Here is a 57671-nt window from a genome sequence, read left to right as displayed (position 1 = left end):
ATAACCAGGATTAAGTGTAAAGTAGAAAGTGAAAAGTTGAAAGTATAAAGTGAAAACCTACAACTTTGAAGCTTTAACTTTTGGACCCTGAACTTTTAACCTTCAACTTTTAACTCAGAACCCTGAACTTTCAACTTAAAACTTACAACTCACTAATGTTCCTACAAAACCTTAAAAATATTACCACTTTTATCTTTGATGTAGATGGCGTATTGACCAATGGAACTGTAATTGCTTCAGAGTCTGGCGAGTTGTTGCGTACTTTTAATATCAAAGACGGTTATGCCTTACAATTAGCTGCCAAAAAAGGGTATAAGATCTGCATCATTTCTGGAGGTAAGGGAATAGCGATGAATAAGCGCTTTGATGGCTTGGGTGTAGCAGATGTATATTTAGGTGTGGCAAATAAAGTAGAAGTATTTGAAAATTATTTGGCCCAAAACAACATTCAACCAGATCAGGTTTTATATATGGGTGATGATATGCCCGATTACCATGTAATGCAATTGGTGGGCATTGCCACCTGCCCAATTGATGCCATTGATGAGATTAAACAAATATCCCATTACATCTCGCCTAAAAAAGGTGGCGAAACAGCCGTAAGAGATGTAATTGAAAAGGTATTAAAGGTTCAATTGAACTGGTTCGATCCCAATCCTTCTGCTGCCGATTCGAGCAAATAAAAAATTATCTTCCTGTTTTTTAAGGGTTTAAAATGCAACAATTAAGTTACTGCATACCATTAAACCTTGGGCGTTATTTTCACTCTAATAACGACAAAAACAAAACCATTGGAGCTCAAATAAAAACCAAAACGCTTCAAAAACACTTAAAAAACAAAAACAACATGAAAAAATTAATGATTATCTGCGGATTATTATTCAGTGTAGTAACTTTCGCTAATGCACAACAGGGTGGACAAGGTGGCCAAGGCGGTCAACGTCGTGCTCAAGCTACTCCAGAAGAAAGAGTAAAACAATTAGACGAAAAAATTAAATTAACTGACGAGCAGAAAACAAAAGCAACTGCAGTTTATGCTGAAGCGGCAGAAGCTCAGAAAAAAATGCGTGAAGAAGCACAAGCAGGTGGTGATAGACAAGCAATGATGGAAAAAATGCAAAAAATGACAGCTGAAACTGATGCTAAAATTACTGCACTTTTAAACGACGATCAGAAAAAAGCTTACAAAACATGGCAAGATGAAGTGAAAGCGGCTAGAGAAAAAGCAATGAAAGAAAGACAAGGTGGTGGCGGTCAATAATTAACCCCTCATTTTGATAAACAAGAAAAGCGACTTATGGTCGCTTTTCTTGTTATATTACCTTTTGCTTTATTATTTTAGCAGAAAATTTGAAACATGTACAAACAGCAACAACCCATTATTCTGGCTTCAAAATCGCCCCGCAGACAAGAATTAATGAAACTATTGGGATTAGATTTTACGGTTGAACTGAAAGAGGTAGATGAAACCTACCCAGAAGGTTTAAGTCCTGCAGAAATTGCTGTTTACATATCAGAACTTAAGGCCAATGCTTTTGGCCATGCCGCAAACAAGATTGTAGTTACTGCCGATACTATTGTAGCCATTAACGGAGAGATTTTAGGTAAACCAAGTGATCGAACACATGCACAAGAAATGTTGCGGAAGTTATCTGGTTGTAAACATGAAGTGTATACAGGAGTTACTTTGATCAAAGACAAAAAAATGGTATCGTTTTACGATTTGACTGAAGTACATTGCAGAGCTGTAACAGAAGATGAAATAGATTTTTACATCGACAATTATCAACCTTATGACAAGGCTGGAAGTTATGGCATCCAAGATTGGTTTGGAGTAGCTGTAGTAGAACGTATGGTAGGTTCTTATACCAATGTAATGGGGCTGCCTACAGAAAAACTATACCAACAATTGTTGCTTTTGGATATCTAAACCTAGATTTTAAATTATTTTCAATTTCGTTTGTGAATTTCCTTGATAAGTGGCATCATTTATCAAAGTAAACAAATGAAAGCATCGACCTCATACACTATTGAAAAACCTTGTGACCAAAATTGGGCACAAATGGAAAAGAGAGAAAGACAGCGTTTTTGCCAATCCTGCCATAAATGTGTCATTGATTTTTCTGAATATAGTACTGCAGAGATCATCCAAAAATTAACCAGTACTACAGATTCGATTTGCGGTCGCTTAAGCCAAGCGCAACTAGATCAGCTGAACTACCATTTGGTGCTAAGCGAACCAACCCGCAACTGGGTCAAATACCTAGGTGTATTGGCTATAGGAGCAAGTATTTTTATGCTTGATACAGCAGCATTTGCACAAGCAGCACCAATTAGGATTGAAAAAAGCACCATTACTTTGTCTGATGGGAACAAACCCTTAATAGTGCAGAAGATTTATGGGTACCTCGTAAATGAAGAAAAAAAACCTGTTGTAGGTGCAAAAGTAAGTATCAACCAAACCAAATTATTTGGCATTACTGATGAAAGTGGTCGATACGAAATCAAATTAGCCGCAAATTTTAACCCAAAGTATAAACAGATGAGCATTATACATGAGGGAGTTGTTTTAACCACCATGCCTTTTAATCCTTCAAAAGAAAAACAAAAATTGATCGAAGTATCGACATCTCCAATGTTAATGGGAGAGATTATTATACAACAACCATTAATGCAAAGACCAGCTATTAAATTGATTAATCCTTCAAACTAGCTAGTACACCCATTTTTAGGTCGTAAGTAGAGAGTTTGAGCTCATTTAGGCCTAGTTGGTCAATTACATAGTTGGTCAGTAGGCAGGCCATTACAATCATATCTACACGTAGTGGGATCAGGCCCTCCATTTTAGCTCTTTCCTCATGCGTGGCCGAAATTAGCTGCTCAGCTAATCTGCGATAAGCCGTTATGGCAATTTCTGCGGTGCTGATTTCTTTGATATTAAGATCGGGTGCAATCATGCCTGCAAAAGTCTCAAAAGCACCAGCCGAACCGATTAATGTTTGAGGTAGATGTGTTTTACAAATGAAGATAAGGTCCTTCAATTCATTGGTCAAATGATCTAGAATGGAATCTTGATCTGCTTCATTAATTGGATCAGATTTAAAGAAAGCCTGCATCAATCTTGCTGCACCAATGTTGTAACTCTTTTTCCAGATCAGGTGCTGCTCATCACATAAGATAAATTCTGTGCTTCCACCACCAATATCCATAATCAATGATTTACCTGTAATGGCGCCGCTCCATTTTACACCTTCGTAAATATATTGGGCTTCCTCATCACCATCTATAATATCGATATGGATACCTGCTTCATTTTTAGCGGCCTCAACAAAGTCTAAACCATTTATGGCACTACGTACACCCGAAGTTGCTGTTGCCTTAACCAAGTCTACTCCCTGTTTGTCTATCTCGGCTCTAAATTCTTGCAAACAAACAATTCCTCTTTTAAATGCAGAGGGGATGATGAGGTTGTTTTTGGTAATGTCTTCGCCCAGTTTAACAGGTTGATTTGTTTTATAGATCACTTGCAATTCATTGCCATTTTGTTCGGCAATAAGGAGGTGGAAAGTATTGGTTCCGAGGTCGATTACGGCTATCTTCATAGTCTTTGGTATAAAAATCTGGGCATCAGTTTTAAAAGCCACGCAATGATGTTCCATCGCTTGGTGATATAACTAACGCTTTTTTTAGCTTTAATGGCGTTAAATATTTGCAATGCAGCTTTCTCTGGTTCAGCAACCCAAAATTGTTGATCGCCTTTGGCCATTGCAGTAGCTACAAAACCTGGTCTTAGATCTGTAATAGTAATTTCCAGCTTCTGTTGGTTTGCTTTTTGCCTTAATCCTTCAAGATAGTTGATTTGATAAGCTTTGCTGGCATTGTAAGCAGGAGAAATGGCACCACCCCTTAAACCGGCAATAGAAGTGATCACAGCGATCTGTCCTTTTTTTTGTTGCTCAAATTGTTTGTAGCCCCAAACCACTACTTGGTTAAATGCTTTTACATTTACGTCAATAGTTGGTAGTTCTAAATCAATAGCCAAGTATGCATTGAGTTCGCCAACTCCAGCACAATAGATCAATAAGTCAACACCACCCAGTTTTTCTGCCAGTTGGTTCAGGTTTACTGCTGTTTGTTCAAAGTCGACTACATCGAAAGCTAAAGCATGAAAATTTTCAGGGTTCTCCTGTTTCAGTTCGGCTAAGAGATCAGCTCTTCGGCCTGTAATACCAACCGTATAGTGATGTTTGGCCAGTAGCAAAGTCAAAGCCTTACCAATACCTGATGTTGCCCCAACAACAATTGCTTTTTGCATGTGCGATATGAACCACCAAGACACCAAGTTATTTTGGTAAACTTTGTGTCTTGACGGTTTGAAAAATTAATTTTTATAGGTAAACCACTTGAACATTTCTTTGAAGGTGGTTTTTTTGCCGTACATTAAAATACCAACCCTGTATATTCTGCTGGCTACCCAAACAGTGCCTACAAAGCCAATTACTAAAATGATCATGGATAAAGCCAATTCCCAACCCGGTACACCGTAAGGTAAACGTACCACCATGGCAATAGGAGAGGTAAAAGGGATCATCGATAACCAGAAAGCTACGTTGCCATAAGGATCATTGGTTACCACGCTTAAAGAGAGGGCATAACCCAAAAGCAGTGGCATCATTACGGGCATCATAAATTGTTGCGTTTCTGTTTCGCTATCAACGGCAGAGCCAATTGCCGCATATAAGGCACTATAAAATAAATAGCCTCCAATAAAGAAGAAGATAAATACCGTTACAATTTTGCCAAAATCTAGGCCTGCTAAACTCTTTTGTACATCGGCCATTGGACCTTGCGCTGGGGTAGCAATTTGAGTACCTGTTGACAGTTGACTGCCAGCCTGTGTTGAAGCTGCAATTTTTTTCACATCACCTTTGTCTACAAAAACAGTTACAGCAATGGTGCTAATGGTAAACGTTAAAACAATCCATAAAATGAATTGTGTTAAACCAACCAAAGCAATCCCAATAATCTTGCCCATCATTAACTGAAAAGGCTTAACAGAAGAGATCATTACTTCAATAATTCTGCTTGTTTTTTCTTCAATTACACCACGCATTACTTGGATGCCATATAACATGATGAACATGAACATCAATATACCTGCTATAAAAGCAATAATGGTACTGGCACCCGCACTACTCGATTCTTCTTTTCCAGTTTCAGTGGCAATCTTTTTGGTTTCAATATCAACCGATGTTTTCAATTGGTCGAGGTCACTTTGGGCAATGCCAGATTCCTTTAATTTTTGGGTACGGATCAGTTCTTCAATATCGCGAGCAATTCTATTGTTTAAAGATAACCCTGCTTGTTTAACACCAAACAGTTCAATCCCTTTTGGCTCTTTTAAGGTAAATTCGGGTAAATACAATACGTAGTCGTAATCAGATTTTTTGATGGAGCTTTTCATCTCGCTCAATGATTGATTTACATAGATGTATTCGGTATTTTTATCAGAGGCCAGTTTTTCTTTTAAGGTAGTATTGGTGCTTACTACCGCAATTTTATCGTGTGTATCACTAATGCCCTTGTAAGTAAAATAACCAATCAAACCGTAAATCCCGGCGATGAGGAGTGGAGTTAAAAACGTCATGATAATGAACGATTTTTTCTTTACCCTCGATAAATATTCTCTGCGTATAATGAGTAAAATCTTATTCATAGTCTTGTCTTTTAACTTTATCAATAAAAATATCGTTCATGGTTGGAATAACCTCATCCAATTTGCTAATAGAAACATATGGTAACAAGGTTGCTAAAACCTCGTTGGCTGTTTTATTGGGCTGTAATTGTATTTTGATCAAGGTTTTTCCTTTTACATTTTCAGTTTGTAAAACATCAAAAATCCCTTTCGAGCTTTCGGCATTGTAATCGCCTTCGTACTCAATCCAATAGGTATTGTTGCGGTAGGTAGCCTTGATTTCGTCAACACTGCCGTCTAAGATCTTTTTAGAACGGTCAATTAAGGCAATATGGTCGCAAAGCTCTTCTACACTTTCCATTCTGTGGGTAGAGAAGATAAAGGTTGCGCCTTGTTTGTTCAGTTCAAGGATTTCATTTTTAATGATATCGGCATTTACCGGATCGAAACCAGAGAAAGGTTCGTCGAGAATAATTAATTCTGGTTGATGCAATACAGTTGCAACAAATTGCACTTTCTGTTGCATTCCTTTACTCAAATCTTCTACTTTTTTGCCCCACCAATCTTTCATTTCTAGTTTTTCGAACCAGAATTTAATCCGTTTGGTGGCTTCGGCAGTGCTTAAACCCTTTAGTTTGGAAAGGTACAACACCTGTTCGCCAATTTCCATCTTTTTATACAGACCACGTTCTTCGGGTAAGTAACCAATTTGAGAAATATGATCGGCATTTAAACGTTGACCATTGAAAAGGACTTCTCCACTATCTGGAGCCGTAATTTGGGTAATAATTCTAATTAAAGATGTTTTGCCAGCACCATTAGGCCCCAAAAGGCCAAATATTTTTCCACTTTCTACTTCCAAGCTTACTTGGTCTAAAGCGCGGTGCGTAGCATATTGCTTTACAATATTTTTTACGCTAAGCATTTTATGAATTTGTTTTTTTGTTTAGTAAATATAAGATGCAGGAACCGTAAATATGTTACGCTTTTTTTGGAATCTGTACGATGATGGTTAATTGGGGAGTAGGAAATAGAAAATGGGGAATAGGAAATGGGAAATAGGGAATAGGTTGGGTTTGCGATTTTTTAGAAGATTGTCATGTGGAGCCTGTCGAAGTATTTTTTGTATTGGTCGTTAGTCGGGATTTATGATTAGTTGGTCGGGATTTGTAATCTCGACTTTAAATATATTGGTCGAGAAAACATTTCTCGACCAACTAGACTAACGCTATATTAGTTTCCGCCCACTCTTCCTTCTTCTTCTCCGGTTCCGGTTTTGCGGTTGCGGGCAGTTTTGATTTTCATGTTACCAAACTTGTAGGTTAAGTTTAAAGAAACTTTGCGGTTTTCCCACTCGTTTTTCCAATAGGTATTGATGTTATTGTAATTAAGGGTAGCCCTAAACATTCCGGTAGCAAATACATCATTTAGCTTTAAGGCAATGGTTGCGTTCTTTTTCCAAAAGGTCTTTTTAACGCCTACATTGATGCCATATGCTTCTAAATTACGAAATAAGCCTGAAACAGAGGGCGCCTGATAATAAGCATACACATTAAATACGTAATCTTTAGGTAAAGTAATGGTGTTGTCGGTACTGATACCCCAACTCCATTGCGAAGCATTGTAACCCGAACCTTGAATGGGAGAACTCGTTTTGTTATATTGGGCATAAAGCTCTGTATTGTTGTTCCACCATTTCACAACGTCGAAAGGATTGCCAGTAGCCATATATAGACTTGTTTCCCTGTTCAAGTTTTCTGGGCGACTGATACTTTCTTTAGTCTCATTGTTTTGATAAATGACCTCAGATTCTGAACCATTTGTGGTGGCATAACTCAAGGTAAATAATCGGTAGTTCTTATAACTGTAATTAAACTCATAATTATCTGCATAAGAAGCTTGTAACAACGGGTTTCCTTGTAAAGCAGTATATGGATCTGTATAGAAAGTAAAAGGATTAAGACTTCTATACGATGGACGATTGATACTTTTGCGGTAAGAAGCAGTAAGCTGATTGTTCTCGCTGGCTTTAAACGAAGCCGAAACGGTTGGGAAAACTTTCCAGTACTTACGCACAATATCGGTACTGGTACCCGATGAAAATCCATCACCTAAAGTTTGCTCTACCCTAAAACCTACCTTGATCTCTAAGTTTTTGAAAGATTGTTCTACAGATGCATAAGCTGCATTGATGTTCTCATTGTATAGAAAACGATTGGTACGTTTAGGATCGTTGATCCACATTGCGTTTTTTAGGGAATCAAAACGAACATTGCTATTGGTACTTACCCAACTGCTTTTCCAACCTGCTTCAAATTTCATTTTTTTAGAAATAGGGTGGATGTAATCTAATTTCAAAGCGTAGATAGAAATATCACCATTACCAAAGTTGCGGAGATCAACCGGTGGCCCTTTTAACTGATCATTGGCATCAAAATAAGTATTGGTAAAAGTTTCATTTTTATCGTTTTGATAGTAGACATAATCGGCATCAAAGCTTAATTCTTTGCCAAGGGTATCAATTTTAACACGGTAATTTAAATTAAGTGCATGGTTGCCAGATTTATTGGTTTGTGGGTTATGCATGGCTACATTACCAGCTTTAACACCTTGGGCATTGTAATTTGGAGAGTTGCTGGTTACATCGGTTTCGTCTGGCGAATTGAAACCCTTAAACATTACCCCAATGGTATGTTTATCGTTGATGAAATAATCTGCACCTGCAGAATAATTTAAGCTGCTGGTAATAGGGTGCCAGAAATTAACTTGGTTAAACTGTTCATCGCCAATTTGCCTGTTAAGGGTTAAACGATTAAAGGAATTGTATCGCCCAGCATTTAAACGCACATAACTGCTAATTTTACCAATATTATAGTTAAGGTTTGTACCTCCATATACTTTCTCGTATTTGCCATATCCTCCGCCTAAATTGGCATTGCCATTGATACCTTGCATTCTGTTCCTTTTCAATTTGATATTGATGAAACCACCTGTTCCGGCAGCATCAAAAGAAGATGGTGGATTAGAGATCAATTCTATTTTGCTCAATACAGAACCCGGTAGAGATTTAAGGTAAGTGGTTAATTCGCCACCACTCATATAGCTTATTTTACCATCAATCATTACGGTAATTCCTTTTTTACCTTTTAAGATCAGGTTATCATCTTTATCTAATTTGATACCTGGGGCACGGCTCAAAACTTCCAATGCATTATCACCCGTGGTGTTCATCTGCTCTACATTAACGATCGTACGGTCGGATTTTTGGTCAATTACAGGCATTTTGGATACTACTGCAATTTCTTTTAGGCTTTGTGTTCTATTTTGTAGGGTAATAGGAGCAACTTTATGGTCGCCGTCTTTTAGTTCAAATGGGCTAGAGGCTTGTTTTTCGTAGCCCATCATTAATACCTTGATCTGGTATTTGCCCGGTTTGATGTTTTTAAATTCATATAGCCCAAATTGATTGGTCATTTGCGTACCTACGGCACTAGAATCTGGTAAGCGGACTAAAGCTATTGATGCAAATTCGAGGGTTTGTTTTTTGGTTTGTTCTACTACGCTGCCAGTTATTTTAAAGGTTTGCGCTTGTACAAGGTTAAAGCATAACAATAGGAGTAGGCTTAAAAATAATTTTAAAAGGATCTTCATAATTAAGGTTTTGTTTGTGGTTAAATGAAATGACGGGGTTTTTATGCGATACGTTGCACCTTGATTATTTAATTTTCATAATGTCTTTAAGTTCAACTACTTCATATTGGCCATCATCTTCAATAAATTTTTTAATGATGGCAATGTGTCCAGCTCCTAGCAGGATCACTGCTTTTTGAGCTGCCGATTGCATCTGTTTCTGAACTAGACTATACATGTACAGGTTTCTTTTGTACCATTCTGCAACTGAAAAAGCTCCTCCAAAATTGTCTGTTTTGCCAGCTCTGTTTAAGGTTTTGATGTAAAAACCACTATTGATTTTTCTAGCTTGCTCGGTGTTAAGGTCGAGGATCAATGAAGTTAAACCCATGGTTTTACGTTTGAGGTTGGCTTCTTTGCCCATAGTGGTAGTGTAGGCAGAAATTTCAGCCATTACATCATCCTGTTTGGCAGCTTTGATGGCATTCATTACTGTGTCGAAAGGCATTGGTAGTGGATAATCGATCCCGTTTACTTGTTTTAGCCCAGTTTTTTTAGCGGCTCTAAATGCCAGTTGAAAAATTTCGTTATTGGCATACATGGCATAAGCTCCTTTATTTTTGTAGGTCTTTTCTACATAGTTTTCGTATTGGTTATTTAAGTAGAGTTGATAAAGAGAATCCAATTTTTTTTGATCATAGTATTCCCATTCTACAAATATTTTATTGGGATTGAATTTTTTGATCTGATTGCTAATTTGCGCTAATTCTTGTTGTGCTTTTGCAGTCCTTATATCAAAATCATTTGTTTGAACGGCATCGGCGCCAGGATTATTAAAATGAAAGGTGCCAATTAACAAGATTTGTTTCTTTTTTATGGTTTGGGCATTTGAAACAGATAGGAAACCTAAAGTAAATAAGGCTTGAACAATAATTAAGGTGATTAACTTTTTCATGATGTTTTTGATTTGTTGTCCAAAGGTTCACAATAGCCCAACCTTGTACAATTAAATGATACGAAGCTCCCAAAATATTATCCCAATCGGTTTTTTACATCAAAAAGGGCTTCGTCCTTCAAACAAGGGTGTTGGGATAATTTTTGATGGGGTTGGCATCAAAAACTATGCTGTTCTAAAACCTTTTTATAGTTTTATTGCATGAAAAGAACTAGACTTGTTTTAATCCACATCCTTTGCTGGACAATTATATTAACCTATCAATATGGAGGCTATCTTATCAAAAAACCTAGTTTTTTGTACATTGCGTTAGATAGCTCTATGTCTTTTATACAATTGGTAGAGTTTTATATCTGTTTTTTATGGGTCTATCCTAATTACTTGAAACGGAGCAAAGTGCCTCAGTTAATTATGGGAATTTTGGTGGCATTGGCTTCGTTTATCTTGCTCCGTTATTTGATTGAAGAAGTGCTTTATCCACAATGGTTTGGTTTTAATAATTATGCAAAGGGTACCACCATTCGCTACTATATTGCAGATAATATCTATTTTGGTTTTTCTTATATCGCTATTGCACTGGGTGTATATAGTGTACAACAGAATTTTAGAGATGAGGCTACCAATCGTAAATTAAAAGATGAAGCCATTAAGGCCGAGCTTGCTTTTCTAAAATCGCAGATCAATCCTCATTTTTTGTACAATACCTTAAACTATGTATACTCATTGGCTATTCCAGTTTCTGATAAATTGGCCAATGCAGTGTTACGTTTATCAGATCTGATGCGGTATACCTTAACAGAAAGTCCTGATGGTAAAGTGCGGTTGGTTAAAGAAGTAGAATATTTGGAAAGTTATATTGCTTTATTCGAAATGCGTTTTGAACCTAATTTCTACGTCAACTTTAAAACCGAAGGATTAAGTGAAGAACATGAGATTGCTGCATTGGTATTGATTCCCTTTGTAGAAAATGCATTTAAACATGGTGTAATTAACGATCCTTCGCAACCTGTTAAAATTTCATTATCGGTAAGTGATAAACGTTTGGCTTTTGAAGTGAGCAATAAGATCAGCCATGCGCAAAAAGACCACTCGAGTGGGGTAGGTCTGGTTAATGTACACCGAAGACTGGATTTGATCTATCCTGATCAGCACGAGCTACTGATCTCGAACAATGGAAATACGTATAAAACTACGTTGATCATTAACCTGTCAAAAAGTAAATCGAAAAAATGAGAAGGTTAGCTACCTCCTGGGTTTGTTAACAAAAGACTAAAAAAGAGTTGTGACCATAAAACCTCAATAAATAAATTGATATGAAAAAAATATGTTTGGGTTTGATAGCAATTGGCCTATGGAGCAGTTGTGCACCTATTAGAGCATTAAGATGGTGGCAGCCCGACCTTAGTGATAGTGCCAAGTTTGCCAAAACTAAGATTGATAAAGCTGTTGTACCTTTTAGGTTTACCCAGGCAATCGGTCAACAGAAATACCAAGAGTTAAGCAAATATTTAGATACGCAATTGATAAATACCAATACGAACGTATTTTTGGTGATTAAAAATGATAGTATCATCTACGAGCGTTATGCCGAAAAGCTCAATGCAAATACCTTACATCCAAGTTTCTCTGTAGCCAAATCATACATTGGTACTTTGGTGGGTATGGCCATAGACAAAGGTCTGATTACTGGTGCTGATGATCTGGTGATCAAATACCTGCCAGAGCTGAAGAAAAATGATCCACGTTTTGGTAAATTGACCATTCAACATGTTTTAGATATGCGCTCTGGTTTAGATTTTGACGAAAATAAAGAAACTCCTTTTGCTGGTATTGCCAAATTGTATTACGGTTCATCACTTCGCAATCAGATAGCCAAGCTGAAGATGAAACGGGAACCGGGTTTATCTTTTGAGTATCAAAGTATCAATACGCAATTGTTGGCAGCCATATTAGAACGTGTAAGTGGAGAGAAGGTACCTGCATTGTTGTCGAAATATTTATGGAACCCTTTGGGTGCAGAATCTGATGCAATTTGGAGCCTTGACGACCAGAAAACAGTAAAAGCATTTTGTTGCTTAAATGCTACAGCAGCCGATTTTGCAAAATTGGGTAGGTTGTATCTTAAAAAAGGAAATTGGCAAGGTAAACAATTGGTAAGCACACAATGGATCAATACCACTACAAACGCCGATGTACTGGCTAAGCTAGGTTATAAAAACCAGTGGTGGGCCAATAACAATACCCGTTATTTTAAGGATTCGGTAAGTGCCGTTCAAGCATTGAACAAGCTGAAATTAAATGCACCCATTAAAAAAATGAGCAATGGTAGCTACGCTGTTAAGGTCAAAACCAATGATTACCGTGCCGAAGGAATTTTAGGGCAAATCGTTTATGTAAATCCTGATAATAATGTTATCATTGTTAGAATGGGAGATTATGCAAACAAGAATTTATATTTTAATGGATTTATCCCAAAAATTGGACGTGAACTTTAACAGAATGAATAAGATATGATTCGTTGTCTTGCTGTAGATGATGAGGCTTATGCTTCAGAAATAATTGCTACCTACATTAATAAAACACCATTTTTAACTTTAGTTGGAAGTACAACGAGTGCTTTTGAAGCCTTAAATCTGGTACAAGAAGGGAAGGTAGATTTGGTTTTTTTGGATATCCAAATGCCAGAGCTTACCGGAATTCAATTCTTGAAAATTACCGGTGGTAAATGTAAAGTTATTTTAACCACTGCTTATTCTGAATATGCACTTGAAGGTTTTGATTTAGATGTGGTTGATTATTTATTGAAGCCTGTTTCTTACGAACGCTTTTATAAAGCTGCTTTAAAGGCACAACAATTATTGATGCCTGCTGGGGTGACACCGGTTCAGAAAGAAAATGTACCTGTAGCCAATGCCACTGCCGATTTTATGTTTATTAAGGGCGACACCAAAAATAAATTCATTAAGATCAATTACAGCGAAATTCTGTATGTAGAAGGGTTGAAAAACTATGTTTCTATTTATACCACAACCGCACAAAGGATCATCACTTATCAAACCCTAAGGGAGCTTGAAGACCAGTTGCCGCAACCTCCGTTTTATCGGGTGCATCGATCTTACATTGTATCAACGGAGCATATTCGGGTAATTGATGGGAATAACATCACTATTGCAGATCAATCTATACCGATAGGGGAAACCTACCGAGAAGATTTTTTTAAGATGATAAAAGAATAGCTTGTATTTTTTGGTGAGAGTGTAGCGAATGGAACTGTTTGTTCGTTTAGCTTGATAAACCAAACCAATATGAAAAAAGTTCTCCTCGCATTTGTTGCACTGTTTGTGCTCAATTTAGGCTGTAAAAAGATCAGTGATGTGGATAGGCTCTGTGCCTGTTCGCCAATTTCTAATGTGCCCTACTTAAGCTTAGTGATTAAAAATAACAACGGAGGTGATTTGCTAAGCGCAACTACTGCTGGTGCTTTTGCCAAAGAGCAAATACAGCTTTACCGCAAAGATGCGAATGGTGAAATTAAACAGCTTGAATTTAGGCTTAGGCCACCTTTTGCTTATGGTACCAACCAGTTGTTTAACTACAGTCAATTGGTTTCTATGGAAATAGCCCTATCGGCAAAAAGCATTAATGATACCTTTTATTTGAAATTGGGCGATAATCAATTGTACGAACTTAATTTAAAGGTTAATGAGATGAAGATTGAGAAATTGCTGATCAATCAGCAAGAAGCTCCACTTGAAAATAGTACAACAGGTAATGCCTACGTGGGTACCATTTTTTCAATGAAACTTTAAAGCCCGAGTTTGAATTTTTGCTGTTAAAGTAGTTAATTGTAAAAAGAAAGCCTTCCAGATTTTGGAAGGCTTTCTTTTTATTCGAAATATTCTTTCATTTTATCGAAGAAACTCTTGTCGTTTTTACCGGGTTGCGGTTTAAAGTTTGGAGATTCTCTTAATTTCTCTAAAATGGCTCTTTCTTCAGCATTTAATACTTTAGGTGTCCAAATATTGACATGGATAATTTCATCACCACGGTGGTATGAATTGATCTCTGGAATACCTTTGCCTTTTAAGCGGAGTAATTTTCCACTTTGTGTGCCTGGTTCGATTTTAATTTTCGCTTTTCCATCAATAGTTGGTACCTCTGCACTGTAGCCTAAAGCGGCATCAACAATACTTACATGTAGATCGTAAACAATGTTGTTTCCTTCACGTTTTAAGGTTTCGTGTGGTAATTCTTCAATTAAGATGATCAAGTCGCCGGGTACGCCTCCGTTTGGAGCAGCATTTCCTTTACCAGCCATGCTCAATTGCATCCCTTCACTTACACCAGCAGGAATGTTAATGGTAATGGTTTCTTCGCCACGAACTGTTCCATCGCCATGGCATGCGCCACATTTTGCAGTAATCTGCTGTCCGCTACCATGACAGGTAGGGCACGTTGCAGTAGTTTGCATTTGGCCTAAAATGGTATTGGTAACTCTACGTACTGCACCGCTACCACCACAAGTTTTACAAGTGCTTACAGACGATTTGTCTTTTGCTCCAGTACCATCGCATGTTTTACAGGTAATTTGTTTATTTACCTTTATTTTTTTCTCAGCACCATGTGCAATTTCTTCCAAAGTTAATTTAACCTTGATGCGTAGGTTGCTTCCTTTAGCTACTCTACGGCCACCGCCACCACGAGACTGGCCACCGCCACCAAAAAAGCTATCGAATGGGCTGCCACCACCACCAAAAATATCTCCAAACTGACTGAAGATATCTTCCATGTTCATGCCACCCCCGCCGTAGCCACCGCCACCAGCTGCACTACCCACACCCGCATGACCGTATTGATCATAACGTTGTTTTTTCTCAGGGTTGCTCAACACCTCGTAAGCTTCTGCAGCTTCTTTAAATTTATCTTCTGCAGCTTTATCATCAGGATTTTTATCCGGGTGATATTTAATAGCCAATTTGCGGTAAGCTTTTTTAATCTCTTCCGCCGATGCGTTTTTAGCTACGCCAAGTATGTCGTAAAAATCTCTTTTGCTCATTGTATTAACTACCTACTACTACTTTTGCAAAGCGAATTACTTTGTCGTTTAAGGTGTATCCTTTTTCTAATTCGTCAACTACTTTACCCTTTAAATCATCAGATGGAGCAGGTATTTTGGTAATTGCTTCGTGTATATCTGTATCAAAAACTGTATTGATGCTTTCTAACTCTTTTAATCCTTTTTGGCTTAAAATGCTTTTCAATTTGCTCTGAACCAGCATAATGCCATCGCGAATAGCACTTACCTCTGTCGTATTTTCAGTAGCTTTTAAAGCGCGTTCAAAATCATCTAAAACAGGTAGCAATGATACTACAACATCTTTGCCTGCAGTTTGTAATAATTCGATTCGTTCTTTTTGGGTACGACGTTTATAATTATCAAATTCTGCAAATAAACGCAAGTACTTGTCATTTAAAGCAGCGTTTTCTTGTTGTAATTTTTCTTCAGCACTCAACTCTACCGTAGGTTCTGTAGCTACGTTTTCTTCGTTTTGTGCATTTTCTATTTCTTGCTCAGCCTGATTATTTTCGATAACCGGTTCTTCTTCCTTTTTCTTCTTATTAAACATGTTGTATACTCGTGTTTTAGCTCTTCGAACGCAAAAGTTTTGCCAATAACAAAAATCAGCCATGCTGTCAGCTAAAATTATGGATTAGTGAACAGAATGGCTGAAATCTAAAATTTTGTCAGAATTGTACTAGGCAATTTGTGCATCTTCATGCACTACACCACCTTCGCATTTAATGATACGTGAAGGGAAGGTGCGGATAATATGGTAATCGTGGGTAGCCATTAAAACGGCAGTTCCACTCTGACTGATCTGTTTCAATAACAATACAATTTCTTCTGAAGTGTCAGGATCGAGGTTACCTGTAGGCTCATCTGCCAAGATGATCTCTGGGTTGTTTAACAAAGCTCTGGCAATTACCACACGCTGTTGCTCGCCACCAGAAAGTTCGTGAGGCATTTTTTTGATTTTAGAACGTAGACCTACTTTTTCTAATACATCTTTAATGCGCTCGTTAATTAGGTTTTTATCTGTCCAGCCGGTTGCCTTTAGTACAAATTCTAAATTTTGTTCAACAGTTCTATCGCTTAACAATTGAAAATCTTGGAACACAATGCCCAATTTTCTGCGTAGATATGGTACATCTTTATCGGCCAGGTTTTTTAGATCAAAGCCAGCAACTTTTCCATTTCCATTTCCAATATGGAGATCGCCATAAATTATTTTTAACAAACTACTTTTTCCAGAACCTGTTTGTCCTATCAAAAAAACAAATTCACTTTTGGCAATATCAAGGTTTACGTTTGATAAGACCAAGTGTTTCTGTTGAAAAACATCAACATTTTGTAAGTTGATTACTATGTTTTCTGCCATGTTTAAATATCTAATTTAGTAACCTGTCCAAAAGGCAAGTCATTAATAATGTTCATGATGTAATCTAGTTTATCGCCAAAGCCCAATTTGTCTAATGACTTGTCGGGGCGATCTACCCTAAAATAAGCCAAAAGCGTAAACTTCTCGTCTCTGAGTTGTACGTAGTCGGGTATTTTGGCTATGCCTTTTACTTTGATGATATACATTTGTTCAAAAATAGTATTTCTAGCTGATAATTGAACTGAAATAATCGATTTTATCTCGTTAAAAACACCCAGCCTGTAAATGGTTTAAAATCATCATTTAGGTAAAGTGTGTAATAATAGGTTGCTGTAGGGAGATCTTTACCTTTAAATTTGCCGTCCCAAGCTTTAAAAGGTCCCTTGCTTTCGTAAATAATCTGTCCCTCTCGGTTAAAGACTTTTAACTGTGGGGCTGGAAAGGCTTCTGCAGCTGGGATGTTCCATTTATCGTTGATCCCATCGCCATTTGGCGTAAAGGTATTCGGGATTTCTATTTTAGGATATACTTTTACAAATACTTCATCAACTGATTCATTGCAGCCAGATTTTACCGTAAGGGTATAGGTGATGTCTTTTGGAGGCGAAGCAATGGGATTGAGTTTAGTGGGGTCGTCTAAGTAAGTGGTTGGGCTCCAAGTATAGGTAATGTTATCGCCCGCCACTTTGCCATTCAAGGTTGCAGATTGGCCAAAAAGTAGTTTTTTATCTTCACCAGCATCAGCAACAGCTAACTTTAACACATTAACCTGAACTGAAGCAGTAGCAGAACAATTGCCATTAGAAACGGTAACCGTATAATTGGTGTTTTGTAGTGGAGAGGCAATGGGGTTGGCAATAGTTGGGTCTGATAAACCTTCAACAGGCAACCAACTGTAAGAGGTACCGCCAGTAGCCGAGAGGTTAACACTGCTTCCGACACAAATGGCTGTATTGCTGAGGTTAATTTTTGCATTTACTTGTGGCAATACCTGAACATTGATCTGACTGGTTTTGACACAGCCAGCTGAGTTTGTTACCTCAACCGTATAAATGCCACTGCTATTGCTATTGACATTGTTTAAAATAGGATTTTGGAGTGTAGAAGAGTAGGCATTTGGCCCTGTCCATTTAAAAGTTTCATTGGTACTACCATTTACCTGTAATTGTATATCGCTACCTATGCAAAGGCTGCCCGTAACTGAAGCAGTAGGATTAGGATAGGCCACTACATTGATAATGAAATCGCTAGAAGCCACTCTACAACTTGCTGAGTTGATGTTCTGTTGCTCGGCAACAAGCAGACGGTATTGATAGCTTCCCAATTTTGCATTAGAAAAGTTAATTGTAGTTTGAATAAGGTTTTCACCTGCAATATCCTTCCATACACCTGTTGATTTTTCTTGCCATTGGTAGGCCGGGCTTGTATATGCATTAGAAACCTGAGCAGATAAATTGATGCTGCTGTTTTGACCTTCGCAGAGGTCTGCAACCGAAACCACACTGTTATTGATAATGGGTTTGATTTCTGGTCCACATGGCCTAAAGGTAATGTCGTCTAGAGCGAGATCATTACCATTGCCACCTGGATTTTCGTTGGTCATTTTTAAGGTAACCGAGGTTACGTTTGCAGGCGTAGTAAAAACCGTTCCGTATTTGATCCAATCTGAAGGCCCTCCTTCTCTAATGTCATTGGTAAGGATTTCGACACTGGTGGAGTTGTACTCAATAGAAAACTTAATATTGGGCTTAATACCTGGGTTAATCAGGATATTGATAATGTAGGCAGCAAATTCATAAGTGGTATTTGGGCAAACATTGATGCTCTTTTGATAAAATACGCCTTTGTTATAATCGGCATTAACAACCATGAAATAGCCGTTAGGGTCATTTGGAGTATGGTTAACTATGTTTTGATGCCAGCCAGGGTTTAAGCCAGCCGTAGTTTTTACGATGGTATACTCACCATCTTCTGGATTGCCATTTTTATACCTGTAATTGGTTTCGCTAATGGGTGGACCAATTCCATTAGTTCCTCTGCCAAAATCAATATTGATTACTGGGTCTCCCAAGGCGCCCATACAGATTTGTGCATTGATTTTCGAAGCCGAAAAAAGCAAAAATATAACAAGCCCTAAAGTTTTGAAATTGATAGTCAATGGATAGCTGATGTGAATAATCCACAAAGTAGCAATTTTTTATGGTTTGTTAAGTTTGGTAGGTGGTTGTTGTGTTTATGTTGGGGTTAAAATGTGATATGATTTAGGATTGGCGCATGTGGGTGAAAAAAACACGCTAATATGCTTACATAAAAGCGTGTTTATAGGTAGAGTTGTTAAAGTTTAAATAAAGTTTTTTTCATAAAGAATAGACCCAAAATTCCAAATAAGAACGTGTATAAAAGTAAGGGCAACACTGTTTGAGTTAGGCCAATACTTGAGGTTTCTGTAAAACGTTTCATCTCGAAAGCATTCCAGTTTATGCTGTTCACAGGTTTTTCTCCAAAAATTAGCGGATAAAAATCTAGCCTCAATTTCTCATGATATTTTTTTACGGATTGTAAATAGTGCAAGTGATTGTTCAGGTCAGACTGGGCAAATTCGTTCAGTTGCAATTGCGCATATAAACTAGGCATAAAAAGTGAGGCTCTTTGTGTAAACTGTTCTCTTTTGATGGTTTTTTGAAGCATTTGATCTGCTGATTGTTGCGCATCGTCATCGCCCATTTGTTGCATGGCGTAGTACCATAGCCAACTGAACTCTTTTTTAGGAAGAACATAAGCTTTAAATTGAGGATAATGTGCATAAAATTTATTCATCGTTACCTGTTTCTCGATGTCCCATTTTTCGTGATAGCCCTCTCGTTGATGGATCACTGTTTCTAAAGCCTCAGGCATGTTGTATTTGTTGGTTACCCATAAATTGAGAAAGGCTGGGCCAATGATATTCAAGGTGATCCAAACGGTAAGCAGGGTAATGGTGTTATAGTTGGAAGTTTTTCCAAATGAGACGATCAAGAAGGCTATGGCAAACCAGAAGAGCAGATAAGCGAACAATAAAATAATGGAGGCTACTAATGGTTTGTTAACAGGTAAGGGGAGATAAATAGCCGCAAAAGCAATGAGAAGGATAGCTACGCCATAGATTACCAGCATCCGAATGCTAAATTGCATCCATATCACCTGCATTACAGATTTAGATTGAATTTTTGTTAAACCCCAAATTCCCTTTTCTCTTTCTTCTGAAACGATATTGTAGCAAAACACGATAATAATGAGGGGAAACAGATAGATGAAAACAAAATTGAGGTCTAAATTTCCAAGTAATAAACTAGAAGGGTTATTTAAGTCGGTATCATAGATCTGTTCATTTAAATTTCGAATGGTTACCCCGGTAACTGCCGGGTTGATATCTCGTTGACCTATGGCAATAGCACTTAACATAGGAGGTTGGTTAACTACCGAAAAGCGCAGATAATACATTAATAGCCCCATTTCTTTATTGAAAAACCCTACATGTTTTTTGATATGGTCTTTTTGTATCTGAGCTGTTTTTTCGATCATATGGGTTTGTTTTTCTACAAACTTTTTACCGATATGTATACTTGCTATTCCTGTTACCAGCAAAAGAGCAATGCTCCAATAGGTTGCCTTGTTGCGCAAGAAGATTTTAAAAGCTAATAAGTACATTAGATTAAAATTTTAAGGGTTTATAACGTTTTTAATTTTTTGGTAATCGTAAATAGTAGTGTCATTAAGAGGGTAAACCATACCATTAAAGCGACTACTGAATACACTTCATTTTTTAATACCCAATTGATCGTTTTGAATTGATATTTAAAATCAGGCAATTCTGACCAGTATTTATGGCTAATGGTATAAGGTTTATCATTTTCACCTTGTTTAACATTACTAATGTGCTCAATTTGTAAGGCATTCATCTTTTGTGCAAGGTCATACCTGAATTTTTCGGTTTGATTCTGAAAATCGAGATAGTTGGCATAGTCTGCTCCTGTTAATGCCATAGACAAGTTTTTGATGGCTAAATAAGGGTTCAAAAATGCAGCAGCTCTGGTAAAACTGTTTTGTTTGATATAGGTTTGTACCAATCTATTTTGATGTTGCTGATAAATTTGTGCACTTATTCTTTCGCCCTCGGCCATTACCAAGCCACCATAATTAACAGAGAGCTGACTTGTTGAATCTACCTTATACTTTTTAAGGATATCTTTTTTGAACTGCTCGTAATGAGGATCATTTGGGTTGTGGCTATCGCCTTGTTTACTTAACTCTTTTTCAATGGCTGCATTAAACTCTATTTTGGATGGCGATGGATAGAGTTGGGTACCTAATGATTGAGTAGCTTTTGGTAAAATGACAATAAATATGATCCATAAAACAACTAAAACAGTTAGTGCGCCTCTAGAAGTACGGTGCCAAGCAGAAACAAGAACAGCCAGACAGCTGCAAATGATAAAATAAAGGGCATAACCTGTTAGCAAGAAGATCAATCTTTGAGCGGCATCGGTGCTTACCTGCCAATTACTGAGCATTGCCCATAATAAAATAGTAATACAGATTACAGGAATGAAGAGCACAAAACTTACAGAGATAATGCCCACAATTTTCCCTAACAACAATTCAGACCATTTAACACCTTGACAAAAGAGTATTTTCAAGGTGCCATTTTCTCTTTCGGCAGAGATACTTTTATAGCCTAAAAAGAAAATAAGGAGAGGTACGAGTACCTGTAAGATCATGGCAATACTCATTTCTCCAAACCGGATGATACCATTTGAAAAACTAGATTCAGAGAAATTAACAGTATTCTGTTTATGGGCTTCTAAAAAGATAGAAACCCCAGCAAAACTTTCTATACCAAAATCAAAAAAGCTCAATTCGTGTTTCGGCCTAAAGGCCAAGTAACCGTAATGGGCCATCCTGTGTGGGTGTTTATCTGGCTTTGCTAACCATTTTTCTCTTACCAAAGCTTTATACTTGGTTCGTTGATCATTTTGGGTCTTGAAATTCTGCCAGCCAATATAGGTGGCAGCAAATAGTGCAATGCCCAAAACCAATGTTAAAATTAAGGTAGCTCGACTCTTTAGAGCGGTTATCCAAGTTAGTTTTGCAATGAGGAATATTTTATGAAAAGACATAGGATGTTTTAATTATTTGATTTAATATGGAGTTGATTAAGAAGGAGCAAGGATAAAAGCGTAAAAGTGTTGTAATGAGCTAAGGGTTATGAGTTGTTAGCTGTCAGTTTTAAGTTTTCCACTTTTATCCTTTAGCCTTCTGCTTTCAGCTTTCAGCTTTTCGCCTTCAGCCTTCTACTTCCTCCTCCATTTAAAATTTATAGGTGGCATTGAGCATCATATTTCGTGGAGTACCTGGAAACAACCTTAAGTAATTCTGTGCCCCAAGCCAATAAGTGCTATTGAATATATTGTTGACATTTAAAGCCAATTGCAATTTGCTTTTGTTGGGTTGATAATAGATCGCAGCATCAACTAAAGTGTATGCTGGTAAAATAAAATCTCGAGTGTACCAAGGTATTTTGTCGCCACTGTATTGAATGCCCAAACCAAAACCTAATCCTTTTATTTTCTGGAGTTGCTCTATATTATAACGTGTCCATAAACTACCACTGTGGATAGGCGTATTTTGTTTACGTGCTCCAATTAGTAATGGATTTTTGTCGTTAGTTATGGTGGCATTGATGTAACTATAGGTGAAGTTGAACTGCCAGTTCGATTGTATGGAGCCAGAAAGATCAAGATCGAGGCCTCTACTTCTTTCAGCGCCACGGGTGGTGAGTAGATCTGGATTATTAGGGTCGTTAGCACTCATCAATAAGTTTTTCTGATTGATTTCGTAAACGGATAGATTAAATAAGATTCTTTTGCTGAACCACTCAGATTTTAGCCCTACTTCCTTTAAATCGCTTGTTAATGCAGGGAAATTTGTGCCAACAGGAGGGGGCACCGGAACTAAATTTGCGGTATTTGATTGGGGCTGGTAGCCTTGTAGGTAAGTTGTATAAACGTTTATGTTTTCATTTATGGCATACATTAAACCCAGTCGGGGTAAGAATTTATGTTGTGCAACACTTATCTTATTGTTGGTTTTATAATTGCTAATGTCTTCAAACCATTCCTGCCTTAAGCCAATATTTAAAGTTAATTTGTCATAATTGATCTGGTCTTGGAGGTAAATTCCATTAACTTGATATAAACCCGGTTGTAGGCTCGACTTGCTGAAAATATAATCGCTGGTATTGCGTAATGTATAATTAGGGTTTTGCAGATCAAAGTGTTCAACATTAGGTTTAGGGGCTAACACACCATTGTAACTGGTTAGCTGATATAAGCTTTGTTTGTTAGGGTCGTAATTAGCTGTTGATTTGCCATCGGCCAATAAATAGCCACGAGCAGCGTTTTGCCCGCCACCCAAATACTTAATGGTATTGATGAAATCGTAACCCACCACAAGTTTATGGCTAAGTGGACCAGTTTTGCCATTGATATTAAAATAAGCACTTAAGTTATCTGTATTCCAAAATTGTTGCCTTTGTACAACCTGCATGGCTGCCAATGTGGGGATGGGTTTATTGTTTACATCAACTGCAAAAGAATTGGTAGTTCGGTGTTCGAGTAGATTTTCAGACCAAGTTTGTTTCATGTAAGAAATGTTGAGGCTAATCTTTTTGGTAAACGCATGAGAAAAGCTACTCATTAGTACAAGCTCTTTACTTTTGAAGTAATCATTTGGTGCACCAATGCTAAAGTTAATCGGAGTACTGTGTAGGTCTGTTTTGCCAGCAACAGCACCAAATATGGCTTGTCCTCTATCTAAACGGTTGTTACTGTTGTTGTAAATAAGCTCTACATTGATGTTAGTTTTGTCATTAGGTACATAAGAAAACGATGGAGAAATTAAAATGTCTTTGTAAAACTGGAGGTCTCTAAAACTTCTGGCATCTCTATGGCCAACATTTAGTCTGTACAACAAACTTTTGTCTTTATTTAATGGGCCAGTAAAATCTAGTGTACCTGTAATTGAGCTAAAACTGCCAGTAGCGATGCTGATTTCTTTCCTTTCTTCTGCCAATGGCTTTTTGGTTACCAAATTGATACTTCCGCCTGGGTCTACACTTGATAATGTTGCACTTGCCGGGCCTTTGATAATTTCAATCCGCTCAATGTTATTAGTTAAGGGTTGATTGAAGTAATGTTGACGTGTACGCATTCCGTTGATAATCGTTCCCTCTTCATTCTGGCTGATCCCCCTAATGCTAAACTGGTTGTAATAGCTAATTGGGGTAACACCACTGGTGTTTTTTAAGGCTTCTGATAAAGTAAATGCTTGCCTATCGGTAATTAATTCTTTACTTACTGTAGATATTGCTTGTGGGATATCTTTGTTTAATGTGGCAATTTTATTGGCCGAAAATGAATAATTGCTATAGTACTTTTTGCTCTTTGTACCAACAATTTCAACGGTTTGCAAGTTTTCTTCATGCGGTTCTAAAATAAGTACACCAAGGTTAAAACTATTGGGTTGATTAATAGTGTAGGTTTTGGTAAATGTAGTGTAGCCTTCAGCTTGTATCGTGAGTACATATTTTCCTGTAGAGCCTATATCAATCTTAAAATTGCCTAAACTATCTGTACTGCCTTTATAGGTGTTGTTTAAATTTTTTAAATGGATTGTAGCATCATTAATGGGGGTGGTGTTGTTTTTGGTAATTTGACCTTTAATTAAAATTTGTGCCTCTGCATGGTTTACCAATAGGCTAAACGCAAGCGTTAACACAAAGGATAAACCGATGTGTTTTAATAAATATAATTTCATGATAGTGTGTTAGACGGTTTCTAGATAGAGTTTTTGTAATTCTACTGCTGTGATGTTTTTTGGATTAATTTGCTGCACAAGTTCGCCACCTTTCATAATGCCTATGGTACTTGCAATATTTACGGCATTAAAAATGTCGTGTGTAGCCATGAAAACGGTTTTACCCTGTTGCTTTAGATTATTTACAATTCTTGAAAATTCATCAGTAGCCATAGGGTCTAGTCCACTGGTAGGCTCATCCATAAAAATAACCTTTGCATTTTTTGCCAAAGCAATTGCAATGGCAACCTTTTGTCGCATGCCTTTGCTATAACCTTTTAAATGTTTATGATGAGCATTTTTTTGTAAACCAGTTTCCGTTAAAAAATCAGCTAATTGTGCGGTGTTGTATTTTTTTCCGGCAAGGCGGCTAAAATAATCCAAATTTTCTATACCGCTCAGGTTGTCATACAGTTGTACTACTTCAGGTATGTATGATATAAATTCTTTAGGGAGGTTGTCGTTAATTTTTACCTCGGTGTTATTTACATATATTTTGCCAGAACTAGCCTGTATAAAACCTAAGAATAAGTTAATGGTAGTAGTTTTACCTGCACCATTTTGGCCTAAAAGACAATAGATTTCACCTTGTTGTATAGATAGATTTAAATTTTTTAATACCATGGCCGCACCATATTGCTTGCATAGCATTTCTGTTTTTAAGATTTCCATAAAATAATAAGTCTCGGCATTGAGATGCCTAAGAATAATGTGGTTAATAAAAGAGACGATTGTAAAATTTACACGAAAAGGCTTGGGGGTCCTTTGTTGGTGTGTAAAGCATTAAACGCACTTTCTTTACTTATAATTTTTTGGGTAAAAAGAGCTGGATACGAATAAACGTTAGGTAAACTGGTAAATACCACATTGTTGATAATGGGCGAATATTCGAACCCACAGATCAAACATTTTTTGGCTTCTTTGTCAAGAACAATTTTTGGATCTTTTTGGCTTGTTTTTTCGATTTTGGCAACATGTGTCTCGTTTTCAAGCTCATCACAGTGGTGCCAAAAACTTAATGGAGTAGCAATAAAGATGTACAATGCCATAAAAATAAAGGCAATTCTTGATCTTTTGATATGTTTGCTCTTGTACACGAGCTACAAATATATAATTATTGCAGATATAGTGTTAAATTTTATACTTCAATCTAAAAATTAGTAGATGCCGAGTATCTTATATGGTTTTTAAAAAATCAATGGTGTTGATATTATCGGCATAATCCCAAAGTTTAGGATTCTGACTATCGCCAAAACCTACTTTTTCTTTATTGATTTTTAGGGGAAGTGTAGCCACTACACACTGGATTTGCTCATCTTGTTCATTCAGTTTAGCCTCAATTTCGGCTATAGTTTTGTATTCTTCGTAAAACAATACTGCCAATGGCGATACAAAATTTTTATCTTCTTTAACCAAGATAAAGCCATTGTCGAGGTGTTTTGCGCTGTTAACCAAATAAATAGACTTGTTGTAATCGTAATTGTTGTTGTATTTAAAATGGTCGATAATTTTTTGGTATTGCTCAATAGGTTCGAAGAAATTTTTCATATCGTAATTTTCAGGAACATAGATTTTAGATACATTTCTGCAGCCTAAACCAAAATAATCGAAAATATCGTGGCCAAGATTTTCGAGCTCTGCGGTAGTTTCATGACCACTTAATACGGCAACGCTATTTCTATTCTTACGGATGATGTTAGGTACTTTACCAAAATAATAGTCAAAATAACGAGAGGTATTGTTACTGCCAGTAGCAATAATGGCATCGAAATCTTTTAATCGTTCTACATAACTGATCTGAGTTGCCAGTTCAGGCTCAAAAATTACCAGTTGTTTCAATAGGGCAGGTAATAATTTATCATCAGCCGACGACATTTTGATCATCGCAATGTTGCCAATAGCCAATACACAAAGTACATCATGAAAGCCTACTAAAGGGATGTTTCCTGCCAAGATCAATCCTACTTTTTTGGGTGTTGGATTAATGTTGATCTGCTCAAACCATGCCTCTAGATCAGCTGTGTTCAGCATTTTACTTAAGGAGGCCAAAGCTTTATTTACTTCTGTTGGGGTAAACCAAGCATTGTGGTGTTGGATTGATTCGGCTACATTTTTAAATTCATCGCTAGGTTTAGCCATAAATTCGCTGAGCTTTTGTAACGCAATAATTAATCTTCCTTTGGTAAGTGATGACATATTTAGAACTATTATAAATGAATATGTGTTATATTTGCGGTGCAAAGTTAAACTTAGCAATAGATATAGACGAAGACATGGCAATTAAAATAACAGACGAATGCATTAATTGTGGAGCATGTGAGCCAGAATGCCCAAATAATGCAATATATGACGCAGGTACTGCCTGGAGATTTTCTGATGGTACCAATTTAGATGGTATTATCGACTTTGGTGACCAACAAATTGATGCAGGAGCTTCGCAAGAAGCAATTTCTGATGAGGTTTATTATATCGTTTCTGATAAATGTACAGAATGTAAAGGCTTTCATGATGAACCTCAATGTGCTGCGGTATGCCCGGTAGATTGTTGTGTTGATGATGAAGATATTCGTGAAACCGAGGAAGAATTGTTAGCCAAAAAAGCTTGGTTACACCAAGAAGGATAATAAAGACCTTATCGTTTTTAAAATTGTTAGTCGGGATTTGTAATCCCGACTTTTTTTATTGCGGATTTTTAAATCTGCTAGTTGAGAAAACCTTTCTCAACCAACACGTTTAAGATCATCTCCATTCTTTCGTCAGTGGTGTAGTTTTCCTTAAGCATTAAAATAGGCGAGCGTTGTTGCTTGAGCCAATTTTGATGTGCATTTAATGTTCTGTTGGCTATGCCAGTGTCATTGTCGTAATCTTCTGCCCAAGCTATAAATTCATTAAATAAGCTGTTTCTTCCCGGATCGGTAAAAATGATGTCTCCATAACGTTCTTGCTCTCTGTTTTTTAATCTTTCCATTCTAATTTCAGCAGGAATCCATAAAAAGACAATCAGGTCAAAGGCCGGAAATACTGTTGTGCCCCAATTGATGATAGAACCACCTAAAATCCAATCATCTTGTGGTTGCATTGCTTCTTTAATCAATTGATTACGTTTGTCGGGCGCCCTTCTTTTTGTAAATGGTGGGTCTGATGGTTCCCAAAAGTAATTGTCGCTATCAAAATAGGGGATATTGAGTTTGTTGGCTAAAGCATTGCCTAAAGTGGTTACACCAGAACCAGAGGCGCCAAAAATATGGATCTTCATAGATCTCAAAATTAATTAAAATCTAAATATTGAATTTAAAGTGTTCGTTAATTTTCGCCTTTGTTAGGTACAATTAAAACCGGACAGGCAGATTTTCTGGCTACATGTTCGGCTACGCTGCCCATTAAAAAGTGGTATAAGCCCGTTCTTCCATGTGTGCCAATTACAATTAGTTCAGCACCCCATAATTCGGCCTGCTGTAAAATGCCATGGCTTGCCGTGTCTAAAACAGTTAAATAGGTAGTGGCAATGCCATTGCCGTATTTGCTTTCCATTTCCTTTAACAACAGGTGACTATTTTCTTCACTGTTGTCGTACATTTCCATAAAAACAGGAGCCAACGTGAAATCTGGATTTACAGTAGTGGGGGCAGGTTCAATAATGTTGAGCAGGGCTATTTCTGCACCAAATTTTGTAGCCATTTCATAGCCACTTTTTGCTGCTTTTTCAGAACAAGTACTATTGTCTACAGCAATTAATATCTTTTTAAAGTTCATCGGGCAAGCATTTAAATTTAACACTATAAAAATAACAAATTTTGCCCATAAATGTTTGGTTCTGATGGTTTATCATTATTTTTAGGCCATAAATTAAAATATGGAAACCTACCACGTTTGTCGAGTTGCTGTAGCGCCGTTAAGAAAAGAACCATCAGATAGAAGCGAAATTGTATCGCAACTGCTTTTTGGAGATCGGGTAAAAGTGTTAGAAAAAACCGAAAAGTGGTGTTTGGTGCTAACGCATCATGATCAGTATCAGGCATGGATGGACCATAAACAGTTGGAGAAGATTTCTGAACTACAGTTTGTTGATGATAACGGCTTTAAATATGTTACATCTGCTCAATTAAACAATACCCTAATTGCCAGCAATGGAACTGCTTATTATTTAAGTCCAGGTAGTACTTTACCTTATTTTGAAGATGGGTTTTGCTATTTGGGCGAGCAACAGTTTGAAGTGAAATCTACACCTATTCTTCCACATCGGGTTAAGTTTAAAACAGAGGTAGAAAAAACCGCCAAATTTTACGAAAATGCACCTTATCTATGGGGTGGAAGAACTTTGTTCGGTATAGACTGTTCTGGTTTTGTACAGATCGTTTACAAACTGAATGGGGTCGAATTGAGGAGAGATGCTTCACAACAGGCAGAACAAGGTCAATTGGTAGATTTTTTAGCTTCTGCCACTTTAGGCGACTTAGCTTTTTTTGACAATGAAGAAGGAAAAATTACGCATGTGGGCTTAATGTTAAGCAATGACAAAATTATCCATGCAGCAGGCAAAGTAAGAATTGATCCAATAGACGACCAAGGAATTTATAATGCAGAATTAGGGAGATACACGCATAAATTAAGGATCATCAAAAGATTTGTATAGAGCGTGGTAAGTTTTAAGTAATACGTTACTTTCAACCTTTCACTTTCAACTTTTCACTTTGAACTTAAAACTTACCACTTAAAACTTATTACTCACTACCCCATCAACTCCTTCATCAACTTGTCAAAGTTCGTTTTAAGCTCCGCTAGTTCTTCTTCTACTTTGGTTAAACGTTCTTCCAACTCATTATTCGACTTTGGACTTTCTTTTGCAATGTACTCTTCTTCAAAAGCTTCTATGTTGCCAGAGAAAAGGTGCATGTAGCGAACTTCTTTTTGCCCAGGTTTACGCGGTAATTGTTTAATGTAAGCAGGTTCTTCATTAGCTAGTTTCTCTAATACCTGTTGTACTTCTTCTAAAGTCTCAAATTCATGTAACCTCCCAGAGTTGGTATTGATTTCGCCAGGGGTTTGTGGCCCTCGTAAAAATAAAAGACACATGATGGCAACTTCGGCAGGTAAAACCGGAAAAACAATAGCAAAATTATGTTTGTATTTGATGTTCCTGATCGAACCTCCAGTGGCTGTAGAGATCAATCCAGCAATTTTTAAGGTATTTAATGCATTTGTTATGGTCGAGTCATCATACTGAACTACTGGTTTACGAGATGTTTTTTGATTACAGGCAGCCGCTAAACCATTTAAGGTCATTGGATAATAATCAGGGGTAGTTTTACATTTTTCCATCAAAGCGCCCAATACTCTAATCTGCGCAGCATCTAATACAGGTAATTTAGTCATGTCCATACGCTAAAGGTAAATGATTTAGGCAAAATTTGAAATGAAAAGCGATATAATTTCCTATTACAATAGAATTTAAGGCAAAAAGTTATCTTTATAAAATTGTGTTGATATGTCGAAACTTAAAATTACTGTGCCAGAGCCCTGCCAAAAGAATTGGAACGATATGCAGCCCGCTAAAGATGGGCGAATTTGTAGTTTTTGTGAAAGGGAGGTTGTTGATTTCAAGTCGTGGAGTACAGCAGAACTGATAGATTGGTTTGGCAAAACAGATCGGAAAGTATGTGGACATTTTAACCAGTATCAATTGGATGCTGTTAAAAAAGATAAAACTAGCTCAAACAATTGGGCGTTGAGCTCGAAGATTCTATTAACGTCTTGTTTAGCTTTGTTTGCAGGTACTCAAGCTTATGCTAGTCATAAAATTCATGAAGAAAGAAAAACTGTTCAGACAAAAATATTAGCACTCGAGCTTCGCAAAGACAGTTTAATGATCAATGGTAAAGTAAAAGATAGCTTAAGTCAAACAAATCTGCTTGGTGTAAAGGTGTGGATAAAAGGTACAGCACAATTTGCATTTACGGATAATGAAGGGAGGTTTAAAATTTCCATTCAGCCACAACAAGATCAGCAGGTAGTTTTGATATTTTCCAGTGTTGGTTATTTAACCAAGGAACTTATTGTCTTGCCAGAAAAAATTGAAAATTTGAACATCATGTTAAAGGTTGATCATGATGCTGAACAGCACGTGCTTGGTGCAGCTGTAATTACTTCATATAAACTTCCTTTTTGGAAACGAGTAGCAAGATTCATTACAAATCCCTTTAAGCCTCGTTAAATTCCCAAATCATTACTTTTCTATCATCTCCTGTCGAAATCAGGTATTTTCCATCGGCAGACCAAATGATTTTATTGATGGAATGTGTGTGACCAACACCAGCTTTTTCAATGCTTAAGATTTTATAGAGTTTGAAATTTTCGGCATCCCAAAGTTTAATGCTCTTATCCTGACTACTTGTTGCAAAATAGGGGAGGTTTGGATGGAAAGCAATATTGTAAATGGTAAACATATGCGCAGGAATAGTTTGCAATAGCGCATAGTTGGGCAAAGTCCATATTTTTAATTGCGCATCCCGGCTGCCAGAAATCAAGTAATGATTGTTGGGGTGGTAGCTTAAGGAAGTTACAGGTAAAGAATGCCCTTCTAAAGCTTGTTTTAAGCTGTAATCGGTTAGGTTATAGATGCGGATCAAATGGTCTTTGCAGCCAAAGGCAATTTCAGTTTCATCTGGCGAAACAGCGATACACCTCACGGTATCGTAAGCCACTTGGAACCGATAGATCTCTTTAAAATCTACCAACGACCAAACAGCTACAGTTCCATCTTCTCCGGTAGTAAGTAATTCGTTTTTCCTCTGAATAGTTTGGATATCGAAAATAGGTTTGGTGTGTGCGTTTACTCTGGCAACAATTTTTGATGTGTTTAGGTCAAAAACGCTAAAAGCACCACTTCTTTCGCCTATAAAAAGTTGATGCTGGTATCGGTGTAAACAATAAACAGAACTTTGAACAGGTATTTTTACCCTTACAAAAGCCATGTTGGCTAACGACCATTCTACAACGCCCTTGTCATTGCCAGCGCTCAAAAATAGCCCAGGTTGATCAGTATTGACCAAGGCGTAAACGGGGTTTTGATGTCCGGCAAATGTTTGAAGATGTTTGAGCATATTGAAGTTTAAAGTGAAAAGTTTAAAGTAAAAAGTTGAGTTGTGGTGAACTTTTAACTTTCAACCTTTAACTTGATTTGTGTCTTTTCTCCAAATTTAAAGCAATATCCTGAATAGATAGCCCTTTTTCTTTTAACAAGAACATCAAGTGAAAAAGTAAGTCTGATGCTTCGCCAATAAACTCTTTTTCAGTTTCTGCCAATGCGGCGATTACGGTTTCTACACCTTCTTCGCCAACTTTTTGAGCAATTTTGTTCAGCCCTTTTTTACGCATCTTATTAATGTAGGAGTCTTCAATTGGATTTTCATACCTATCATTAATGATATTTTCTAACTCAAAAATAAAGTTCTGGTTATAATCAGTTTTGAAACAGCTTCTGCTTCCGGTATGGCAAGTTGGCCCTACAGGAGTGGCTTTAACCAATATGGTGTCGTTATCGCAATCGATATGGATAGATTTTACAAAAAGAAAATTGCCACTTTCTTCACCTTTGGTCCATAAACGGTTTTTAGAACGCGAAAAGAAAGTTACTTTGCCTTCATCCTGTGTTTTTTCAAAAGCTTCAACATTCATGTAGCCCAACATTAAAACTTCTAACGTTTTGTTGTCTTGTACAATTACTGGGATTAAGCCATTTGTTTTCTCCCAATCAAGGGATGAGCTGTCTATATTCATTTGTTATTTGGTAAATAGGTAGTAGTAGTAAATAGGGAATGGGGAATAGAAAATAGGTTAATTGCCTTTTATCTTGATACTCAAATCTAATATCTCAATTCTCACTTCTCAAGTCTCATATCTTCTTTAGTCTTTTATCTTCATACTCACATCTCAAGTCTCACATCTAGCTTCTCACATCTCTTTACAATCTTACTGGGATATTGTGTTTTCTTAATTCTTGTTTCAATTCGGGGATCAATATTTCACCATAATGGAATACCGAAGCGGCCAATGCAGCATCAACCCCAGCTTTTTGAAAAACTTCGGTAAAGTGTTCGGTTTTTCCTGCTCCGCCAGAGGCGATGATCGGAATATTGATCATTTGGTTTATTTTCTCAAGTAGTTTGCAATCAAATCCCTGCTTAGTGCCATCATGGTCCATAGAGGTTAACAAGATCTCACCTGCACCCAAATCTTCAGCTCGTTTAATCCAGCTTTCTGTTTCTAGCTCGGTAATTAACCTGCCGCCATTAAGGTGTACAATGTTTTTGCCATCAATATGTTTGGTGTCAACCGCTAAAACTACAAACTGTACCCCAAATGCTTTTGCCAAATCTTCAATCAATTGAGGGTTCTTAACTGCAGCAGAATTGACGCTGATCTTATCTGCACCTGCATTTAACAGTGCTTCTGCATCGGTAATTTCGCTAATTCCGCCACCAATGGTGAAAGGAATGTTCAATTGTCTGGCTACTGCTTTCACCATCTCGATCATCGTTTTACGACGTTCGTGTGTAGCTGTAATGTCTAAAAAGACAAGCTCGTCTGCACCTTGCGCTGCGTATTGTGCTGCTAGCTCAACCGGATCACCTGCATCACGTAGGTCAACAAAATTGACGCCCTTTACCGTACGCCCATCTTTAACATCTAAACAAGGGATAATTCTTTTTGATAACATAGTATTTAGTAGTTGGTATTTAGTAGTTAGATTGTTCTAGACAATGTCTAAATACTAAATACTAAAATCTTACGTCTAGATAGAGCTTAAAGCTTTCAAATTCCATTCTTTGATCTCTTCAATAGAAATCCTATCCTCGTAAATTGCTTTGCCCACAACCACACTTCTAATGTCTAGTTTGGCCAGTTCTTTAATGTCGTCCATTGAGCTTACCCCACCAGAGGCAATTAACTTGATAAAAGGCGAGTGGTCTAATAGTTTTTTGTATAAATCTACAGCAGCACCTTCTAATTTGCCATCTTTGTTAATGTCGGTACACAAGAAGCGGAAGAAACCCAGTTGCAAACATTTGTCAACGTAATCCATTAATTTAATTGGAGAGCTTTCCATCCAGCCCGAATATTTGATCACCTCGTCCAATACATCAATTGCAATCACGATCCTATTGGCATAACCTTCTTTTTTAACAAAGGCCTTACTCAATTCGGGTAAAAAATCTGGATTGCTAATGGCCTGTGTACCCACAATAACCCGATGTATGCCCGAATCTAAAAGATTGTTTACCTGTTCTATGGTTCTTATTCCGCCACCATATTGCACCCGCATATCAGTTTTTTTAATGATGTCGAATAAGGTTTTCTGATTGCTAAAATCTCCTTTGGCTCCATTCAAGTCAATAATGTGAATGAAATCTGTGCCGTTAGATCGGTAACGTTCAATCATTTCTTTGATCGAAACATCGTACTCAGTTTTTTGGTTATAGTCGCCTTCGCGTAAGCGGACAACTTTTCCATCTAAAATATCAATTGCAGGGATAATGTACATTTTATAAACTTAGGTTTGAGAAGTTTTTCAATAAAAGCGCCCCTGCTGCACCAGATTTCTCTGGGTGAAACTGAACGCCATAAAAATTATCTTTCTGTATTGCCGCCGAAAACCTGTTGCCATAATTTACAGAGGCAATATCAAAAATAGGGTTATATTCAATAAAATAAGAATGTACAAAGTAAAATTGTGTACCCTCTTGAACATCCTTAAATAGCAGATTGTTTTTAAAATCTACGGTATTCCATCCCATATGGGGGATTTTGATGCCTAAATCTTTATCAAAAAGTTTAGTTTGTAAAGGGATGATATCCAGTAAGTTTGCATCTCCTTCTTCAGAATGAGCGGTTAACAACTGCATGCCCACGCAAATGCCCAGTACGGGTTTGGTTAAGGCTTTAATGGCATTGACCATGCCCGTTTGATCGAGCTTCTGCATCGCTGCACCCGCATGCCCAACTCCTGGAATGATGATGCGGTCGTACTTTTCCAGATCAGTTTCGGTATTGACCATGCCATAAGCAATGTCTTGCCGCTCTAATGCCGCGGTAAGCGAAAAAATATTGCCAGCACCATAGTTTACAATGCCAATTGTATTTTCTTTTTTATTGTTTTCGTCCATTTCTCTTTTTAAATAGTAGAAAATGAGTGTCAGTTTTTCATTGGTGCTGCAGTCCCGCTATTCGTTGCAACATTTTTATTGTCAGTCTGAGCTTGTCGAAGATCAATAAAAACATTTCCACTGCTATCAGGTTTATTTTACAAAGTTTGTGCGCTAAAGCCTCTCGGTCTTAAAGTAAGTCCTTGGTTTAAGCTCTCCAGTTAAACAGTTAACCAATTAACCGATTAAACAATTAACCAATTTCCCGCCTTACAACACGCCCTTTGTACTTGGTAAAACCAGTTTTTCAGCATCTCTTTTAACGGCCATTTTAATTGCTTTAGCAAAGGCTTTAAAGATCGCTTCTATTTTATGGTGTTCATTATCGCCTTCGGCTTTGATATTGAGGTTGCATTTTGCCGTATCGCTAAAAGATTTAAAAAAGTGGAAGAACATTTCTGTAGGCATATCTCCAACTTTTTCTCGCTTAAAATCAGCATCCCAAACTATCCAATTCCTGCCGCCAAAATCAATGGCAACCTGCGCCAAACAATCATCCATGGGCAGGCAAAAACCATAACGTTCAATGCCAAGTTTATTGCCTAATGCTTGTGCAAAGGCTTCGCCTAAGGCAATACCTGTATCTTCAATGGTGTGGTGTTCGTCAATGTGTAGGTCGCCTTTGGCCACTATGTCCAAATCCATGCTGCCGTGTCTGGCAATCTGGTCTAACATATGGTCGAAGAAATTTAGACCCGTTTTGATATTTGCTTTACCTGTACCATCTAAATCTAGGCTAATTGTAATGTCGGTTTCGTTTGTTTTACGTTGGTGACTTACCTTTCTGGCACCAGCCCTTAAAAAAGTATAAATGTCTTCCCAGTTTCTGGTCTCTAAAGCAATTACATCACCTAAGGTTTCTATTTTGTCTAAAGCCTCATTGGCCCCTAAAGCATCATTCTGACGGAGAAAAATAGCTTTAGCACCAAGGTTTTTGGCTAAGATTACATCATTCAACCGATCGCCAATTACGAAAGAATTTTTCAGATCGTATGCTTCATCAAAATATTTGGTCAATAGTCCGGTTTGTGGTTTGCGGGTAGGGGCATTGTCTTTTGCAAAAGTCCTGTCTATCACCACCTCACTAAATATCACACCCTCGTTGGCAAAAGTATCGATCATAAAATTGTGTATTGGCCAAAAGTTTTCTTCAGGATTTGAAGGTGTACCTAATCCGTCCTGGTTGGTGACCATTACCAACTCAAAATCCAGCTCTTTGGCAATTTTAGAGAGGTAATACAATGCCCTTGGATAGAATTTCAGCTTGGCAAAACTATCCACCTGCTCATCCTCAGGTTCGATGTTCAGCGTGCCATCTCGGTCTATAAATAATATTTTTTTCATTTGTTTAAATTATAATTAAGCTTAAGGCTTAAAGCGGAAAGCTCAAAGCCTGCAACATATAACTCGCAACCTACAACTCACAACCCATAACCCTTATCAATGCTGTATTCTCTGCTTCGGTGCCTACGGTAATTCTTAAACAACCTTCACAAAGCGATACTTTTGAACGATCGCGAACAATAATTCCTTTATCCATCAGCGAATTATAGGTGGCTATTGCATCAGTCACTTCAACCAATATAAAATTAGCGTCTGAGGGGTAAACTTTTTTAACCAATGGCAGTTTGGCCAACTCGGTGCGTAACCTTTCTCGTTCTGTAACCGTTAGGGTAATCCACTGGTTAACTTGTTGAATGTTTTGCAAAGCGGCCAAGGCCAAATCTTGTGTAGCCTGATTGATGTTATAGGGAGGTTTTACTTTATTCAGGATATCAATAACTGGGCGTGAAGAAAAAGCCATGCCCAAACGTAGCGCAGCCAAGCCCCAAGCTTTTGAAAAGGTTTGCAAGATGACCAAGTTGGCATATTCTGTTAATTCTTGAATAAAGGTCTTCTGCTTGGCGAAATTGATGTAAGCCTCATCAATCACCACTAAGCCCTTAAAGTTGGCTAAGATCGTCTCTATATCTGTTCTAATGATCGAATTACCTGTGGGGTTGTTAGGCGAACAGATAAAAATCAGTTTGGTGTTAGCGTCTATCGCTTCTGCAATCTTTTCTAGGTCAAGTTGGAAGTTGGGCAAGAGCTCAACTTTTCTTACCTCTACATCGTTGATGTTTGCCGAAACCTCGTACATGCCATACGTTGGTGGAAGGATAATTACATTGTCTTTGCCTGGGTTGCAAAAAGCCCTAAACAAAAGGTCGATTGCTTCATCGCTACCATTGCCCAAAAATGTATTTTCTATGGGCACCCCTTTAATTTTACTAATCGCATCTTTTAAGTCCAATTGTAAAGGGTCTGGATAGCGGTTGTAATTGGCTGGTAAAGGAGAGCCAAAGCTGTTCTCGTTGGCATCTAAAAATATACTGGCTTCACCCTTAAACTCGTCTCTAGCGGTAGAGTAGGGGCGTAGGGTTTTAATGTTTTCTCTTTGTAGGTCTTTGATATCCATTTTTCTTTTTTTTGAGAGATGAGAAGTGAGATTTGAGGTATGAGACTGGGATAGGTTCTAGTTTCTCATAGCTAACTTTTCACATCTCTTTTAATCTTATTGTTATCGCATTTCGGTGTGCTTGTAACCCTTCTGCTGTTGCCAATACTTCAACTGTGGGGCCAATATTGTTTAAACCATTAGCTGTTAAGTGTTGAAAGGTGATCTTCTTTAAAAAAGAATCAACTGAAACACCCGAAAATGCTTTGGCAAAACCACTTGTGGGTAAAGTGTGGTTGGTGCCAGAGGCATAATCGCCAGCGCTTTCTGGAGTTAAGTTACCCAAGAAAACAGACCCCGCATTGATAATCAACGGAATAAGTGGTTTAAAATTTTCGGTTGCCAAAATTAAGTGCTCTGGTGCATAGCTATTGCTAAAATCCATTGCTTCGGTTAAATTTTCGGCATAAATGATGTAAGAATTGGCAATTGCTTTAGCTGCAATATCCTTTCTAGGTAGGTCAAGTAGCTGTTTTTCAATTGCTGAAATGGTTTTGCTTATCATTTGAGCTGAGGTAGCCACCAATATCGCTTGACTATCAGTTCCATGCTCTGCCTGCGCAAGAAGGTCTGCAGCAATAAATGACGGATTGGCAGTATCATCAGCCACTACCAAAACCTCTGATGGACCTGCAGGCATATCAATGGCAAGCGTATTTTGAACCTGTTTTTTGGCTTCGGTTACATAGCGGTTTCCAGGGCCAAAAATTTTGTCAACCTTCGGGATTGTGGTGGTACCATAAGCCATTGCAGCCACAGCTTGTGCACCCCCAACCAAGTAAACCTTCTCGATGTTTAACAAGGTGGCCACATAGGCAATATAGGTGTTGATCTTGCCATCACTTTGTGGAGGAGAGCAGACTACAATTTCTTTGCAACCCGCAATTTGAGCAGGAATACCCAACATTAAAAAAGTACTGGGCAGTACGGCTGTGCCACCAGGAATATAAAGCCCAACTTTTGCTATGGCTCTAGCTTCTCGCCAACAAGTTACCCCAGGCATGGTCTCAATTTTAGCTTCTGTTTGAAGCTGAGCTGCGTGGAAGGTATAGATATTTTGATAAGCAATATCAATGGCATTTTTTACTGCTAAGGGAATAGCTTCAGCCAGTGCTTGCAACTCGGATTTGCCAATAAATAAGGTGTTCAATTTAACCTTGTCAAATTGTTCGGTAAACGAAAATAGGGCGTTGTCACCATCAGATTTTACAGTAGAAAGGATCGTTTCTACCCTCGAAAAGATCAAATCATCATCTTCTGCCTGACGTGAACATAGTTGCTCTATTTTTTGTTGAGTTAAATCTCTGTAATTATAGATTTTCAATTTGTTATGTTTTGAATTTAACTAATAGTTAATATTAAATAACGTCTTTTTGCTAAGATATAAGCTCTTTTAGGTAATGATTTTCTCAATTGGCATTACTACAATTCCTTGGGCACCGGCCAATTTAAGGCTATTGATTTTTTCCCAGAAATCTTGCTCCGCTATTACAGAATGAACGGCAACCCAATCCTCTTCAAACAATGGAACGATAGTAGGACTTTTTACACCAGGCAATAAATCTACTACGGCTTGGAGATTGACTTTTTCTACATTCAAAACCACATACTTGGTAGCTTTGGCCCTCAGTACAGATTGAATTCTTTGCAAGAGTTCTAACACTTCTGGTGCCAGCTCAATGCCTTTGCTACAGATCAGTACCGCTTCAGAATCCATCACATTTTTGAATGGTTTTAGGCCATTGCTTTTTAGTGTAGCCCCAGTAGAAACGATGTCGAAAATGGCATCGCTCAAACCTAAACCCGGACCAATTTCTACCGAGCCAGATATGTTTCTGATCTGTGCATTTACGTTATTTTCTGAAAGGTATTTTTGTAGGATTACCGGGTAGGAAGTGGCAATGGCCTTACCGTTCAATTGCGAAAGTTCCGTAATATGATCGGTGCTTTGAACAGCTATTTTTAAGGTGCATTTACCAAAGCCCAACTTTTGCAAATAGGATACTTCTGCACCGGCCTCAATGATTACATTTTCGCCAACAATGCCCAGATCGGCAATGCCATCTTGCACATATTCGGGGATATCGTCATCTCTTAAAAACAGAATTTCTAATGGAAAATTAGTAACTGTTGATATCAATGAGCTTTTGTAGTTCTCGAAAGATAAACCACAATTTTTAAGAATTTCTACTGATTTTTCGTTTAATCTACCCGATTTTTGGATAGCTATTTTAAGTGTTTTCACTTGATATAAAATTAGGAATAAGCATATTGAACCTGTTTCAAAAACCGTTTTGCGTACAAAACATTAATCTATCTATCGCCACAATGGCGATGATGTAAATGTACGTGATGGTTTAAAACTTGGATCATATATTACTTTCTTTCCGTAATTTTGGCGAGAAGATGATGCAAATATAGCTTTGTAAATGTGAAATCAAAAAAATATGGCATTTAATTTGAAGTAGTTACGTGATTTAACTAAGAAAAACTATCATCTAAATCTCAAAAAAATTGAAGAAAACGCTACTCTTTTTCGTTTTATGTTTGTTTTTAAGTTCGTGCGGCTGGTTTAATACAGAACCTGAAGTAGCGACTGTATTGGCCAAACATTTCGATAATAAACTTTACAAAAAATTTGACACGGTTGCTTATGATCTCATTTTTAACAAAAAAATGGACGAAGTGAGCAATAAATTGTCCAATCCTAAGGTAATTGCTGCCTTTTACGATTCGCACCAAAATAATCCCATATTAATTACACGGTTTTTTCCCAATGGCAAATTGGATAGTCTAAAAAGCTATCTAGAAGCTAGTAAAGCTGATGGATTTAATCCAGAAGCGTTTGGGGTAAATGAATTGACTGCTCTTTTGAAAACATTGAATGCCAATCGTTTCAAAACAATAGAAGAAGTGTATCCGGTAATTGCCGATCTGGAAATCAAAACAGCAGATGCTTTATTGAAATATCACAATGCCATTAAATATGGAGCTGTAAATCCACGTAAAATATTTAACCGTTATTACATTACCAACAAGCGCCCAGATAGTTTGGCAATGGATTCTGTCTTAAATAATCAAAATCTTTTGTCTGTTTTAAAAGATGCCCAACAAACCTCAAAAAGTTATTTGGCATTGAAACAGGCTTTAGCGAAGTATCGCGATAGCTTAAAAACAGATCATGACCCTGCCATCAGATTAATCAAGTTGAACATGGAGCGTTTACGTTGGCAATTACCGATGAAAACGGATGAGGTGGTGATGGTTAATATTCCAGATTTTTCTTTAACATGGTTGGATAAACAGGATACTTTAACACGGATGAATGTTTGTGTGGGCAGCAAAAGAGAGGCTACTTACAAAGAGAAGATGAAGCTGTATCTTAAATCGGGTAACCTAGATGATAAACCTAAAAATCACGAAACACCACAATTGTTTAGCGTGTTTAATGCCATACAGGTTAATCCCATCTGGAACATTCCGGTAAGTATAGCACAAAGTGAGATTTATTATCAAGCCATCAAAGACCCTTATTATCTGTCGAACAGTAACATTAAGGTCTATTATAAAGGCAAATTGGTGAATGATCCCGATACCATTCAATGGAACAAATATTCGAGAGATAAGCTGCCCTTTCAATTTAAACAAGGTTCTGGCGAGGGGAATGCATTGGGTAAGTTTAAGTTTATTTTCGACAACAGCTCAAGTATCTACCTGCACGATACCAATAACAAAAATGGATTTAGATTGGCCAATAGAGCAATTAGTCATGGTTGTGTGCGCATTGAAAAACCATTGGAGTTTGCGCAATTAATGGTAAAAAGTAAAAATCAATACGATGATTTGCGTATGGAAGTTAATCTGCCTCCGGTTGATACCACCAGGATGCCATTGTATAAAAAGAAATTAGCCAAAAGAACAGATACCACAAAAACCTTCGAATTAAAGCCTGCTTGGTTTGCCACCAGAAAGAATATTGCGGTGGTAATAGGTTATTATACCGCTTGGGTTGAGCACGATAAAGTGCAATTCAGACCCGATGTGTACGATTATGACGAGACTTTATGGGAGGCGTTAAAAAAATATAGGTAAAATAAATTTTTCTACTAAGTTTTTAGTTAATAATACTTATCTTGTATTGAACTTTAAACTAAACGGTATGAAAAATATGTTTTACTGCGGCTTGTTATGCACAAGTCTGTTTTTTTCTTGTACTCAAAACCCTAAAGTAGCTCTTGAAGAAAAAAAATCAAATCCAACTCCTGTAGAAAGCTTAAAACCAGCTGATACAAAGCTGGGGCTACCTTTGCAGCCAGTAGAATCAATTTTGAAAAATTTTAATAGTTTTTGGGCTTATTATACCCAAAATGTTGAGCTATTTCAAGATTTTACCCCTTTGAATGCCAAAGGAGAGCTGATCAGTAAGCAAAGTTTCTTAACTCAAATGAGTTCTGGCCGTTATTTTCCTTTGGTAATTAATGCCAAAGCCGATGAGCATATTTATAGATTAGAAAAAATCAACCCAAAAGCAGATTCGTTTATTGGTGCTTATATGGAACAGTTTTCGAAGGAAGAATTGAAGTTTCATCAGCTGCGGGGAAAACCAGTTCCGAACTTTAGTTTTACCGATGTAAATGGAAAGATTTATACACCAGCAAATACCAAGGGAAAAATCGTATTATTAAAATGTTGGTTTATTGGCTGTGTAGCCTGTGTAAAAGAAATGCCCGATTTAAATGCAATGGTTAAAAAATATCAAGACCGAGCTGATATTCTTTTTATTAGTTTGGCCTCAGATTCGAAAAAGGAACTGCAGCAGTTTTTAACCAAAGTAGCGTTTGATTATGCTACAGTTCCTAACCAAGGTAAGTATATGAGTGATCAGCTGAATGTAGCAGCTTACCCCACCCATTTTTTAATCAATAAAGAAGGTATAGTAGTTGATGTATTGCCAGATGGTGTTCAAATTGCCAAAGCTTTAAGTAAAGCGCTAGAAAAAGCGAAGTAACTTATGTCGGCAATGCTACTGTTTTACTTTGTCTATACTTGGCCAAGTTGATCAAGAGTACGCTGCCTAAAATAACAACAAGGCCAGCTACCTGGATCAAGGTTATTCTTTCGCTGGTAAAACACAGACTCAATAAAACTGCTACTACAGGGTTTACATAAGCATAGGTGCTTACCTGTGTAGCCGGACGAACCTTTAACAACCAAACATATGCGCTAAATGCGGCGATTGAACCAAAAATGATCAAATAGATAATCGAGAGCCAAGCATCCAATGGGATGTTTTGCCAGTTGAAATGTTTAAACTCTGAACTGAAAATACTACCAGGAATGAAAGCGATTCCTGCGGCAATCATTTGCCATGCCGTATTTACCGATACAGAACTATTTGGGTCTGACGTATATTTTGAATAAAGAGAACCAGCAGCCCATGCAATAGGACCTAAAATTAATAGGATGATACCTATAATTTGTGTGGTGCTTTGGCTGGTGTTAAGAATATGGATCAATTGCTCGCCAAATAATAAAATTACACCAATAAAGCCCACAATCAAACCGGTAACCGTAGAAGTACTGCTCAGGTTTTCTTTCCATTTAGGTTTGTCCAATACTACAAACCAAATGGCTGCAGAAGCGACCATAATGGCCACAAGTCCACTTGGAATAAATTGTTCTACCCAAATGACGATTCCAGTGCCAATGCCTAACATCAATATTCCACTTACGGTGGCATGTTTAATAGTTTTGCTATCGAATATTTCTTTTCCGGTAAACTTGCACCAAGTGATGAGCAATAGGCCAGCTACAATAAACCTAAAAGAGCCTAATATAAATGGCGGAAAGCCGGCTAGTGCTTTTTGGATAAAAAAGTAGGTAGACCCCCACACAATATAAACAATGGCAAAGGCTAGATATACAATAATTAAGGGGGCTGATTTTTTTACGTTTGCCATAATAGGGTTTATTTAGTAGGGTTTTCGGGAATGATTAATTGTTGTTGTTCTTTAACAGTTTCGAGTACAATGGTGGTTCGAACAGAAAGGATATTTGATATTTTGCTAAAAGAATCTCGCATCAAGGCCATTAATGAGGCAGAATCGGTTGTTCTTACCTTTACCAGGTAACAATCTTCGCCTGCAACGATGTGTACCTCTTGTACTTCTTTAATCTGTGCCAGTTCGTCTGCTGTAGTGGTGCAACCCACTGTATTTGAGGTGCGCATAGAAATAAATGCAAGCAGCTTTAAATCAACAGCATCAGGATCTATTCTTGCTGTATATTGCATAATCACATTTTTCTGCTCCAATTTTTTTACACGTTCCAATACCGCCGATGGAGCCATTTCTAATTCTTTGGCCATTTGGATATTAGATATTCGAGCATTTTCTTGCATCAACCTTAAAATGGCCAGATCAATTTTGTCTAAAGTCATGTTTTTTGGTTTTAATTCTATAAATCTATGTATTAAAAGAATTATATTCATATTTTTTTATTAAAAAATGACTTTTGTTCGATAATATTTGGATGGTCAGAAAATTGTTCGGTTGTTTTAAAGGGTTTTTAAATGTTGTATTGTGTTCATGTCAAATGAATTACGATTTAAAATGGTTTTGAAATGGCCTTGCCAATTGGTGATGGCGAGGACGCCATCACTCAGCAGATTTTAAAAGACTTTGTCACAGCCTTGAAGTGGTCTTGTCAATTGGTGATGGCGAGGACACTATCAGTAGGCTGGTTTTAAAGGGCTTTGTGATAGCTTTGAAATGACCTTGTCAATTATTGATGGCGAGGACACCATCACTTGGTGGGTTTAATAAAAACAGGTATTAAGTAAGTTTTCATTTACCAATTCGCTATTTTCCATAATTTTTCTATCTTTGGTTTTTAATGAATTTCCTTTATCCGGGCTTTCTTTTCGCACTTTTAACGGTCGCTATCCCGGTCATCATCCATTTATTCAATTTCCGGAAATTTAAAAAAGTCTATTTCAGCAATGTAGCCTTCTTAAAAGAGGTTAAAGAGCAAAATTCTTCAAGAGAAAAACTTAAAAATTTATTGATCCTTTTTTGTAGAATATTGGCCATTGTGTTTTTGGTGTTGGCTTTTGCCCGTCCGTTTTTACCCTCGGGCAGTAAGATAGATCAAAGCAAGGGTAGTACCATTAGTATTTATATAGACAATTCTTACAGCATGGAAGCTGTAAATAAAGAAGGAAGTTTACTCGATGAAGCTAAACGCAAAGCGAAAGAAATTGTAAAAGCTTTTCAAATCAATGATCGGTTTCAGTTATTGACCAATGATTTTGAAGGCAAACACCAGCGTTTGTTAAATGGAGACGAATTGTTGCAAGCTGTAGACGAAATTAAGATTTCTTCTGCCAGTCGCCAATTGCAACAGGTAATCAATAGGCAGCAAAGTGTTTTTACCGGAGCTAGCAATCGTTTTATCTATGTGATCTCAGATTTTCAAAATGGTTTTGCAGGTAATCAGCCGATTAAAACAGATGGGAATACCAATGTATCTTTAGTGAAACTAAATGCAAATGAGCTGCCAAATGTAGCGGTAGACAGTGTATGGTTATTGTCGCCAGTGCATCAGGCCAATGCTACAGAGAAATTGGTGGTACAGCTGCGCAATTATGGAGATGAAGATGCAAAAAATATTGCTGTAAAACTCAATATCAATGCACAACAAAAGGCAATTAGCAGTTTAAATGTTTCTGCAGGTAAAACGACCATCGATACGCTTTCATATAGTGGCTTAACCTTAGGTTGGCAAAAGGGAACCATCAGCATTAAAGATTTTCCTTTAACTTTTGATGATCAGCTTAATTTTAGTTTTAAAGTAAATGCCGAACAAAAAGTGCTCAGCATTAATGGCAAACAAGAAGGCAAATACATCAGAGCGCTATTTGGTGCAGATCCCTATTTTAAACTGACGGAAATGCCAGAGGCGAACATCAACTATTCGGCACTTTCGGCTTATAGCTTAATTGTTTTAAATGGTTTGGCTAATCCATCAAGCGGTTTGGCACAAGAGCTGAAGGCTTATGTGAGTAATGGCGGTGCTGTTGTTATTTTTCCAGACTTGGATGCTGATATCAAAGCTTATTCAGAATTTTTAGCGGCTTTAAATCTCCCGGCAGTAAGTGTTTTAAATAAAGTGCCCGCTAAGGTAAGTGCCATAGAGTTGAAACATCCCTTGTTTAAGGATGTATTTGAAACCCTACCTCAAAATTTAGACCTGCCTCAAGTAAACAGGTATTTTGGTTTTGCCGAAAGTAACAGCAGCAATAAGGAAGACTTGTTACAATTGCCAGCCAACAAATTATTCTTTGCCCGTTACCTATTGGGCAACGGACAGCTTTATTTGGCTGCAACAGATTTAGAGAACGAAGACAGTAACTTTGCAAAACATCCAGTTTTTGTACCCTTAATGTATAAAATTGCCTTTGCAAGTGCCAAAGAGCAACCTATTTATTATACCGCAATGAAAGATAATGTGTTGGAGAGCCAAAAGATCAATCTTGGAGCCAACCAATCTTTAAAATTAGTGGCTGATCAGTTTGAAGTAATCCCAGAATTGCGACAAACCAATGGCAAAACCTTATTGTACGTTGCCGATCAGGTTAAAAGAGCTGGTTTTTACGAGGTGAAGCGAGCAGATACCACATTGGCTGTAGTGGCCTTTAACGACAATAGAACAGAATCTGATATGCATTATACGGCACAAACAGATTTACAAAAACTATTTGGTAAACAGGAGATTGCATTTTTAGACCCTAAGTCTGATAGTATTGCTGCTGCCGTTTCTGCCAAAAATAATGGAACCGAGTTATGGAAACTTTGCCTAATTTTGAGCCTAGTTTTTATAGCGATTGAAATAGTATTGGTCCGATTTTATCATATCCAAAAAACATAAAAATTCATGAACCTCTTAGTTAAGGGAATTACCATTGCTGATCCTAACAGCGAGTTTAATCAAAAAACATGCGACCTTCGTGTTGAACAAGGAAAAATTACAGCCATTTCAGATCAATTGAGCCCACAAAAAGGCGAAACTGTTTTTGAAGGTAAAGGTGCTGTACTTTCTCCTGGGTTTTTCGATCTAAATTGTACGATTGGTGATCCTGGTCTGGAAACCAAAGAAGATATCCAAACGGGAACTGCTGCTGCTAGGGCTGGTGGCTTTACCGGATTGGCCGTATTACCCAATACCAAACCCGTAGTGCAATCTAAAGGCGAAGTTGAATATATCCTGAACCGAGCAAAGGGCAATTTGGTTGATGTGTATCCGATAGGCGCCATTAGCCACGATTTAGAAGGAAAAGAAATGGCAGAGCTGTTCGATATGAAAAATGCTGGAGCGGTTGCTTTTTCTGATGGCAGTAAAGCCATTAGCGACGATGGGTTCATGAGCCGTGCCTTACAATATGGCCTAGGTTTTGGTGCACTCTTAATGGTATACCCAGAAAATAAAGCCATTGCAGGTAAGGCACAGGTAAACGAAAGCAAAAACAATGTTTTGTTAGGCATGAAGGGAATTCCTGCTTTAGCAGAAGAAATGCAGATTTCTAGAGATATATTTTTGGCAACTTACCACAATGCACCAATCCATATCAGTAACATCTCTACCGCAGGGTCGGTTGCGCTGATAAAAAAAGCAAAAAAAGATGGGGTAAAAGTAACTTGCGATGTTGCTGCACACCAACTGATCTTTACCGAAGAACTGTTAAATGATTTTGATAGCAATTACAAAGTTAAACCACCATTAAGAAGCAAGGCTGATAACAAAGCTTTAATTGCTGGCTTAAAAGATGGTACAATTGATGCAATTTCATCACAACACCGTCCACATGAAATTGAATTTAAAGATGTGGAGTTTGAAATTGCGGCTTATGGCATTATTGCGCTACAAACCGTTTTGCCTTTATTGCTGCAAGCTGGTTTAGATGCAAGCTTAATTGCTGAGAAATTGGCCATTAATCCTAGAAAGTTACTTCAGTTGCCTGTTCCTGTTATTGAAAATGGCGCAACTGCAAATTTTACAATTTATCATCCAGGTCAGGAATGGGCCTATAATGCATCAACTAATTTATCTAAATCAAGTAACTCGCCTTTATTGGGTAAAACCTTAAAAGGCAAAGTGCAATTGGTATATAACAATAAACAATATCAAACTTATGAATAGTAGTGTAGAACAGGCATTAATTGCATCGTTAGATCAATTTGCTGCTGCAAATGAAATAGACTCGATAGCCATTGAGCAAAGATTAGTGGAAGTTTTTGGAAAAGACATGAACTTTTTAGAGAAGGTAGCCGAGTTTGATGAGGTTTTTGATGAACACCCTAAATTTGAAGAATTGAGGGAGGTATATTTCGATTTATTGATGATCAATTTCTTTACCAGCGATGTGAATAAACTGGAAGAAGATTACCTAGAGTCAAGAGAATGGGAAAACATTGAAGAAGAAACCATTGAACGGGGAACAGAATTGTTGAATCTGTTGCTGTATATCAACGAATGCCATGACGAAGAAATCAAACCGGGTCTAGAAGATTTCTTAAAAGAGTTTTTATTGGTTGAGGAAGATGAGTTTCAAGACGAATTCCATATTTACGAAGATCTGATTAGTAATCAACAATTAGCAGAAAGTAGTGTAGAAGATATCTGTAACAATGCCAATCTATTAGATTTGAGTGAAGAGATGGAAGATCTTTTTGTGCCTTTCATGAGTTTCTTCCTGCAGCCAAATACCAGCGAGGCTACACAACAAGAACTAATTAAATTTAGCAGTAACAAAAGCTTTGATGTTGCAGTCTATACTTTAATTACTAACTTCAATAAAAATAGATAAACCAAAATCAAACTAAAATGGAAACAACAACTACAAAAGTGAATTTAAAGACCGAAGCCCTAAAAAACGGTGCTATTTGGGGTGTGATTAACCTGGTTATTTTCTTGGTAACATGGTACCTGATGCCAAGTTTAATGAGTTCTTATGTATATGTAGCAATAACAGCTATAATAGGTATCGCCTTGGCTGTATTTTTCTGTATTGACCTAAGGAAAAAAGCAGGCGGTTATTGGAGCTTTGGAGAAGCACTTTGGCCTATTTTTGCTATGTTTTTAACAGCAATGGCTATTGTGTATATATGCACGAACTTATTTGGAAAGTTTGTTGATCCTACCTATCCGGTAAAAATGAAAGAGCTTTCAATGGAAAAGATGGAATCGATGTACAAATCGATGGGTATGGCCGAAGCTGATATGGCTAAAGCATTGGAATCAGCTACTGAAAGTTTGGATAAACAATTTACCCCAACATTTAGCCAAGCAGTTGTTGGTTTTGGTATTGCAGCTATATTTTACTTTATCGGAGCGCTGATATTTGCATTGATCTTTAAGAAAAGTAACCCTAATCCTTGGCAAGAGCCAGAAGAAGCAAAAATTGAGGCTTAACCAGCCTTTGAATATAAATTTATCAACGTGCAGGTTTTATCATATAATTTGATGAAATTTGCACGTTTCTAATAATACGTCATTGCGAACGAAGGGCAGGGTAACGCCAAGTGTGCGGCAATCTGATTGAAAAGATTGCTTCGTCGTTTCTCCTCGCAAAGACGATAAGACTAAAAAATGGATATATCAGTTGTAGTACCTTTATATAACGAAGAAGAATCGCTGCCAGAATTAATTGCCTGGATAGACAAAGTGATGGTGGAGAACAATTTTTCTTATGAGGCTGTATTTGTTGACGATGGAAGTACCGATACCTCATGGGCAGTACTTACGGCTTTAAAAGAAACTTATGGCAGCATCAAAGCGATCAAGTTTAGAAGGAACTATGGTAAATCTGCAGCATTAAATGTAGCTTTCGAAGCTGCACAAGGTGAAGTAATTATTACAATGGATGCCGATCTGCAAGATAGCCCAGACGAAATTCCAGAATTGTACAGACGAATTAAAGAAGAAAAATACGATATCATTTCTGGTTGGAAAAAGAAACGATACGATCCCATTACAAAAACCATTCCTACAAAACTATTCAATGCGGCTACCCGTAAAATGAGTGGTATTCAATTAAACGATTTCAATTGTGGATTAAAAGCATACCGTAAAGATGTAGTTAAAACCATAGAGGTATATGGCGAAATGCATCGTTATATTCCTGTAATTGCCAAATGGGCAGGTTTTAGTAAAATTGGAGAGCAGGTTGTAGAGCATAGAGCCAGAAAATACGGAACAACTAAATTCGGTTTTAGCAGATTTATCAATGGCTTTTTAGATTTACTTTCTATTTTCTTTGTAGGTAAATTTGGCAAAAGGCCAATGCACTTTTTTGGTTCTTTAGGGGTATTGAGCTTCTTGATTGGAACAATTATGGCAGTTTGGATGATTGCAGTGAAGCTGTATCACATTGCTGCTCATATTCCCTACAAAAGAGAAATTACAGATCAACCCTTATTCTATATTTCATTAGTAGCAATCATCGTAGGTTCACAAATGTTTTTAACAGGTTTTGTGGCAGAATTAGTTACCCGCAACGCACCAGAAAGAAATCAGTATTTAATAGAAAAAGAGCTTTAAGGTATAAGGTTTAGGGCGTAAGGTTATAGCGCCTTACACCTTATACCTTTTGCCTCACACCTTCAGCCTTCAAACATGTTTTTCTCCATCATCATCCCACTTTACAATCGCCCTCAAGAAATTGATGAGCTTTTAACTACTTTAACCAAGCAGACTTATACACAGTTTGAAGTGTTGGTAATTGAAGATGGTTCTGTAAACGATGCCAAAGAAATTGTTGCCTCTTATGCAAATAGGCTAGATGTAAAGTATTTTTTTAAACCGAACGAAGGTCAGGGTTTTACCCGTAATTTTGGTTTTGAAAGAGCAAAAGGAGATTACTTTGTTATTTTCGATTCGGATTGCCTAATTCCAGAAGACTATCTGGAAATAGTGTCGGCCTATCTTTTTGAACATCAATTAGATGCTTATGGAGGTCCAGATGCTGCACACGAAACCTTTACGCCAGTTCAAAAAGCCATCAGCTATGCCATGACTTCGCCCTTTACTACTGGCGGAATTAGGGGCAATAAAAAACACGTAGGTCAGTTCCATCCCCGTAGTTTTAACATGGGGGTTTCAAGAGAAGTTTGGGAAAAAGTAGGTGGTTTTATTTTAACACGTTTAGGAGAGGATATTGAATACAGTATTCGTATTCACGAAAATGGATTTAAAATAGGATTGATCCCAGCGGCCAAAGTTTACCATAAAAGAAGGACCAGCTTTTCGCAGTTTTATAAACAATTGCACTTTTTTGGAAGGGCACGTATCAATATTTACAAACATTTTCCGAAAGAGCTGAAATTGATCCACTTTTTTCCAGCAGTTGCTACCATTGGAATGATGTTAACCGTATTGTTTAACATCTTTTACTGGCCCTTGGCCTATATCTGTAATTTCATAGTTGGCCTCTATTTTTTGTTGATATTTTTTCACGCTTGGCAGGTCAACAAGTCAATTAAAATTGCATTTTTGAGTGTCATTGCATCTTTTATTCAACTTACTGCTTATGGGCTGGGTTTTATACAAGATTTATTTAAAAGAGTAATATTTAAACAATCATGATAGATTATTTAAAAGAAAGTACGTTCGCCGTAAAAGACGTAATTATGCAGGCCTGGAAAGTAACACGCGACAATTACTTCTCTCTTGCGACTTTATGTTTCTTGATTTTTATCACGGCATCTACCTCCACTTTTATGGCTTTTTTTATGGGCGAATTAAATGTTGGGATCAGGATAGTAATGCTGTTGATTTTTGTAATGAGCTATTGTATTGTTGAGCTCTGTTTAATCAAGTATATTTTTAAGCTCCTCGATCACGAAGGTGAAGAAGACATTACCATTATAGAAACCTTACCTACCAGAAAAGAAATTATTCGCTTTTTAATCGGTACTGTTTATTTTGGGTTAAGTATCTTTTTAGTAGGTATTTTATTGATGCCTGTATTGTATATTTTAGATCTGATCTTAAAATTTGCAGTAAGTCAGGGGTTAATTGACAACTTTACACAAGCCGGAAAAGTAATCGTTAACATTGCGGTAGCCATTGCCATGTTGAGTATCTTCTTTACATTTATAAGGATCGTGTTTTTTCCATTTTTCATTATCGATAAACATTGTAAGCCGTTTGAATCCATTAAACTAAGTTTAGCCACTACAAAAGGCAATTTTATTAAGCTATTGTTTATTCTTGTAGGTTTAGTGTTAGTTCAGGCCGTAGTTTTTGGCTTCTTTTACGTAGTGGTATTAACAGGTTTCCGTTTGGTCAATTACTTTTTTGACTATGATATCAATCAATATGTTTCCTTAATTGTTGTTGTTTTTAGTTCGTTCGTAATTGTGCCTTTTACCACTGCTTTTTTTGCAGTAGCCTACAGAAAGATCATGAGCGAATATAAGGGAGACGAGCATCCAGATATTATCCACAATATCGTTTAATGGGCTTCACTAACAACTGGTAACTAATAACTGTAAACTGAAAAATGGGATTAAAAGCGGCACTAAGTAAGCCATTTGCTGCATGGGTGGTAAAAGGCATTCGCAAGTGGAAAGAACATTCTTTAAAAGCACAAGATCAAACCTTGCAGTTGCTGATAAAGTCTGCTGCTGGTACTTTATTTGGTAAAGACCATCATTTCTCTTCCATCAAAAATTACGAAGACTTTAAAGCCAATGTTCCGATCAGAGATTATGAGGCCCTGCGACCTTATATAGATAGGGTAGTTGCCGGAGAAAAAGATATTTTATGGAAAGGTAAACCTGCTTATTTTGCCAAAACATCGGGCACAACATCTGGTGTTAAATATATCCCTATTTCAAAAGAATCGATGCCAGAGCATATCAAAGCTGCTCGTAATGCCCTGTTAACCTATATTAACGAAACTGGTAAAACCGATTTTGTAAATGGCAAAATGATCTTTTTACAGGGGAGCCCAGTGTTAACCAAAAAGAATGGGATTAATGTAGGTCGTTTGTCGGGTATTGTAGCACACTTGGTACCTGCTTACCTACAAAAGAATAGGCTGCCATCTTATGCCACCAACTGCATTGAAGATTGGGAAGAAAAAGTAGAAGCTATTGTTGCCGAAACGTTAAACGAAGACATGACTTTGATCTCAGGAATTCCACCTTGGGTACAAATGTATTTTGACAAGTTGAGCGAAAAAACAGATGGCAAAAAAATCAAGAACATCTTTAAAAATTTTAGCCTTTTTGTATACGGAGGCGTAAATTATGAGCCTTATAGAGCCAAAATAGAAGCCAGTATTGGCAGAAAGATCGATACGATTGAAACCTATCCGGCATCTGAAGGTTTTATCGCTTATCAGGATAGCCAAGAAGATAAAAGTCTGTTATTGCTTACAAAAGCTGGAATTTTTTATGAATTTATTCCCGCCGATGAGTACTATAACGAAAACCCTACACGTTTAAGTTTGGCAGAGGTAGAGCTAGAAAAAAATTATGCATTGATTTTAAATACAAATGCAGGTTTGTGGGGTTATAGCATTGGCGATACCATTAAGTTTGTGTCTAAAAATCCTTACAAGATTTTGGTAACAGGTCGGATCAAGCATTTTATTTCTGCATTTGGCGAACATGTAATTGGCGAAGAGGTAGAACATGCCATTTTATCGGTAGCTAATGAAGAGGGGGTAGAAATTACAGAATTTACTGTAGCACCACAGGTAAATGCACCTGCTAATGAACTGCCTTACCATGAGTGGTTTGTAGAGTTTGGTACAGCTCCTAAAGATATGAAGGTCTTTAGCGAAAAAGTGGATAAGGCTTTGCAAAAGAAAAATATTTACTATTTTGACCTCATTGAGGGTAAGATTTTGCAACAACTGATCATTCGTCCATTACAAAAAGATGCATTCGTCAATTACATGCGTGCAGAAGGTAAATTGGGTGGACAAAATAAAGTACCAAGATTAAGTAACGATAGGAAGATAGCAGAGGTTTTAACACAGTATATTGTTGTAATATAATATGGTTCGTGTCGACACGAACCATTAAGAGAGAAAAAATAATTTGAAGAATATATCCATATTAGGAAGTACAGGTTCTGTTGGAACCCAAGCATTAGAAGTAGTGCGTGCTAACCCTAATCTATATCGAATTAATGCTTTAACTGCGCAGAACAATGCCGAGCTATTGATTCAACAAGCATTGGAATTCAAACCAGAAATGGTGGTGATTACGGCTGAAGCGCATTACCAAGCCGTAAAAAAAGCATTGCCAAATACCCTGGTATTAAGTGGTGAGGATGCCTTGATTGCTGCGGTGCAACTGCCACAGACCCAATTGGTATTGACTGCAATTATGGGTTCTGTAGGCTTAAAACCAACTATTGCTGCTATTGAAGCTAAAAAAGACATTGGTTTAGCCAATAAAGAGACTTTGGTAGTAGCTGGCGAAATGGTAATGAAATTGGCGGCTAAACATGGGGTGAAAATTATCCCGGTAGACTCAGAGCATTCGGCCATCTTCCAATGTTTGGTAGGAGAAGAAAACAATCCAATTGAGAAAATTTTTTTAACAGCATCTGGGGGGCCATTTAGAGGAAAAGACTTGTCTTTCTTGGCCAATGTGACCAAAAATGAAGCCTTGAAACATCCCAACTGGGTAATGGGTGCAAAGATCACTATTGATTCTGCTTCGTTAATGAATAAAGGCCTAGAAGCCATTGAAGCCAAATGGCTGTTCGGGTTAGAGACCAATCAGATTGAGGTTGTAGTGCATCCACAATCTATCATTCATTCTATGGTACAGTTTACAGATGGTTCAATTAAAGCACAGATGGGCTTGCCAGATATGAAATTACCCATCCACTATGCCTTGGCCTATCCACAACGAATCAGCAGTAATTTTGAGAGATTTAACTTTTTAAACTATCCAGAATTAACATTTACGCAGGCAGATACAAAAAGTTTTCGTAACCTTGAGCTGGCCTTTACAGCAATGGAAAAAGGAGGCAATATGCCTTGTATCTTAAATGCAGCGAATGAGGTAGTGGTTGAAGCATTTTTGAAAGACAAAATAGGCTTTTTGCAAATGAGCGATGTAATTGAAAAATGTATGCAGCAGATGGATTTCATTGCACAACCTACACTGAATAATTATTTAGAAACCGACAAGCAGACACGTATATTTGCAAGTCAACACGTAACAAATTAAATTTTAATAAATCTAAGAACAATACACATACACATATATGGACGGACTGATCATGGCGGGCCAGCTTTTGCTGGGATTATCGATACTAGTAATTTTACACGAATTAGGACATTTTTTAGCCGCACGTGCCTTCGGAATAAAAGTTGAAAAATTTTATCTTTTCTTTGACGCTTGGGGCTTTAAACTTTTTAGTTTTAAAGTAGGTGATACAGAATACGGTGTAGGTTGGTTGCCTTTAGGTGGATACGTGAAAATTTCGGGTATGATAGACGAATCTATGGATACCGAACAAATGGCCTTACCTGCAGAACCTTGGGAGTTTAGATCTAAACCAGCTTGGCAACGCTTAATTGTAATGTTGGGTGGTATCATTGTCAATGTAGTTGTAGGTATTGTAATCTTCTGGATGCTTACCTTTAAATATGGCGAAACCTATATTACAAACAATCAATTGGCAAATGGAGTAACCCCTGGTATTATTGGTAAAGAAATTGGGTTAAAGGACGGAGATAAGATCGTGGCCATTAATGGTCAAAAAGTGGTTCGTTTCGAAGAATTGATCAGCTCTAAAGTTTTATTAGGAAGTCCGAAATTGACTATTTCTCGTGATGGAAAAGCAATCGATCTAAAAGTTCCTGAAAGTGTATTGAATAGTATCAGTAAACATGGTATTGAAGAATTTGTAGCACCTCGTATTGTTGCAGGAAAGATTACCGATGTAACTGACTATTCGAAAATAAAAAAGTCAAAAAGTATCTTTACCAAGATCAAGGAGCTTTTTGTAAGTCCTAAGCCAGAAACACCAGAGGCCTCGCCAGCATTAGAGGCAGGTATTAAAGCAGGAGATAGTATACTGTCTGTAAATAATAAACCAGTTCGCTTTTTAAATGACTTTACAAACGAAGTAGAGAAATTTCCAGGAAAAGTGATTAATATAGAGGTATTACGTAATGGCAACCCTTTAACACTTACGCCGAAAGTAAGTAAGGCAGGTACCATCGGTATTGCCATTGCTAGGGGTAAATTGCCAACTACACATATTGATTATGGTTTCTTCGAATCGTTTTCTGTAGGTACAACTAAAGCATGGACCACCTTTGCCGACAATGGAAAAGGTATCTGGAAAATGATTACCGGTAAGGTAAGTGCCAGAAACATCAGCAGTCCTATCGGTATTGCCAAAGTTTACGGTAGTGAATTTGATTGGGCAAACTTTTGGCGCTTAACAGGATTAATTTCAATGGCCCTGGCCTTTATGAACTTATTGCCAATACCAGCATTAGATGGTGGACACGTGGTATTTTTAATTATCGAAATGATTAAGGGTAAGCCATTGGGCGATAAATTTATGGAACGTGCCCAAGTAGTAGGTTTTGTCATCTTATTGAGCTTAATGGTATTTGCTTTTGGTAACGATATCCTAAAGATATTCGGTAAATAGATTTTAATCTTCACCCTGTTGCAGTGAAATAGTTAACAACATGAATTACTTTGAGCTCTATGAGCTACCCCTTAGTTTTAATCCAGACCAACAATTGGTAAAACAGAAGTTTTATGAATTGAGTAAAAAGTTTCATCCAGACTTTTATATTAATCAGAGCGAGGAGAAACAAAATGAGGTATTAGAGCTTTCTACTGTTAACAACAAAGCATTTCAGGTTTTAAAAGATCCGCAAAAACGTTTACCTTACATTTTAACCCTAAAAGGACAACTGGTAGAGGGAGAAAATTACAGTTTGCCCCAAAGTTTTTTAATGGAAATGATGGATGTGAACGAAGCCTTGATGGAAATGGAGTTTGATGCCGATCCGATCAAACTTGCAGAAGTGAAGGTTCAGACTACCCAAATAGAGAAGGAATTAGATCAAGAGTTACAGGTGCTTACCACAACTTTCGACCACAGTGATGGAAATGATCAAGAAGAAGTACTCAAAACTATTAAAGATATTTACTACCGCAATAAGTATTTATGGCGGATTAAAGAAAGCTTAAATAAGCTCTCGAAATAGAAATTGTTGACCAAACGATTTTGAGTTTTTACAGTAGGTTGTTGAAAATGTTGAAGATATGCTGTCTTTTAATCATCTTGTTTTTATAGAAGTTGCTAAACATTTAAGCTTTACCAAAGCAAGCGAAATCTTGTTCATCAGTCAGCCGGCCATTAGCAAACATATTCACAATTTAGAAGAGCATTACAAAACCCCACTTTTTGAACGCAAAAAAGGCGCAGTGTCGCTTACTGAGGCAGGTATCGTTTTGCAACAACATTTATTAACTGCCAGCTCACTAAGCAAACAGATTGAGTTCGAAATTGGCAGTATTCATAATCAACAACTGCTCAATGGCGAGCTGAAATTAGGGGCAAGTACTACCATTGCGCTCTATGTTATTCCTGCAGTACTTTCAGCATTTCGCAAACAAAATACAGCCGTTAAGATCAGCTTGGTCAATCGAAATTCAGAGAATGTAATGGAAGCTTTGATCCAGCATGAAATTGACTTGGCTATTATTGAAGGTAAAGAGAAGATGGCCAATGTAAACAGTCAATATTTCTTAACCGAAAAAGTAATTCCGGTATGCGCACCCAAGAGTTATTTAACAGCAAAATCTAAATATACCATTGCTGAGCTTAAAGAAATCCCCATTTCACTTAGAGAGAGAGGCTCAGGTACACTTGTTGCCATTGGGCAAGCCTTAGCCATTCACGAACTAAAGATCGCCGACCTGAACATCTGTATGCGGTTGGGTGGCACCGAGGCCTTAAAGAATTTTATTTTGGCCGATGACAGTTTGGGCTTTCTGCCTTTAAAAGCGGTAGCAAAAGAATTGGAAAGGGGAGACTTGGTTCAATTGGAAATAGAAGGTTTAAACATAGATAGGCACTTTTATTTTATCCAACGAATTGGCGAAGAGAACAGTGGGATCAATAAAGCTTTTATCAAATTCGCTAAAAATCATTATAACTTATTGTTATAGGTTATTCAAAAACGGTATTGGCTATATAATGTTAATCGCATTAATTTAGCCGTATGATCACAGAATTTTTAAATATCGACGCTAAAGCTATAACCATTGATTATGTGTTAAGCTGCCATGCTTGCGGA

The 57671-nt window shown here is 37.4% G+C and carries 58 protein-coding genes (2 of these 58 cut by a window edge); 27 read left to right on the top strand and 31 right to left on the bottom strand.

What is annotated here, in order from left to right; translation table 11 throughout:
- The 5 genes from iscX to AQF98_RS01400 form a co-directional block, all read left to right on the top strand.
- Nucleotides 1-14, top strand: partial view of a Fe-S cluster assembly protein IscX gene (iscX, locus tag AQF98_RS01420; RefSeq protein WP_055130132.1) — the 3' portion only. Its footprint begins 232 nt before the window's first position; only the last 14 of its 246 coding nucleotides appear in the window; its start codon lies off the left edge, out of view; the stop codon is at nt 12-14.
- 141 nt (nt 15-155) lie between these two features.
- On the top strand, nt 156-683 hold the full coding sequence (locus tag AQF98_RS01415; RefSeq protein WP_055130131.1) for an HAD family hydrolase: 528 nt from the start codon (nt 156-158) through the stop codon (nt 681-683).
- Nucleotides 684-847: 164 nt separating this feature from the next.
- Nucleotides 848-1261, top strand: coding sequence for a hypothetical protein (locus AQF98_RS01410; RefSeq protein WP_055130684.1), 414 nt, complete (start codon nt 848-850; stop codon nt 1259-1261).
- A 96-nt stretch (nt 1262-1357) separates the two neighbouring features.
- The gene (locus AQF98_RS01405; RefSeq protein ID WP_055130130.1) at nt 1358-1930 is read left to right on the top strand and encodes a nucleoside triphosphate pyrophosphatase; all 573 of its coding nucleotides are present in this window, start codon (nt 1358-1360) and stop codon (nt 1928-1930) included.
- A 132-nt stretch (nt 1931-2062) separates the two neighbouring features.
- Complete coding sequence (locus tag AQF98_RS01400; protein ID WP_152969604.1) at nt 2063-2713, top strand: hypothetical protein; 651 nt, start codon at nt 2063-2065, stop codon at nt 2711-2713.
- On the opposite strand, the gene AQF98_RS01395 is transcribed toward AQF98_RS01400, so the two are convergent.
- The 6 genes from AQF98_RS01395 to AQF98_RS01370 form a co-directional block, all read right to left on the bottom strand.
- Nucleotides 2697-3602 carry an exopolyphosphatase gene (locus AQF98_RS01395; RefSeq protein ID WP_055130128.1) on the bottom strand — a complete coding sequence of 302 codons (906 nt, stop codon included), beginning with the start codon at nt 3600-3602 and terminating at the stop codon, nt 2697-2699. The two genes, AQF98_RS01400 and AQF98_RS01395, sit on opposite strands and share 17 nt — an antisense overlap.
- The gene (locus tag AQF98_RS01390) at nt 3599-4315 is read right to left on the bottom strand and encodes an SDR family NAD(P)-dependent oxidoreductase (protein WP_055130127.1); all 717 of its coding nucleotides are present in this window, start codon (nt 4313-4315) and stop codon (nt 3599-3601) included. Before AQF98_RS01390 ends, AQF98_RS01395 begins: the two co-directional genes overlap by 4 nt.
- Nucleotides 4316-4381: 66 nt before the next feature.
- Nucleotides 4382-5716: an ABC transporter permease gene (locus tag AQF98_RS01385; protein ID WP_055130126.1), complete on the bottom strand. Its 1335-nt coding sequence runs from the start codon at nt 5714-5716 to the stop codon at nt 4382-4384.
- Nucleotides 5709-6620, bottom strand: a complete 912-nt coding sequence (locus AQF98_RS01380; RefSeq protein ID WP_055130125.1) for an ABC transporter ATP-binding protein — start codon at nt 6618-6620, stop codon at nt 5709-5711. The genes AQF98_RS01385 and AQF98_RS01380 overlap by 8 nt, the downstream gene beginning before the upstream one ends.
- A gap of 308 nt (nt 6621-6928) precedes the next feature.
- Nucleotides 6929-9346: an outer membrane beta-barrel family protein gene (locus AQF98_RS01375; RefSeq protein ID WP_055130124.1), complete on the bottom strand. Its 2418-nt coding sequence runs from the start codon at nt 9344-9346 to the stop codon at nt 6929-6931.
- 64 nt (nt 9347-9410) lie between these two features.
- Nucleotides 9411-10280, bottom strand: coding sequence for a DUF5694 domain-containing protein (locus AQF98_RS01370; RefSeq protein WP_055130123.1), 870 nt, complete (start codon nt 10278-10280; stop codon nt 9411-9413).
- 201 nt (nt 10281-10481) lie between these two features.
- On the opposite strand from AQF98_RS01370, the gene AQF98_RS01365 reads away from it, so the two are divergent.
- The 4 genes from AQF98_RS01365 (at nt 10482) to AQF98_RS01350 (ending at nt 14089) form a co-directional block, all read left to right on the top strand.
- Nucleotides 10482-11513 carry a sensor histidine kinase gene (locus AQF98_RS01365; RefSeq protein WP_055130122.1) on the top strand — a complete coding sequence of 344 codons (1032 nt, stop codon included), beginning with the start codon at nt 10482-10484 and terminating at the stop codon, nt 11511-11513.
- Nucleotides 11514-11593: 80 nt separating this feature from the next.
- Nucleotides 11594-12775 carry a serine hydrolase gene (locus tag AQF98_RS01360; RefSeq protein ID WP_055130121.1) on the top strand — a complete coding sequence of 394 codons (1182 nt, stop codon included), beginning with the start codon at nt 11594-11596 and terminating at the stop codon, nt 12773-12775.
- A 15-nt stretch (nt 12776-12790) separates the two neighbouring features.
- On the top strand, nt 12791-13516 hold the full coding sequence (locus tag AQF98_RS01355) for a LytTR family DNA-binding domain-containing protein (RefSeq protein WP_055130120.1): 726 nt from the start codon (nt 12791-12793) through the stop codon (nt 13514-13516).
- A gap of 69 nt (nt 13517-13585) precedes the next feature.
- Nucleotides 13586-14089, top strand: coding sequence for a hypothetical protein (locus tag AQF98_RS01350; protein WP_055130119.1), 504 nt, complete (start codon nt 13586-13588; stop codon nt 14087-14089).
- Nucleotides 14090-14166: 77 nt separating this feature from the next.
- On the opposite strand, the gene dnaJ is transcribed toward AQF98_RS01350, so the two are convergent.
- The 11 genes from dnaJ to AQF98_RS01295 form a co-directional block, all read right to left on the bottom strand.
- Nucleotides 14167-15336 carry a molecular chaperone DnaJ gene (gene dnaJ / locus AQF98_RS01345; RefSeq protein WP_055130118.1) on the bottom strand — a complete coding sequence of 390 codons (1170 nt, stop codon included), beginning with the start codon at nt 15334-15336 and terminating at the stop codon, nt 14167-14169.
- A gap of 4 nt (nt 15337-15340) precedes the next feature.
- The gene (locus AQF98_RS01340) at nt 15341-15907 is read right to left on the bottom strand and encodes a nucleotide exchange factor GrpE (protein WP_055130117.1); all 567 of its coding nucleotides are present in this window, start codon (nt 15905-15907) and stop codon (nt 15341-15343) included.
- A 129-nt stretch (nt 15908-16036) separates the two neighbouring features.
- Nucleotides 16037-16720: a cell division ATP-binding protein FtsE gene (locus AQF98_RS01335; protein WP_055130116.1), complete on the bottom strand. Its 684-nt coding sequence runs from the start codon at nt 16718-16720 to the stop codon at nt 16037-16039.
- A gap of 2 nt (nt 16721-16722) precedes the next feature.
- Nucleotides 16723-16926: a hypothetical protein gene (locus AQF98_RS01330; protein ID WP_055130115.1), complete on the bottom strand. Its 204-nt coding sequence runs from the start codon at nt 16924-16926 to the stop codon at nt 16723-16725.
- Between the two features lie 50 nt (nt 16927-16976).
- Nucleotides 16977-18905, bottom strand: coding sequence for a gliding motility-associated C-terminal domain-containing protein (locus AQF98_RS01325; protein WP_152969603.1), 1929 nt, complete (start codon nt 18903-18905; stop codon nt 16977-16979).
- A gap of 149 nt (nt 18906-19054) precedes the next feature.
- Entirely contained in the window at nt 19055-20407 is a 1353-nt protein-coding gene (locus AQF98_RS01320) for a DUF3526 domain-containing protein (protein ID WP_055130113.1), read from the bottom strand.
- Nucleotides 20408-20427: 20 nt separating this feature from the next.
- Nucleotides 20428-21876, bottom strand: a complete 1449-nt coding sequence (locus AQF98_RS01315) for a DUF3526 domain-containing protein (protein WP_055130112.1) — start codon at nt 21874-21876, stop codon at nt 20428-20430.
- Between the two features lie 190 nt (nt 21877-22066).
- Entirely contained in the window at nt 22067-24574 is a 2508-nt protein-coding gene (locus AQF98_RS01310; protein ID WP_055130111.1) for a TonB-dependent siderophore receptor, read from the bottom strand.
- Nucleotides 24575-24583: 9 nt separating this feature from the next.
- Nucleotides 24584-25285 (bottom strand): ABC transporter ATP-binding protein, encoded by a 702-nt coding sequence (locus AQF98_RS01305; protein WP_055130110.1) that lies wholly within the window; start codon nt 25283-25285, stop codon nt 24584-24586.
- A 68-nt stretch (nt 25286-25353) separates the two neighbouring features.
- The gene (locus AQF98_RS01300) at nt 25354-25662 is read right to left on the bottom strand and encodes a hypothetical protein (RefSeq protein ID WP_055130109.1); all 309 of its coding nucleotides are present in this window, start codon (nt 25660-25662) and stop codon (nt 25354-25356) included.
- A 127-nt stretch (nt 25663-25789) separates the two neighbouring features.
- Nucleotides 25790-26809, bottom strand: coding sequence for an acyl-CoA reductase (locus AQF98_RS01295; protein WP_055130108.1), 1020 nt, complete (start codon nt 26807-26809; stop codon nt 25790-25792).
- 77 nt (nt 26810-26886) lie between these two features.
- Here AQF98_RS01295 and AQF98_RS01290 point away from each other — a divergent pair, with 77 nt between their 5' ends.
- Complete coding sequence (locus tag AQF98_RS01290; protein WP_055130683.1) at nt 26887-27237, top strand: 4Fe-4S dicluster domain-containing protein; 351 nt, start codon at nt 26887-26889, stop codon at nt 27235-27237.
- A 77-nt stretch (nt 27238-27314) separates the two neighbouring features.
- On the opposite strand, the gene AQF98_RS01285 is transcribed toward AQF98_RS01290, so the two are convergent.
- Together AQF98_RS01285 and AQF98_RS01280 are read right to left on the bottom strand one after the other, a co-directional pair.
- Entirely contained in the window at nt 27315-27869 is a 555-nt protein-coding gene (locus tag AQF98_RS01285) for an AAA family ATPase (RefSeq protein ID WP_055130107.1), read from the bottom strand.
- A gap of 47 nt (nt 27870-27916) precedes the next feature.
- The gene (locus AQF98_RS01280) at nt 27917-28366 is read right to left on the bottom strand and encodes a universal stress protein (RefSeq protein WP_055130106.1); all 450 of its coding nucleotides are present in this window, start codon (nt 28364-28366) and stop codon (nt 27917-27919) included.
- Between the two features lie 100 nt (nt 28367-28466).
- Here AQF98_RS01280 and AQF98_RS01275 point away from each other — a divergent pair, with 100 nt between their 5' ends.
- Nucleotides 28467-29246 carry a C40 family peptidase gene (locus AQF98_RS01275; RefSeq protein ID WP_055130105.1) on the top strand — a complete coding sequence of 260 codons (780 nt, stop codon included), beginning with the start codon at nt 28467-28469 and terminating at the stop codon, nt 29244-29246.
- Nucleotides 29247-29341: 95 nt separating this feature from the next.
- On the opposite strand, the gene AQF98_RS01270 is transcribed toward AQF98_RS01275, so the two are convergent.
- Nucleotides 29342-29992, bottom strand: a complete 651-nt coding sequence (locus tag AQF98_RS01270; RefSeq protein WP_055130104.1) for a YceH family protein — start codon at nt 29990-29992, stop codon at nt 29342-29344.
- 106 nt (nt 29993-30098) lie between these two features.
- On the opposite strand from AQF98_RS01270, the gene AQF98_RS01265 reads away from it, so the two are divergent.
- A complete protein-coding gene (locus AQF98_RS01265; protein WP_055130103.1) occupies nt 30099-30824 on the top strand; it encodes a carboxypeptidase-like regulatory domain-containing protein in 726 nt (241 codons plus the stop codon).
- On the opposite strand, the gene AQF98_RS01260 is transcribed toward AQF98_RS01265, so the two are convergent.
- The 9 genes from AQF98_RS01260 to hisG all read right to left on the bottom strand — a co-directional run bounded on the left by AQF98_RS01260 (nt 30811) and on the right by hisG (nt 39557).
- Nucleotides 30811-31713: a WD40 repeat domain-containing protein gene (locus tag AQF98_RS01260; RefSeq protein ID WP_055130102.1), complete on the bottom strand. Its 903-nt coding sequence runs from the start codon at nt 31711-31713 to the stop codon at nt 30811-30813. The two genes, AQF98_RS01265 and AQF98_RS01260, sit on opposite strands and share 14 nt — an antisense overlap.
- Before the next feature lie 67 nt (nt 31714-31780).
- Entirely contained in the window at nt 31781-32389 is a 609-nt protein-coding gene (hisIE, locus tag AQF98_RS01255; protein ID WP_055130101.1) for a bifunctional phosphoribosyl-AMP cyclohydrolase/phosphoribosyl-ATP diphosphatase HisIE, read from the bottom strand.
- Nucleotides 32390-32573: 184 nt separating this feature from the next.
- Complete coding sequence (gene hisF, locus AQF98_RS01250) at nt 32574-33329, bottom strand: imidazole glycerol phosphate synthase subunit HisF (protein ID WP_055130100.1); 756 nt, start codon at nt 33327-33329, stop codon at nt 32574-32576.
- Nucleotides 33330-33404: 75 nt separating this feature from the next.
- Nucleotides 33405-34154: a 1-(5-phosphoribosyl)-5-[(5-phosphoribosylamino)methylideneamino]imidazole-4-carboxamide isomerase gene (gene hisA / locus AQF98_RS01245; protein ID WP_055130099.1), complete on the bottom strand. Its 750-nt coding sequence runs from the start codon at nt 34152-34154 to the stop codon at nt 33405-33407.
- Between the two features lies 1 nt (nt 34155).
- On the bottom strand, nt 34156-34776 hold the full coding sequence (gene hisH / locus AQF98_RS01240) for an imidazole glycerol phosphate synthase subunit HisH (RefSeq protein ID WP_055130098.1): 621 nt from the start codon (nt 34774-34776) through the stop codon (nt 34156-34158).
- Between the two features lie 249 nt (nt 34777-35025).
- A complete protein-coding gene (gene hisB / locus AQF98_RS01235) occupies nt 35026-36159 on the bottom strand; it encodes a bifunctional histidinol-phosphatase/imidazoleglycerol-phosphate dehydratase HisB (protein ID WP_055130097.1) in 1134 nt (377 codons plus the stop codon).
- Between the two features lie 70 nt (nt 36160-36229).
- Complete coding sequence (gene hisC, locus AQF98_RS01230; protein WP_055130096.1) at nt 36230-37273, bottom strand: histidinol-phosphate transaminase; 1044 nt, start codon at nt 37271-37273, stop codon at nt 36230-36232.
- A 79-nt stretch (nt 37274-37352) separates the two neighbouring features.
- Nucleotides 37353-38636: a histidinol dehydrogenase gene (hisD, locus tag AQF98_RS01225; RefSeq protein ID WP_055130095.1), complete on the bottom strand. Its 1284-nt coding sequence runs from the start codon at nt 38634-38636 to the stop codon at nt 37353-37355.
- A 69-nt stretch (nt 38637-38705) separates the two neighbouring features.
- Entirely contained in the window at nt 38706-39557 is an 852-nt protein-coding gene (hisG, locus tag AQF98_RS01220) for an ATP phosphoribosyltransferase (protein WP_055130094.1), read from the bottom strand.
- Nucleotides 39558-39826: 269 nt separating this feature from the next.
- Between hisG and AQF98_RS01215 the strand changes: the two genes are divergently transcribed.
- Both AQF98_RS01215 and AQF98_RS01210 read left to right on the top strand, forming a co-directional pair.
- The gene (locus AQF98_RS01215) at nt 39827-41404 is read left to right on the top strand and encodes a L,D-transpeptidase family protein (RefSeq protein ID WP_055130093.1); all 1578 of its coding nucleotides are present in this window, start codon (nt 39827-39829) and stop codon (nt 41402-41404) included.
- 67 nt (nt 41405-41471) lie between these two features.
- Nucleotides 41472-42320 carry a TlpA disulfide reductase family protein gene (locus AQF98_RS01210; protein WP_055130092.1) on the top strand — a complete coding sequence of 283 codons (849 nt, stop codon included), beginning with the start codon at nt 41472-41474 and terminating at the stop codon, nt 42318-42320.
- A 1-nt stretch (nt 42321) separates the two neighbouring features.
- Here AQF98_RS01210 and AQF98_RS01205 read toward each other — a convergent pair whose 3' ends face one another.
- Entirely contained in the window at nt 42322-43272 is a 951-nt protein-coding gene (locus AQF98_RS01205) for an EamA family transporter (RefSeq protein ID WP_055130091.1), read from the bottom strand.
- 8 nt (nt 43273-43280) lie between these two features.
- Nucleotides 43281-43751, bottom strand: coding sequence for an Lrp/AsnC family transcriptional regulator (locus AQF98_RS01200; protein ID WP_055130090.1), 471 nt, complete (start codon nt 43749-43751; stop codon nt 43281-43283).
- Between the two features lie 455 nt (nt 43752-44206).
- On the opposite strand from AQF98_RS01200, the gene AQF98_RS01195 reads away from it, so the two are divergent.
- The 13 genes from AQF98_RS01195 to AQF98_RS01135 all read left to right on the top strand — a co-directional run.
- On the top strand, nt 44207-46240 hold the full coding sequence (locus AQF98_RS01195; RefSeq protein WP_055130089.1) for a VWA domain-containing protein: 2034 nt from the start codon (nt 44207-44209) through the stop codon (nt 46238-46240).
- A 6-nt stretch (nt 46241-46246) separates the two neighbouring features.
- Entirely contained in the window at nt 46247-47509 is a 1263-nt protein-coding gene (locus AQF98_RS01190; RefSeq protein WP_055130088.1) for a dihydroorotase family protein, read from the top strand.
- Nucleotides 47502-48176: a hypothetical protein gene (locus AQF98_RS01185; protein WP_055130087.1), complete on the top strand. Its 675-nt coding sequence runs from the start codon at nt 47502-47504 to the stop codon at nt 48174-48176. Before AQF98_RS01190 ends, AQF98_RS01185 begins: the two co-directional genes overlap by 8 nt.
- 17 nt (nt 48177-48193) lie before the next feature.
- On the top strand, nt 48194-48781 hold the full coding sequence (locus tag AQF98_RS01180) for a DUF4199 domain-containing protein (protein WP_055130086.1): 588 nt from the start codon (nt 48194-48196) through the stop codon (nt 48779-48781).
- A 177-nt stretch (nt 48782-48958) separates the two neighbouring features.
- Nucleotides 48959-49909 (top strand): glycosyltransferase family 2 protein, encoded by a 951-nt coding sequence (locus AQF98_RS01175; protein WP_055130085.1) that lies wholly within the window; start codon nt 48959-48961, stop codon nt 49907-49909.
- A gap of 75 nt (nt 49910-49984) precedes the next feature.
- The gene (locus AQF98_RS01170) at nt 49985-50953 is read left to right on the top strand and encodes a glycosyltransferase family 2 protein (protein ID WP_055130084.1); all 969 of its coding nucleotides are present in this window, start codon (nt 49985-49987) and stop codon (nt 50951-50953) included.
- Nucleotides 50950-51828 carry a hypothetical protein gene (locus AQF98_RS01165; RefSeq protein ID WP_055130083.1) on the top strand — a complete coding sequence of 293 codons (879 nt, stop codon included), beginning with the start codon at nt 50950-50952 and terminating at the stop codon, nt 51826-51828. Before AQF98_RS01170 ends, AQF98_RS01165 begins: the two co-directional genes overlap by 4 nt.
- A 44-nt stretch (nt 51829-51872) precedes the next feature.
- Nucleotides 51873-53378 carry a GH3 auxin-responsive promoter family protein gene (locus AQF98_RS01160; protein WP_055130082.1) on the top strand — a complete coding sequence of 502 codons (1506 nt, stop codon included), beginning with the start codon at nt 51873-51875 and terminating at the stop codon, nt 53376-53378.
- Nucleotides 53379-53421: 43 nt separating this feature from the next.
- Nucleotides 53422-54567 (top strand): 1-deoxy-D-xylulose-5-phosphate reductoisomerase, encoded by a 1146-nt coding sequence (locus AQF98_RS01155; RefSeq protein WP_055130081.1) that lies wholly within the window; start codon nt 53422-53424, stop codon nt 54565-54567.
- 37 nt (nt 54568-54604) lie between these two features.
- On the top strand, nt 54605-56008 hold the full coding sequence (gene rseP, locus AQF98_RS01150) for an RIP metalloprotease RseP (RefSeq protein WP_055130080.1): 1404 nt from the start codon (nt 54605-54607) through the stop codon (nt 56006-56008).
- Nucleotides 56009-56048: 40 nt separating this feature from the next.
- On the top strand, nt 56049-56576 hold the full coding sequence (gene hscB, locus AQF98_RS01145; RefSeq protein ID WP_055130079.1) for a Fe-S protein assembly co-chaperone HscB: 528 nt from the start codon (nt 56049-56051) through the stop codon (nt 56574-56576).
- Between the two features lie 58 nt (nt 56577-56634).
- A complete protein-coding gene (locus AQF98_RS01140) occupies nt 56635-57543 on the top strand; it encodes a LysR family transcriptional regulator (protein WP_055130078.1) in 909 nt (302 codons plus the stop codon).
- Nucleotides 57544-57596: 53 nt separating this feature from the next.
- Nucleotides 57597-57671: the 5' end (the start) of a threonine synthase gene (locus tag AQF98_RS01135; protein WP_082434865.1), read on the top strand. It continues 1125 nt past the right edge of the window; 75 of the gene's 1200 nt are visible here — the first part of the coding sequence; its start codon is at nt 57597-57599; its stop codon lies off the right edge, out of view.

Origin of the sequence: Pedobacter sp. Hv1, assembly GCF_001412215.1 — a bacterium.
GTDB lineage: Bacteria > Bacteroidota > Bacteroidia > Sphingobacteriales > Sphingobacteriaceae > Pedobacter.
Note: the sequence above shows the minus strand (reverse complement) of the source record. Positions and strands in the feature narration are given on the sequence as shown.

Bases quoted from the DNA above. Each gene is read 5' to 3' on its own strand.
- AQF98_RS01315 (WP_055130112.1), bottom strand. From the start codon at position 21,876: ATGTCTTTTCATAAAATATTCCTCATTGCAAAACTAACTTGGATAACC.
- AQF98_RS01185 (WP_055130087.1), top strand. From the start codon at position 47,502: ATGAATAGTAGTGTAGAACAGGCATTAATTGCATCGTTAGATCAATTT.
- hisH (WP_055130098.1), bottom strand. From the start codon at position 34,776: ATGGACGAAAACAATAAAAAAGAAAATACAATTGGCATTGTAAACTAT.
- AQF98_RS01270 (WP_055130104.1), bottom strand. From the start codon at position 29,992: ATGGACATGACTAAATTACCTGTATTAGATGCTGCGCAGATTAGAGTA.
- AQF98_RS01335 (WP_055130116.1), bottom strand. From the start codon at position 16,720: ATGGCAGAAAACATAGTAATCAACTTACAAAATGTTGATGTTTTTCAA.
- AQF98_RS01330 (WP_055130115.1), bottom strand. From the start codon at position 16,926: ATGTATATCATCAAAGTAAAAGGCATAGCCAAAATACCCGACTACGTA.
- AQF98_RS01410 (WP_055130684.1), top strand. From the start codon at position 848: ATGAAAAAATTAATGATTATCTGCGGATTATTATTCAGTGTAGTAACT.
- AQF98_RS01295 (WP_055130108.1), bottom strand. From the start codon at position 26,809: ATGTCATCACTTACCAAAGGAAGATTAATTATTGCGTTACAAAAGCTC.
- AQF98_RS01310 (WP_055130111.1), bottom strand. From the start codon at position 24,574: ATGAAATTATATTTATTAAAACACATCGGTTTATCCTTTGTGTTAACG.
- AQF98_RS01400 (WP_152969604.1), top strand. From the start codon at position 2,063: ATGGAAAAGAGAGAAAGACAGCGTTTTTGCCAATCCTGCCATAAATGT.
- AQF98_RS01280 (WP_055130106.1), bottom strand. From the start codon at position 28,366: ATGAACTTTAAAAAGATATTAATTGCTGTAGACAATAGTACTTGTTCT.
- AQF98_RS01205 (WP_055130091.1), bottom strand. From the start codon at position 43,272: ATGGCAAACGTAAAAAAATCAGCCCCCTTAATTATTGTATATCTAGCC.
- AQF98_RS01300 (WP_055130109.1), bottom strand. From the start codon at position 25,662: ATGGCATTGTACATCTTTATTGCTACTCCATTAAGTTTTTGGCACCAC.
- AQF98_RS01365 (WP_055130122.1), top strand. From the start codon at position 10,482: ATGAAAAGAACTAGACTTGTTTTAATCCACATCCTTTGCTGGACAATT.
- AQF98_RS01195 (WP_055130089.1), top strand. From the start codon at position 44,207: ATGAATTTCCTTTATCCGGGCTTTCTTTTCGCACTTTTAACGGTCGCT.
- AQF98_RS01375 (WP_055130124.1), bottom strand. From the start codon at position 9,346: ATGAAGATCCTTTTAAAATTATTTTTAAGCCTACTCCTATTGTTATGC.
- AQF98_RS01290 (WP_055130683.1), top strand. From the start codon at position 26,887: ATGGCAATTAAAATAACAGACGAATGCATTAATTGTGGAGCATGTGAG.
- AQF98_RS01415 (WP_055130131.1), top strand. From the start codon at position 156: ATGTTCCTACAAAACCTTAAAAATATTACCACTTTTATCTTTGATGTA.
- AQF98_RS01165 (WP_055130083.1), top strand. From the start codon at position 50,950: ATGATAGATTATTTAAAAGAAAGTACGTTCGCCGTAAAAGACGTAATT.
- hisC (WP_055130096.1), bottom strand. From the start codon at position 37,273: ATGGATATCAAAGACCTACAAAGAGAAAACATTAAAACCCTACGCCCC.
- hisF (WP_055130100.1), bottom strand. From the start codon at position 33,329: ATGTTATCAAAAAGAATTATCCCTTGTTTAGATGTTAAAGATGGGCGT.
- AQF98_RS01380 (WP_055130125.1), bottom strand. From the start codon at position 6,620: ATGCTTAGCGTAAAAAATATTGTAAAGCAATATGCTACGCACCGCGCT.
- hscB (WP_055130079.1), top strand. From the start codon at position 56,049: ATGAATTACTTTGAGCTCTATGAGCTACCCCTTAGTTTTAATCCAGAC.
- AQF98_RS01175 (WP_055130085.1), top strand. From the start codon at position 48,959: ATGGATATATCAGTTGTAGTACCTTTATATAACGAAGAAGAATCGCTG.
- AQF98_RS01350 (WP_055130119.1), top strand. From the start codon at position 13,586: ATGAAAAAAGTTCTCCTCGCATTTGTTGCACTGTTTGTGCTCAATTTA.
- AQF98_RS01305 (WP_055130110.1), bottom strand. From the start codon at position 25,285: ATGGAAATCTTAAAAACAGAAATGCTATGCAAGCAATATGGTGCGGCC.
- AQF98_RS01405 (WP_055130130.1), top strand. From the start codon at position 1,358: ATGTACAAACAGCAACAACCCATTATTCTGGCTTCAAAATCGCCCCGC.
- AQF98_RS01360 (WP_055130121.1), top strand. From the start codon at position 11,594: ATGAAAAAAATATGTTTGGGTTTGATAGCAATTGGCCTATGGAGCAGT.
- dnaJ (WP_055130118.1), bottom strand. From the start codon at position 15,336: ATGAGCAAAAGAGATTTTTACGACATACTTGGCGTAGCTAAAAACGCA.
- AQF98_RS01265 (WP_055130103.1), top strand. From the start codon at position 30,099: ATGTCGAAACTTAAAATTACTGTGCCAGAGCCCTGCCAAAAGAATTGG.
- AQF98_RS01395 (WP_055130128.1), bottom strand. From the start codon at position 3,602: ATGAAGATAGCCGTAATCGACCTCGGAACCAATACTTTCCACCTCCTT.
- hisB (WP_055130097.1), bottom strand. From the start codon at position 36,159: ATGAAAAAAATATTATTTATAGACCGAGATGGCACGCTGAACATCGAA.
- AQF98_RS01385 (WP_055130126.1), bottom strand. From the start codon at position 5,716: ATGAATAAGATTTTACTCATTATACGCAGAGAATATTTATCGAGGGTA.
- hisA (WP_055130099.1), bottom strand. From the start codon at position 34,154: ATGTACATTATCCCTGCAATTGATATTTTAGATGGAAAAGTTGTCCGC.
- AQF98_RS01170 (WP_055130084.1), top strand. From the start codon at position 49,985: ATGTTTTTCTCCATCATCATCCCACTTTACAATCGCCCTCAAGAAATT.
- AQF98_RS01390 (WP_055130127.1), bottom strand. From the start codon at position 4,315: ATGCAAAAAGCAATTGTTGTTGGGGCAACATCAGGTATTGGTAAGGCT.
- AQF98_RS01340 (WP_055130117.1), bottom strand. From the start codon at position 15,907: ATGTTTAATAAGAAGAAAAAGGAAGAAGAACCGGTTATCGAAAATAAT.
- AQF98_RS01140 (WP_055130078.1), top strand. From the start codon at position 56,635: ATGCTGTCTTTTAATCATCTTGTTTTTATAGAAGTTGCTAAACATTTA.
- AQF98_RS01260 (WP_055130102.1), bottom strand. From the start codon at position 31,713: ATGCTCAAACATCTTCAAACATTTGCCGGACATCAAAACCCCGTTTAC.
- AQF98_RS01370 (WP_055130123.1), bottom strand. From the start codon at position 10,280: ATGAAAAAGTTAATCACCTTAATTATTGTTCAAGCCTTATTTACTTTA.
- AQF98_RS01285 (WP_055130107.1), bottom strand. From the start codon at position 27,869: ATGAAGATCCATATTTTTGGCGCCTCTGGTTCTGGTGTAACCACTTTA.
- AQF98_RS01320 (WP_055130113.1), bottom strand. From the start codon at position 20,407: ATGTACTTATTAGCTTTTAAAATCTTCTTGCGCAACAAGGCAACCTAT.
- AQF98_RS01180 (WP_055130086.1), top strand. From the start codon at position 48,194: ATGGAAACAACAACTACAAAAGTGAATTTAAAGACCGAAGCCCTAAAA.
- AQF98_RS01190 (WP_055130088.1), top strand. From the start codon at position 46,247: ATGAACCTCTTAGTTAAGGGAATTACCATTGCTGATCCTAACAGCGAG.
- hisIE (WP_055130101.1), bottom strand. From the start codon at position 32,389: ATGAATATAGACAGCTCATCCCTTGATTGGGAGAAAACAAATGGCTTA.
- rseP (WP_055130080.1), top strand. From the start codon at position 54,605: ATGGACGGACTGATCATGGCGGGCCAGCTTTTGCTGGGATTATCGATA.
- AQF98_RS01355 (WP_055130120.1), top strand. From the start codon at position 12,791: ATGATTCGTTGTCTTGCTGTAGATGATGAGGCTTATGCTTCAGAAATA.
- AQF98_RS01210 (WP_055130092.1), top strand. From the start codon at position 41,472: ATGAAAAATATGTTTTACTGCGGCTTGTTATGCACAAGTCTGTTTTTT.
- AQF98_RS01200 (WP_055130090.1), bottom strand. From the start codon at position 43,751: ATGACTTTAGACAAAATTGATCTGGCCATTTTAAGGTTGATGCAAGAA.
- AQF98_RS01160 (WP_055130082.1), top strand. From the start codon at position 51,873: ATGGGATTAAAAGCGGCACTAAGTAAGCCATTTGCTGCATGGGTGGTA.
- AQF98_RS01275 (WP_055130105.1), top strand. From the start codon at position 28,467: ATGGAAACCTACCACGTTTGTCGAGTTGCTGTAGCGCCGTTAAGAAAA.